The 57032-nt window shown below is 65.4% G+C and carries 56 protein-coding genes (2 of these 56 cut by a window edge); 15 read left to right on the plus strand and 41 right to left on the minus strand.

The window, feature by feature from the left end:
- From ruvA to ABEA06_RS10840, 8 genes are all read right to left on the minus strand, one after another.
- Positions 1–360: the 5' portion of a Holliday junction branch migration protein RuvA gene (ruvA, locus tag ABEA06_RS10805; RefSeq protein ID WP_303381526.1), read on the minus strand. Its footprint begins 285 nt before the window's first position; the window shows 360 of its 645 coding nt (coding positions 1–360); its start codon is at positions 358–360; its stop codon lies off the left edge, out of view.
- Positions 361–505: 145 nt separating this feature from the next.
- Positions 506–1177 (minus strand): crossover junction endodeoxyribonuclease RuvC, encoded by a 672-nt coding sequence (gene ruvC, locus ABEA06_RS10810; RefSeq protein WP_303381525.1) that lies wholly within the window; start codon positions 1175–1177, stop codon positions 506–508.
- A 7-nt stretch (positions 1178–1184) separates the two neighbouring features.
- Positions 1185–1946 carry a YebC/PmpR family DNA-binding transcriptional regulator gene (locus ABEA06_RS10815; RefSeq protein ID WP_345311498.1) on the minus strand — a complete coding sequence of 254 codons (762 nt, stop codon included), beginning with the start codon at positions 1944–1946 and terminating at the stop codon, positions 1185–1187.
- A 107-nt stretch (positions 1947–2053) separates the two neighbouring features.
- On the minus strand, positions 2054–2785 hold the full coding sequence (locus ABEA06_RS10820; protein WP_345311499.1) for a type 1 glutamine amidotransferase: 732 nt from the start codon (positions 2783–2785) through the stop codon (positions 2054–2056).
- Between the two features lie 10 nt (positions 2786–2795).
- Positions 2796–4109, minus strand: coding sequence for a MurT ligase domain-containing protein (locus tag ABEA06_RS10825; RefSeq protein ID WP_345311500.1), 1314 nt, complete (start codon positions 4107–4109; stop codon positions 2796–2798).
- A gap of 61 nt (positions 4110–4170) precedes the next feature.
- Positions 4171–4752 carry an HIT family protein gene (locus tag ABEA06_RS10830; RefSeq protein WP_303381521.1) on the minus strand — a complete coding sequence of 194 codons (582 nt, stop codon included), beginning with the start codon at positions 4750–4752 and terminating at the stop codon, positions 4171–4173.
- Positions 4749–6803, minus strand: coding sequence for a threonine--tRNA ligase (thrS, locus tag ABEA06_RS10835; protein WP_345311501.1), 2055 nt, complete (start codon positions 6801–6803; stop codon positions 4749–4751). Before thrS ends, ABEA06_RS10830 begins: the two co-directional genes overlap by 4 nt.
- Before the next feature lie 201 nt (positions 6804–7004).
- Complete coding sequence (locus tag ABEA06_RS10840) at positions 7005–7856, minus strand: PRC and DUF2382 domain-containing protein (protein ID WP_345311502.1); 852 nt, start codon at positions 7854–7856, stop codon at positions 7005–7007.
- A gap of 347 nt (positions 7857–8203) precedes the next feature.
- On the opposite strand from ABEA06_RS10840, the gene ABEA06_RS10845 reads away from it, so the two are divergent.
- From ABEA06_RS10845 to ABEA06_RS10855, 3 genes are all read left to right on the plus strand, one after another.
- A complete protein-coding gene (locus ABEA06_RS10845; RefSeq protein WP_345311503.1) occupies positions 8204–8701 on the plus strand; it encodes an NfeD family protein in 498 nt (165 codons plus the stop codon).
- Between the two features lie 50 nt (positions 8702–8751).
- Positions 8752–9852: an SPFH domain-containing protein gene (locus ABEA06_RS10850; protein WP_345311504.1), complete on the plus strand. Its 1101-nt coding sequence runs from the start codon at positions 8752–8754 to the stop codon at positions 9850–9852.
- A gap of 105 nt (positions 9853–9957) precedes the next feature.
- Complete coding sequence (locus tag ABEA06_RS10855) at positions 9958–10293, plus strand: RNA polymerase-binding protein RbpA (RefSeq protein ID WP_303381516.1); 336 nt, start codon at positions 9958–9960, stop codon at positions 10291–10293.
- A 135-nt stretch (positions 10294–10428) separates the two neighbouring features.
- Here ABEA06_RS10855 and ABEA06_RS10860 read toward each other — a convergent pair whose 3' ends face one another.
- The 15 genes from ABEA06_RS10860 to ABEA06_RS10930 form a co-directional block, all read right to left on the minus strand.
- Complete coding sequence (locus ABEA06_RS10860) at positions 10429–11169, minus strand: polyprenol monophosphomannose synthase (RefSeq protein ID WP_312395974.1); 741 nt, start codon at positions 11167–11169, stop codon at positions 10429–10431.
- A gap of 190 nt (positions 11170–11359) precedes the next feature.
- On the minus strand, positions 11360–12496 hold the full coding sequence (locus tag ABEA06_RS10865; protein WP_345311505.1) for an amidohydrolase family protein: 1137 nt from the start codon (positions 12494–12496) through the stop codon (positions 11360–11362).
- Positions 12493–15318 carry a DEAD/DEAH box helicase gene (locus tag ABEA06_RS10870; protein WP_345311506.1) on the minus strand — a complete coding sequence of 942 codons (2826 nt, stop codon included), beginning with the start codon at positions 15316–15318 and terminating at the stop codon, positions 12493–12495. Before ABEA06_RS10870 ends, ABEA06_RS10865 begins: the two co-directional genes overlap by 4 nt.
- Before the next feature lie 59 nt (positions 15319–15377).
- The gene (gene tatC, locus ABEA06_RS10875; protein WP_425559527.1) at positions 15378–16172 is read right to left on the minus strand and encodes a twin-arginine translocase subunit TatC; all 795 of its coding nucleotides are present in this window, start codon (positions 16170–16172) and stop codon (positions 15378–15380) included.
- Positions 16173–16375: 203 nt separating this feature from the next.
- Positions 16376–16717 carry a Sec-independent protein translocase subunit TatA gene (gene tatA / locus ABEA06_RS10880; RefSeq protein ID WP_312395967.1) on the minus strand — a complete coding sequence of 114 codons (342 nt, stop codon included), beginning with the start codon at positions 16715–16717 and terminating at the stop codon, positions 16376–16378.
- A complete protein-coding gene (locus ABEA06_RS10885; RefSeq protein ID WP_303381970.1) occupies positions 16701–17081 on the minus strand; it encodes a hypothetical protein in 381 nt (126 codons plus the stop codon). Before ABEA06_RS10885 ends, tatA begins: the two co-directional genes overlap by 17 nt.
- Positions 17082–17109: 28 nt before the next feature.
- Complete coding sequence (locus ABEA06_RS10890) at positions 17110–19257, minus strand: WYL domain-containing transcriptional regulator (protein ID WP_345311507.1); 2148 nt, start codon at positions 19255–19257, stop codon at positions 17110–17112.
- Positions 19258–19653 carry an FKBP-type peptidyl-prolyl cis-trans isomerase gene (locus ABEA06_RS10895; RefSeq protein ID WP_303381976.1) on the minus strand — a complete coding sequence of 132 codons (396 nt, stop codon included), beginning with the start codon at positions 19651–19653 and terminating at the stop codon, positions 19258–19260.
- 56 nt (positions 19654–19709) lie between these two features.
- Positions 19710–20723 (minus strand): FKBP-type peptidyl-prolyl cis-trans isomerase, encoded by a 1014-nt coding sequence (locus tag ABEA06_RS10900; protein WP_303381968.1) that lies wholly within the window; start codon positions 20721–20723, stop codon positions 19710–19712.
- Positions 20724–20842: 119 nt separating this feature from the next.
- On the minus strand, positions 20843–22261 hold the full coding sequence (gene pafA, locus ABEA06_RS10905; RefSeq protein ID WP_345311508.1) for a Pup--protein ligase: 1419 nt from the start codon (positions 22259–22261) through the stop codon (positions 20843–20845).
- Positions 22262–22265: 4 nt separating this feature from the next.
- The gene (locus tag ABEA06_RS10910) at positions 22266–22475 is read right to left on the minus strand and encodes a ubiquitin-like protein Pup (RefSeq protein ID WP_303381966.1); all 210 of its coding nucleotides are present in this window, start codon (positions 22473–22475) and stop codon (positions 22266–22268) included.
- 42 nt (positions 22476–22517) lie between these two features.
- Entirely contained in the window at positions 22518–24191 is a 1674-nt protein-coding gene (gene dop / locus ABEA06_RS10915; protein WP_345311509.1) for a depupylase/deamidase Dop, read from the minus strand.
- On the minus strand, positions 24188–25885 hold the full coding sequence (gene arc / locus ABEA06_RS10920) for a proteasome ATPase (RefSeq protein ID WP_345311510.1): 1698 nt from the start codon (positions 25883–25885) through the stop codon (positions 24188–24190). Before arc ends, dop begins: the two co-directional genes overlap by 4 nt.
- The gene (locus ABEA06_RS10925) at positions 25878–26978 is read right to left on the minus strand and encodes a tRNA (adenine-N1)-methyltransferase (RefSeq protein WP_312395957.1); all 1101 of its coding nucleotides are present in this window, start codon (positions 26976–26978) and stop codon (positions 25878–25880) included. Before ABEA06_RS10925 ends, arc begins: the two co-directional genes overlap by 8 nt.
- Before the next feature lie 105 nt (positions 26979–27083).
- A complete protein-coding gene (locus ABEA06_RS10930) occupies positions 27084–28223 on the minus strand; it encodes a site-2 protease family protein (protein WP_345311511.1) in 1140 nt (379 codons plus the stop codon).
- A gap of 136 nt (positions 28224–28359) precedes the next feature.
- Between ABEA06_RS10930 and ABEA06_RS10935 the strand changes: the two genes are divergently transcribed.
- On the plus strand, positions 28360–29256 hold the full coding sequence (locus tag ABEA06_RS10935) for a PAC2 family protein (RefSeq protein ID WP_303381961.1): 897 nt from the start codon (positions 28360–28362) through the stop codon (positions 29254–29256).
- 18 nt (positions 29257–29274) lie between these two features.
- Here the strand turns inward: ABEA06_RS10935 and mshC are convergent, their stop codons facing one another.
- From mshC to ABEA06_RS10950, 3 genes are all read right to left on the minus strand, one after another.
- Positions 29275–30582: a cysteine--1-D-myo-inosityl 2-amino-2-deoxy-alpha-D-glucopyranoside ligase gene (mshC, locus tag ABEA06_RS10940; RefSeq protein WP_312397690.1), complete on the minus strand. Its 1308-nt coding sequence runs from the start codon at positions 30580–30582 to the stop codon at positions 29275–29277.
- Positions 30583–30670: 88 nt separating this feature from the next.
- Entirely contained in the window at positions 30671–31504 is an 834-nt protein-coding gene (locus ABEA06_RS10945) for an undecaprenyl-diphosphate phosphatase (RefSeq protein WP_303381959.1), read from the minus strand.
- Between the two features lie 114 nt (positions 31505–31618).
- Positions 31619–31972 (minus strand): primosomal protein, encoded by a 354-nt coding sequence (locus ABEA06_RS10950; RefSeq protein WP_312397692.1) that lies wholly within the window; start codon positions 31970–31972, stop codon positions 31619–31621.
- A gap of 39 nt (positions 31973–32011) precedes the next feature.
- Between ABEA06_RS10950 and ABEA06_RS10955 the strand changes: the two genes are divergently transcribed.
- Positions 32012–32257: a DUF5703 family protein gene (locus ABEA06_RS10955; protein ID WP_303381957.1), complete on the plus strand. Its 246-nt coding sequence runs from the start codon at positions 32012–32014 to the stop codon at positions 32255–32257.
- A gap of 101 nt (positions 32258–32358) precedes the next feature.
- Here ABEA06_RS10955 and ABEA06_RS10960 read toward each other — a convergent pair whose 3' ends face one another.
- Genes ABEA06_RS10960 through ABEA06_RS10970 form a run of 3 tightly spaced genes read right to left on the minus strand, consistent with a single transcriptional unit; the run spans position 32359 to position 35812 of the window.
- Positions 32359–33528, minus strand: a complete 1170-nt coding sequence (locus tag ABEA06_RS10960; protein ID WP_312397143.1) for an acyl-CoA dehydrogenase family protein — start codon at positions 33526–33528, stop codon at positions 32359–32361.
- A 31-nt stretch (positions 33529–33559) separates the two neighbouring features.
- The gene (locus ABEA06_RS10965) at positions 33560–34474 is read right to left on the minus strand and encodes a hypothetical protein (RefSeq protein ID WP_303381956.1); all 915 of its coding nucleotides are present in this window, start codon (positions 34472–34474) and stop codon (positions 33560–33562) included.
- Positions 34475–34483: 9 nt separating this feature from the next.
- Complete coding sequence (locus ABEA06_RS10970) at positions 34484–35812, minus strand: M20/M25/M40 family metallo-hydrolase (protein WP_345311512.1); 1329 nt, start codon at positions 35810–35812, stop codon at positions 34484–34486.
- A 235-nt stretch (positions 35813–36047) separates the two neighbouring features.
- On the opposite strand from ABEA06_RS10970, the gene ABEA06_RS10975 reads away from it, so the two are divergent.
- Positions 36048–36359: a hypothetical protein gene (locus tag ABEA06_RS10975; protein ID WP_303381954.1), complete on the plus strand. Its 312-nt coding sequence runs from the start codon at positions 36048–36050 to the stop codon at positions 36357–36359.
- Positions 36360–36455: 96 nt separating this feature from the next.
- A complete protein-coding gene (locus ABEA06_RS10980) occupies positions 36456–36962 on the plus strand; it encodes a GNAT family N-acetyltransferase (RefSeq protein ID WP_312397136.1) in 507 nt (168 codons plus the stop codon).
- 8 nt (positions 36963–36970) lie between these two features.
- Here ABEA06_RS10980 and ABEA06_RS10985 read toward each other — a convergent pair whose 3' ends face one another.
- From ABEA06_RS10985 to nrdF, 5 genes are all read right to left on the minus strand, one after another.
- Positions 36971–37414 (minus strand): pyridoxamine 5'-phosphate oxidase family protein, encoded by a 444-nt coding sequence (locus ABEA06_RS10985; protein WP_303381952.1) that lies wholly within the window; start codon positions 37412–37414, stop codon positions 36971–36973.
- A 92-nt stretch (positions 37415–37506) separates the two neighbouring features.
- Complete coding sequence (locus ABEA06_RS10990; RefSeq protein ID WP_345311513.1) at positions 37507–38328, minus strand: SOS response-associated peptidase; 822 nt, start codon at positions 38326–38328, stop codon at positions 37507–37509.
- Positions 38329–38337: 9 nt separating this feature from the next.
- Positions 38338–39057: a lipoate--protein ligase family protein gene (locus tag ABEA06_RS10995; protein ID WP_345311514.1), complete on the minus strand. Its 720-nt coding sequence runs from the start codon at positions 39055–39057 to the stop codon at positions 38338–38340.
- Positions 39058–39118: 61 nt separating this feature from the next.
- Positions 39119–39580 carry a hypothetical protein gene (locus tag ABEA06_RS11000; RefSeq protein WP_312397140.1) on the minus strand — a complete coding sequence of 154 codons (462 nt, stop codon included), beginning with the start codon at positions 39578–39580 and terminating at the stop codon, positions 39119–39121.
- 172 nt (positions 39581–39752) lie between these two features.
- Positions 39753–40733 carry a class 1b ribonucleoside-diphosphate reductase subunit beta gene (gene nrdF, locus ABEA06_RS11005; protein WP_345311515.1) on the minus strand — a complete coding sequence of 327 codons (981 nt, stop codon included), beginning with the start codon at positions 40731–40733 and terminating at the stop codon, positions 39753–39755.
- A gap of 194 nt (positions 40734–40927) precedes the next feature.
- Here nrdF and ABEA06_RS11010 point away from each other — a divergent pair, with 194 nt between their 5' ends.
- On the plus strand, positions 40928–41116 hold the full coding sequence (locus ABEA06_RS11010; RefSeq protein ID WP_303382682.1) for an antitoxin: 189 nt from the start codon (positions 40928–40930) through the stop codon (positions 41114–41116).
- 87 nt (positions 41117–41203) lie between these two features.
- Here ABEA06_RS11010 and zapE read toward each other — a convergent pair whose 3' ends face one another.
- A complete protein-coding gene (gene zapE / locus ABEA06_RS11015) occupies positions 41204–42253 on the minus strand; it encodes a cell division protein ZapE (protein ID WP_312396766.1) in 1050 nt (349 codons plus the stop codon).
- A gap of 262 nt (positions 42254–42515) precedes the next feature.
- Here zapE and ABEA06_RS11020 point away from each other — a divergent pair, with 262 nt between their 5' ends.
- From ABEA06_RS11020 to ybaK, 3 genes are read left to right on the plus strand one after another with little or no spacing between them, the layout of a single operon-like run.
- Positions 42516–43424 (plus strand): sulfurtransferase, encoded by a 909-nt coding sequence (locus ABEA06_RS11020; protein WP_303382681.1) that lies wholly within the window; start codon positions 42516–42518, stop codon positions 43422–43424.
- A complete protein-coding gene (locus ABEA06_RS11025) occupies positions 43421–43882 on the plus strand; it encodes a SufE family protein (RefSeq protein ID WP_345311516.1) in 462 nt (153 codons plus the stop codon). The genes ABEA06_RS11020 and ABEA06_RS11025 overlap by 4 nt, the downstream gene beginning before the upstream one ends.
- 2 nt (positions 43883–43884) lie before the next feature.
- A complete protein-coding gene (gene ybaK / locus ABEA06_RS11030) occupies positions 43885–44388 on the plus strand; it encodes a Cys-tRNA(Pro) deacylase (RefSeq protein ID WP_345311517.1) in 504 nt (167 codons plus the stop codon).
- Here the strand turns inward: ybaK and ABEA06_RS11035 are convergent.
- Positions 44348–45604, minus strand: coding sequence for an alpha/beta hydrolase family protein (locus ABEA06_RS11035; protein WP_312396762.1), 1257 nt, complete (start codon positions 45602–45604; stop codon positions 44348–44350). The genes ybaK and ABEA06_RS11035 overlap by 41 nt on opposite strands.
- A gap of 112 nt (positions 45605–45716) precedes the next feature.
- Between ABEA06_RS11035 and msrB the strand changes: the two genes are divergently transcribed.
- The 3 genes from msrB to ABEA06_RS11050 all read left to right on the plus strand — a co-directional run bounded on the left by msrB (position 45717) and on the right by ABEA06_RS11050 (position 48306).
- On the plus strand, positions 45717–46160 hold the full coding sequence (gene msrB, locus ABEA06_RS11040; RefSeq protein ID WP_303382677.1) for a peptide-methionine (R)-S-oxide reductase MsrB: 444 nt from the start codon (positions 45717–45719) through the stop codon (positions 46158–46160).
- A 120-nt stretch (positions 46161–46280) separates the two neighbouring features.
- Positions 46281–46886, plus strand: coding sequence for a DUF3000 domain-containing protein (locus ABEA06_RS11045; RefSeq protein ID WP_303382676.1), 606 nt, complete (start codon positions 46281–46283; stop codon positions 46884–46886).
- A gap of 85 nt (positions 46887–46971) precedes the next feature.
- The gene (locus ABEA06_RS11050; protein WP_345311518.1) at positions 46972–48306 is read left to right on the plus strand and encodes a ribonuclease D; all 1335 of its coding nucleotides are present in this window, start codon (positions 46972–46974) and stop codon (positions 48304–48306) included.
- 59 nt (positions 48307–48365) lie between these two features.
- Here ABEA06_RS11050 and ABEA06_RS11055 read toward each other — a convergent pair whose 3' ends face one another.
- A complete protein-coding gene (locus tag ABEA06_RS11055; RefSeq protein WP_303382674.1) occupies positions 48366–48776 on the minus strand; it encodes a prolipoprotein diacylglyceryl transferase in 411 nt (136 codons plus the stop codon).
- 173 nt (positions 48777–48949) lie between these two features.
- Between ABEA06_RS11055 and ABEA06_RS11060 the strand changes: the two genes are divergently transcribed.
- A complete protein-coding gene (locus ABEA06_RS11060) occupies positions 48950–49414 on the plus strand; it encodes a QcrA and Rieske domain-containing protein (RefSeq protein ID WP_345311519.1) in 465 nt (154 codons plus the stop codon).
- 42 nt (positions 49415–49456) lie between these two features.
- Here the strand turns inward: ABEA06_RS11060 and dxs are convergent, their stop codons facing one another.
- The 4 genes from dxs to ABEA06_RS11080 all read right to left on the minus strand — a co-directional run.
- Positions 49457–51469: a 1-deoxy-D-xylulose-5-phosphate synthase gene (dxs, locus tag ABEA06_RS11065; protein ID WP_312396765.1), complete on the minus strand. Its 2013-nt coding sequence runs from the start codon at positions 51467–51469 to the stop codon at positions 49457–49459.
- 188 nt (positions 51470–51657) lie between these two features.
- Positions 51658–54465 carry an aconitate hydratase gene (locus ABEA06_RS11070; protein ID WP_345311520.1) on the minus strand — a complete coding sequence of 936 codons (2808 nt, stop codon included), beginning with the start codon at positions 54463–54465 and terminating at the stop codon, positions 51658–51660.
- A gap of 133 nt (positions 54466–54598) precedes the next feature.
- Positions 54599–56020, minus strand: coding sequence for a class I SAM-dependent RNA methyltransferase (locus ABEA06_RS11075; protein ID WP_345311521.1), 1422 nt, complete (start codon positions 56018–56020; stop codon positions 54599–54601).
- Positions 56017–57032 carry the 3' portion of an APC family permease gene (locus tag ABEA06_RS11080; RefSeq protein ID WP_312395831.1) on the minus strand. It continues 958 nt past the right edge of the window, so only the last 1016 of its 1974 coding nucleotides appear in the window; its start codon lies off the right edge, out of view; the stop codon is at positions 56017–56019. Before ABEA06_RS11080 ends, ABEA06_RS11075 begins: the two co-directional genes overlap by 4 nt.

Here is a 57032-nt window from a genome sequence, read left to right on the forward strand (position 1 = left end):
GGATTTGGGGCCGATTCCCGGGACCGCGGTGAAGGCTTTGTCGTCACCGCTCGCAATGGCCCGCCGGGTCTCATCCGGGCCGAGAACCGAGACCGCGGCCAACGCGGTGCGCGGCCCCACACCGGAGACGCCGAGCATCACGGTGAAGACCTCCTTCTCGTCCGCTCCCGCGAAACCAAACAGCAGGGGTGCTTCGTCCTTGCGGGCAATGTAGGCGGTGTGTAAATGCACCGCCGATCCCGTGCGCAGACCCGCCAGGGTGTGCGGACTGGCTTGAATTTCGATCCCGAAACCGGAGACCTCAATGACCGCCTGTGCGGCGCCCACAAAACGCACCTCACCGGACACCGAAGCAATCACAGGGCGGCTCCCGTCATGCGGGATGTCCCCGCCGTTGATTCGAACATGTATACGAACTGCAGCACGGGATCACTCTAACAACTCCCACCGACTCGCACAGCGCGCCCCGCTCTGCCGGGCCGCGTCATCGGCGGAACCCTCCGGGTCAGCGGCGCGGTGACCGGGCGGCCCGGGGGGCCTTGGGTTGCCGAGCTGACGCCTCGGCCTGTTTCCACGCCTGCTGCGCCGGGGTGAGCCCGGAGGCTCGGACGGAGGAGGGCTGAGAACCCGAATGCGTGGACGTCTTGGCCGCCGCATTCATCCCGGCCATGCCGCCGCGCCAGCCGTGGCACACCGCCAGAGCCAGAGCGTCCGCGGCGTCGGCGGGTCGCGGGGGCGCGGCCAACCGGAGAATCCGGACGACCATGCGGTTCACCGACTCCTTGTCCGCGCCGCCGTCCCCGGTGACCGCCGCTTTGACCTCGGACGGGGTGTGCCACGCCACCGGAATCCCACGCCGTGCCGCGGCGGCAATGACCACGCCCGTGGCCTGGGCCGTCCCCACCACGGTGGGCGCGTTGTTCTGGGCGAACACCCGCTCGACCGCCACGACGTCCGGTGCGAACCGATCCATGAGCGCCTCGGCCGCCGTCATGATGGCCAGCACTCGATCCTCGAGGGCTTCGTGCGCCTTGGTGCCGTTGACTTCCACGTGGACGAACGTTCCCGTGCGATTGGCCGCCATGTCCACCACCGCGAAGCCACAACGGGTCAGCCCCGGGTCCACCGCAAGAATGCGCTGTCCCGGGGCCGATCCGCCGTCCGACGTGCGCGCCATGGGGCTCTCAGTCCTCGTCGTCGAGCTCCGCCAGGACGGACTCGGGGATGTCGGCGTTCGAGTAGACGTTCTGCACGTCGTCGAGCTCTTCGACGGCGTCCACGAGCTTAAGGAACTTCTTGGCACCCTCGGAATCAAGATCCACGGTCATGGCGGGACGGAACTGGGGATCGTCGTTGTTGTAGTCCAGTCCGGACGCGTCCAGGGCCTGACGGATCCCGGGCAGGTCGGTGGCGTCACTGACGACCTCGAAGACCTCCGACTCCTCGATGACCTCGTCCGCGCCGGCGTCGAGCACGGCCATCAGAACGTCGTCCTCGGTGAGACCGTCGGTCTTGGCCACCTCGACCACGCCCTTGCGTTCGAAGAGGTAGGCCACGGAACCGGAATCCGCCATGGTCCCACCGTGGCGGGTCACCGCAACACGCACCTCGGAGGCCGCCCGGTTCTTGTTGTCCGTCAAGCACTCGATGTACAGCGCGGTGCCCTGGGGGCCGCGAGCTTCGTACAGGATCTCCGAGTAGTCGATGGTCTCGCCGGTCAGGCCGGCGCCGCGCTTGACCGCGCGATCAATGTTGTCATTGGGCACCGAGTTCTTCTTGGCCTTGGAAACGGCCAGCTCCAGCGCCGGGTTACCGGCGGTGTCCGCACCGCCCATGCGCGCGGCCACCTCAATGCCCTTGATGTATTTGGCGAAGGCCTTGGCGCGCTTGGCGTCGATTGCGGCCTTCTTGTGCTTGGTCGTGGCCCATTTGGAGTGACCTGACATCGAGTTCCTCCTAAGAAGTCTGTGTACCCGGCTCAGCCGGTCCGGGTTTGCGATTTATGCCTTATTTTAGCGATGTACCACGGGGCCTCGAACTCGGCCCTACCTCGCTAACGAGGTCTGGTTCTGGCTACTCCGCGCGCGTGCTCCGCATAGGTGTCGTCCAGCGCGGTGTCCGGGAAGCTGTCCCCGCGGATTTCCACTGCGGTCCGCAACAGGAAGTCGGCCACGGCCGGGTTCTTGGGGAGCAGTGATCCATGCAGGTAACTGCCCAGCACGTTGTGCGTGCGCGCGCCCTCGGTGCCGTCCTGACCGTTGTTACCGGCCCCGCTCGCCACAGTGGCCAAAGGGGCCTGGTCCGGTCCCAGCGTGGTAAGCCCCGAATGGTTCTCATAGCCGATGATCGTGCCGAAGTCCGGGGATTCGGTCACGACATTGCCGATCAGTCGCTCCGGTCCACCCACCGTTTCGAGGTCGAACATGTCGATCCCTCGCAGGGTCTCGCCACTACCGGTGCGGAACTCCCGCCCGAAGAGCTGGTACAGACCGCAGATGACCAGCATGGGCGTACCCGCCGACGCCGCGTCGTGCAGTGCGGGTGCCACGCGGGCGAGGTCCTCGGCCACCCGGAACTGACCCGAGTCCTGCCCACCGCCACCCACGAAGAGGTCTGCGTGGTCCGGCCAGGGGTCACCGGGGTTGTAGTCGTGGACCCGCACCTCGAAGCCGTAGCGTTCGGCGCGGCGCTTAAGGGCCAGGGTGTTGCCCCAGTCCCCGTAGATGTTCATGTCCCGCGGGTAGAGTTGGACGATGTCCAAGGAACCCACTTTGTCCTGATTCATGATCGGCTCCTCAGATCGCGTCCACGTGGGTCATGCCGCCCAGGATCTTCCGCAGGGACAGCATGGCGGTGTAGGTGCAGAACACCCGCATGGGCCGGTCCCCCGCCCCGGCGATGAACTGCTGGAGCGCGGTGTCCAGGTCGGTTTCCACCGATCGGACCGTCACCAGGTCGTAATCCAGGCGCAGGGCCATGTCCCACGCGCGCGCACCGGAGACAATGTCCACGCCGCTGTCGCGCAGGCTGTCGAAATCCACGTCCCACAGCCACGACACGTCACGGCCGTCGGCGTAGGCATCGTTGATCGCGATCATGGTCGCGTAGTCGTCCGCCGATGCGGACGCGAGTGACAACCGGAATCCGGCGGGGTTCTTCACGAGCAGCAATTGCAGGGGTTTACCGTCCACCGTCACGGTTTCACCGCGACCGAAGGCCGGGGTCACCCGCGACAGTTCATCCACGAGGGAGGCAACGTCCGCGCCGTCGCCCAGAACCTGCAGGCTCAGGGCGAGAGCCGCCGCCGCGTTGTACTGGTTGTACACCCCGTAGAGGTCGATGGTTGCCGTGTGGTGTTCGCCGTGCACGTCCAGGTCCACGCTATTGGCCCGCACGGCATTGAGCACCACGCCAGCGCGCGGTCGTGCCACGGAGGGCTGCTCCGAATCCAGCTCGACCGCCTCGGTCCGACGCAGCACGTCGCGCATGTCGTCGTCGGAGGGAAACATGGGCCGCAACGCGTCCGAGAGGCCGAACCATTCAACGGTGGCGTCAGCGGCGACGTCGTCCGCGAGACCGGCGATCCGTGGGTCTTCGCGGTTGAGCACCACGGTTCCGGTGGTCGCCTTGGCGACCTGGCTGAGCATGCGGCGGGTCGTGTCGATCTCGCCGAACCGGTCGAGCTGATCGCGCATCACGTTGAGCAGCAGGGCGTAGCGGGGCTTGACCTGCTTGACGAAGTGCACGGCGTGCGCCTCGTCGAGTTCCAGCACGGCCACGTCCGCGTCGAGGCGACCGAACGCGTTCATCTCGGCCAACAACGACGCCGCCACGCCCCGCACGAAATTCGATCCCGTCCGGTTCGTGAACACGCGCAGGCCCTGTGAACGCAGCAATTGGACGGCCATCTTGGTGGTCGTGGTCTTGCCGTTGGTGCCGCTGATGACCACCACACCGTGCGAGAGTTTGCCGAGTTCTTCGGCCACGAACCCGGGATGCAGCTTTTCCATGACCAGGCCGGGGAAGGCGGAGCCACCGCCGCGCAGGCTTGAGGCCCACCGAACTCCCTGGCCGAGTAGACGTACGAGTGGTCGAGACATGGATTCCATTCTAGTGACTGGGGTACCACCGTCCCGGGCGCAGAGAAGCGATGCCCGGGAGCAATGAGAATCAGGAACGGGGCCAGGCCGCGGCGATGTCGTCGCGATTGGCTCCCAGGGTCTGGATGAGCGGTTTGGTATGAGCAATGACGGGCATGAAGTTGGCGTCACCCTCCCAGCGGGGCACCACGTGCTGGTGCAGGTGCGCGGACAACGAACCGCCCGCCGCGGACCCGAGATTCAGGCCCACGTTGAACGCCGCCGGCTGGGCGACCTCGCGGATCGTGGCGACCGCCGTGCGGGTCAGCACGTTCAACTCCCACAGTTCCTCGTCCGTGAGCTCGGTGACGTCCGCGACATGACGGTACGGGCAGACCAGCAAGTGACCCGGGTTGTACGGAAACAGGTTGAGCACCACAAAGCAGTGCTCCCCGCGATGCACGATCAGTGCGTCCTCGTCCGAGCGCTCCGGCCCGGTGCAGAACGGGCACCCCGGAGTTTCCGTGATCGAAGGGTCCTCACCGCGCACGTAGGCGAGCCGGTGGGGTGTCCACAAGCGTTGGAAACTGTCCGGCACGCCGGGCAGCTCAAAATCGTCCTGAGCCACCCAGCGCTGGTTGCCGTTCTGGTTCTGCGAGGTGTTCTCCGTCACGGTTGTTCCGCAACGGGTTCCGAGACCTCACCGTCCGAGGGCGCCGAAGGATCCTCGTTGACGCGCTCGCGCACGTGCCGCACGATCAGCTCCACGGCGTCGTCGAGAGGCACCGCGTTGAACTGTGAGCCGTCGCGGTAGCGGAACGAGACCGCACCGGCCTCGGCGTCGTCGCCGCCCGCGATGACCACGAACGGGATCTTGTCCTTGGACGCCGTGCGGATCTTCTTGGGGAAACGATCCGAGGACGCATCCACCTCCACACGAATGCCCCGGGCCCGCAGCGTGGCCGCGAACTCGTCCAGGTAGTCGTTGAAGGCCTCGGCCACCGGAATGGCGCGCACCTGGACGGGAGCCAGCCACGCGGGGAACGCCCCGGCATAGTGCTCGGTCAGCACGCCCATGAAACGCTCCACCGATCCGAACAACGCACGGTGGATCATCACGGGACGCTGCCGGGTGCCGTCGGCGGCCTGGTACTCCAAGTCGAAACGCTCGGGCAGGTTGAAGTCCAGCTGGATGGTGGACATCTGCCACGTGCGCCCGATCGCGTCCTTGGCCTGCACCGAAATCTTGGGGCCGTAGAAAGCGGCTCCCCCGGGATCCGGGACCAGCTGCAGGCCGGAAGCCTCGGCAACTTCCTGCAACGTACGGGTGGCCTCGTCCCAGACCTCATCGGAACCCACGAATTTCTCCGGGTCCTTGGTGGACAGCTCCAAGTAGAAGTCATCCAGACCGTAGTCCTTGAGTAACGACAGGACAAAGTTCAAGGTGCCGGTCAGTTCGTCCTTCATCTGCTCACGGGTGCAGTAGATGTGCGCGTCGTCCTGGGTCATGCCGCGCACGCGCGTGAGTCCGTGGATGACACCGGATTTCTCATAGCGGTACACGGCGCCGAACTCGAACAATCGCAGGGGCAGCTCACGGTACGAGCGCCCGCGTGAGCGGTAAATCAAGTTGTGCATCGGGCAGTTCATGGGCTTGAGGTAGTAGTCCTGGCCCGGCTTGTTCACCTCGCCCGTTTCCGGGTTGCGCTCCTCGTCCACGTGCATGGGAGGGAACATGCCGTCCCGGTACCAGTCCAGGTGACCGGACACCTCATACAGGTGGCCTTTGGTGATGTGCGGGGAGTACACGAATTCATAACCGGCCTCGGTGTGCCGCTGACGCGAGTAGTCCTCCATCTCCTTGCGGATGATGCCGCCCTTGGGGTGGAACACGGGCAGGCCGGAACCCAGCTCGTCCGGGAAGGAGAAGAGGTCCAGTTCGGAACCGAGCTTGCGGTGATCGCGACGCTCGGCTTCCGCGAGGCGCTGCCTGTAGGCCTTCAGTTCGTCCTTGGAGGGCCATGCGGTGCCGTAGATGCGCTGCAGCTGCTTGTTCTTCTCGTTGCCGCGCCAGTAGGCCGCCGCCGAACGCATCAGCGCGAAACCGTTGCCGATCAACTTGGTGTTGGGCACGTGCGGGCCGCGGCACAGATCGCGCCACACGATTTCGTGGCTCTGCCGGTCCACGTTGTCGTAAATGGTGATTTCCCCGGCGCCCACCTCCACGGAGGCGCCCTCCGCGGACTCCTCCATGGAACCCGAACCCGGCCCGTTGGCCAGGTCGATCAGCTCAAGCTTGTAGGGCTCGTCCGCCATTTCCTCGCGGGCTTCGCTTTCATCCACCGCGCGGCGCCGGAACAATTGCGACTTATTCACGATCTTGAGCATGGACTTCTCGATCTTCTTCAGATCCTCGGGCGTGAACGGTTCTTCGACGTCGAAATCGAAGTAGAAGCCGTCCGTGATGTACGGCCCGATGCCCAGCTTGGCATCGGGACGCAACTGCTGCACGGCCTGCGCCATGACGTGGGCCGTGGAGTGCCGCAAGACCTCGAGGCCCTCCGGATCGCTCACGAGCACACGCTCCACCACGTCACCGTCCGCGAGTTCGGTTCTCAGATCCTTGAGCTCACCGTTGATGTGAGCTACCACCACCTCACGTTGATCCGCGTACAGATCAGCCGCCGTGGTTCCCTGGGTTTTGGTGCGAGGGTCGCCATCCACGGTNACGCGCGCCCGTACCGGGGACGCGCGGGTCCCGTGGAACTCATGGTTCGGCGGGGACGCAGATGATGCTACCGCCCCGGCACGGAGCGGACACAGTCGGCGGGCCGCGCTGAGGGCCGAAAAAGAGCTGTACCCCGAGCCGTGGGGCCCGGGGTACAGCAACTTACCGATTCAACGCCTCAGCGTTGCACATCAGTTTCAGCGACGGGGAGCGTTGCCGCCCAGGCCGTCACGGCCACCGAGATCGCGATCGGTATCGGTCTCGACGTCGACCTGTTCCTTGCGGACATCTGCCTCGACGCGCTGGGTGTCGCGAACAGTTTCCTTGTTCAGGCCGACCTCTTCAACGGCCACGGTTTCCTTCTCGACCACGGGACGCTCTTCGTGGAGGGAAACCTCGACCTCTTCCTCACCAATGGTGCCGGTGCCGACCTGGCCGTCGCGGATCGGGGTGCGCTCCACGGTGACCTCTTCGCGCTCGACGGGGACGTCAACGGTCTCGTGGTCGGTGACCACATACTTGCGCAGACGTGCACGACCGGTCTCGCGCTCCTGGGTGCCGACCTTGAGTCGCTCTTCGTGGCGGACCACGGAAGCGTCGTCGTGGTCAGCAACGGTGCGGTCGCGATCGGTCAGGTCGCTGTCACGGCCCGCAGCTGCAACACCGGCGGTGCCAGCGGTGCCGGCTGCGGCGGTGCGGTCGGTCAGGTCGCGGTCGCGATCTGCACCATGACCGTTGTCGTAGTTCAGCTCGTAGTAACGGTAGAGCTCTTCCTCTTCCGCCGGGGAAAGGTGCTGATCTGCATCGACCTTGGGCGCGTCCTTGATGACGTCCTTCTGGTAGGGCAGCACAACGCGGTCGCCGTCCTGGCGAGCATCCTTAGCCGGAACGAAGCTCTCCTTGGCACCGAAGAGACCCGTGTTCACGGTCAGGAACGTGGGCTCACCCGAGTTGTCATCGAGGAAGACCTGCTCAACCTTACCGACCTTGTCGCCGTCAGCATCGTAGGCAGTGCTGGAGAGAATCGCATTCACATCGAAAGTGGTCATCGCAAGAACTCCTTCAAGTTTATTGCGTTCGTCAAAGCACGGTTTGTGCCCTGCGAGCCATCACTCTGCACGATGGCATTGTGATCTAGCTTGCCGCCCAGCTTACTGATGTTCAGTGGGCTGACAATACTTTTTCTCTCTCGGGTGAAATGCCGTGCTGTTGCTTCCGTAGCCCGGTTTTTTGGATTATTGACCCACCGATACCGGGCCTATGCCGCCGGGGTGAATTCATTCCCGGCCTCGACGCGTGGGGTAGGGCACAATGGGGAGGGAGCCGACAGGTGGCGGGCTGCGCATCCTGCGGAGGCGGCCACTTCCGACACCTCACGACAAGTCTGGAGCCGCACGTGTGGGACGCACTGGTCAATAATCCCTGGATCCTCTGGCTGATCATCATGCTGGTACTGGCGGGCATTGAAATGCTCACCCTGGACTTCCTGTTCCTCATGATGTCCATGGCCGCCCTGTGCGCGGGGGTGGTGAGTTTTTTCACCCACAGCTTCCCGCTCCAGGTGATCACGTTCGCGATGGTCGCGGTGCTTCTCATTTTCCTGTTGCGCCCGGTGGCCCTGAGACGGCTCAACCGATCCACGCCCAGTACCCGTTCCAACGCCGAACGGTTAGTGGGGTTGTCCTGCACCGTGCTGGAACCGGTCAGCGAGGACACCGGCCTGGTTCGACTCGAGGGCGATATCTGGACGGCGCGCTCGGCGGAACGCGGCACGCTCGAGACGGGGACCAGGGCTTACGTGTACCGCATTGACGGAGCCACCGCGGTTGTTTCCCACACCGCCCCCGCTACCACTGATTTTTCTGATTCACCCGCTTCCCAACCCGGGTACTGATAGCTGTCCGGGTCGTCCGGCCCGCAGATCCCCCCACGTGAGAGGACCCCATGGAAATCGTCATCACAGTACTGCTCATAGTGGTGGTGCTGGCCGCGGCAATTGCCCTGATCAAGGCGGTGCGGATCATTCCGCAGTCCCGCGCCGGCATCGTGGAACGCCTCGGCAAGTACCAGGCCACGCTCAATCCCGGCCTGCACTTCCTCATTCCCTTCGTTGACCGGTTACTGCCCATGATCGACCTGCGAGAGCAAGTGGTGCCGTTCCCCGCGCAGTCCGTGATCACCGAGGACAACCTGGTGGTCGGTATCGACACCGTGGTCTACTTCCAGGTGACCGACCCTCGCGCCGCGACCTATGAGATCACCAACTATATCCAGGCCGTGGACGAACTCACGAGCGCCACACTGCGTAACGTGGTGGGTGGCTTGAACCTCGAAGAGACCCTGACCTCGCGTGACAAGATCAACGCCGAGCTGCGCGGGGTGTTGGACTCCACCACGGGCCGCTGGGGTATCCGCATTTCTCGCGTGGACATCAAGGAGATCACTCCCCCGCCGTCCATCCAGGACTCGATGGAGAAGCAGATGCGCGCCGAGCGTGACCGCCGCGCAACCATCCTCACGGCCGAGGGTGAGAAACAATCCCAGATTCTGACCGCCGAGGGTGAGCGGCAAGCCGCGGTGCTCTCCGCGGAAGGTGACGCCAAGGCCGCGATCCTGCGCGCCGACGGTGAGGCCCAGGCCATCGCCAAGGTCTTTGATTCCATCCACCGCGCCAAGCCCACCCAGAAGTTGCTGGCCTACCAGTACATTCAGACGCTGCCCAAGGTGGCAGAGGGTTCCGCCAACAAGGTCTGGATGATTCCCGCCGAACTCAGTACCGCGCTGCGCGGAGTGGGTAACTTCCTGGCCACCCCCGGCGGCGAGGGTCCCCACGACGCCTCCTGGGATGACCAGGACGACGAACCGACCCCCACGGCTCACTCGGAGCCCATTGTGGAGTCCGAAACCGTCAAGGTCACGGAGAAGGATCTCGAGCCGGATCTGACGCTCACCGACCCCAATGACTTCGAGATGCCGGAACCCCCGTTCGCGGACCCGGCGGCCGGAGAATACGGTTCGCGCACTACCGGGAATGAATCCCGCTAATCGGTGGTTATGTTCGGTTGATGACAACCCGTAGGTTTTCAATCGGCTGATTGGAAGCCGGGATCACACCCTTTGTACCAGTAGGACTTCAGGAAGGACCGTCCAGTGAGCGATCGCAGCCTGCGTGGAATGCGTTTGGGTTCCCAGTCGATGGAAACCGAGACCGGTGTTGAACCGGCACCGCGTCAACGCGTGGAGTACCGCACCAAGGATGGTGAGTCGGTGAGCGTGATGTTCGCGGCGGAGGCGGAGATTCCCCCGGTGTGGACCACCAAGACCGGCCACGAGGCCATCCTGGTCAATGGTGAAAAGCCCGAGAATCCCAATGAGAAGCACGTGCGCACCCACTGGGACATGCTCATGGAGCGTCGCAGCTCCGAGGAGCTCGAGGAGATCCTCCAGCAGCGTTTGGACTTCTACAAGGAACGCCACACGATCTGAGTCATGAGTGGCCCGCGCCGCTCACCGGGGTGTCTCCGCAATGAGGACACGTTCGAAACGCCGACGCCGCGTACCAGGTCTGGTACGCGGCGTCGGCGTTTGCTGTTCGGCGCGGTGGCCGGAGGCTTTCGTGGGTTACGCGCGCGGGCTGAGCTTTGCGGCCAGGGTCTGCGCGCGAGCGGCCAGGCCCCATTTGGCCACGCTGGTGGCCGCTTCCACGGTGACGTTCTTGCTCATCTTGGAAACGCCTTCTTCGCGCTCGACAAAGGTGATGGGCACTTCCGTGATGTTCAGGCCCAACCGTTCGGTGCGCCACGCGAGATCGATCTGGAAGCAATAACCGCGTGAACGCACGGAATCCAGATCAATGGCCTCGAGGGTCGCGCGTTTGTACGCGCGGTAACCGCCGGTGATGTCGTGGATGCGGGTACCCAGGAGTACGCGCGAGTAGAGGTTGCCGCCGCGGGAGATGAGCTGCCGGTCCAGCGGCCAGTTCTCCGTGCGGCCACCCGGTACGTAGCGGGAACCGATGGCCAGATCCGCTCCGTTGTGGACGGCGTCCAGGAGCAGTGGCAGCTGTTCGGGCTGGTGGGAGCAGTCCGCGTCCATCTCGACCAGCACGTCGTAGCCGTTCTCGAGGCCCCAGTGGAAACCGGCGATGTAGGCCGGGCCCAGACCCTCCTTCTTGGCCCGGTGGAGCACGTGGATGTGATCATCCGTTGCGGAAATCTCATCGGCCATGTGGCCGGTGCCGTCCGGGCTGTTGTCATCGGTGATCAGCACGTGCGCATCGGGCACTGCTGCCCGCAACCGGGTCACCACCGTGGGCAGTGATTCACGTTCGTTGTAGGTGGGGATGATCGTGAGAACTCGCACCGGGCGTCCTTTCAAGCCTCTGGGGACGGGGGGAAACGCCCCGAACACACCACAGGGCGGGCCCATCCGCCTTCGGACCAGGCGCGGATCGCTCCGCAGCTCTGTTTTCTAAGGACGGATGAACCCACCCGGCAGTAAGAATTTAGTGTAACCGCCAATTCTGGTGAGCACCAAGATGGCAGATTGTCAATCATTCGAAGGTGATGTCTCCCGCCACCACGACGCGCTCGCACGCGGGCAGCCGCGGGTCGTCCAGGGCCGGCAAGGCCGGTGTGCGGGCGCGGGGGTCCGTGCTCCAGGACGCGCCGGTGCCCGACGCCTGCTGGACCATGAGAGAGTCCGCGTCCCACATGGCCAGGCTGGCCTCCGCTCCGGGTGCCAGCTGACCGGCCAGTGGTTGCGCATCGCGTTGTGCTCGCCACACACCGCGGGTCAAGGCCAGAAATGCCGCGCGGGCCGAGGTCCGATGGCGCGGCTCCTCGGCTTCCAGGGCGTCTTTCACGGCCTGCCACGGGTTCTGCGCGTCAGTCATGAGGGTCAAGGGGACCCCCGCGCGCGCCAGCGCCGTGAGCGGTGCTGCGCCGGGCCGCGAACTCACCGTCAGCGCGTGGCGGGCGAGCTCCTCGCATTGCTCGTCGCTGAGTTCACCCACGCCTACAATGCGATGCCCGCGGGATCTGAAAGCGCGCTCCCCCACCCTGTCGGTGGTTCGCTGCGCGGCCTCGAGCACGGCGTCGATCACGGACGACGGCGCTGCCTCCGCATTCCCGCCGACGCCGCCACCGCACACGACCACCGCCTGGTAACGGCCCTCGGAGCATGCGACCAGGTGAGCCGTCACGGCATCGACCAGCGCATCACGATCCTGGGCGGCGTCGGCCTGAATCCCCAGGCACGAACGCGGTGCACCGACCCTCTCGAGACCGGTAGCGTCGGTCACCGGGTGAATCAGGATGGGCAGCGCAACGAGACCGGCCTCCGTTGCGCGGTTCACCGCATCTACCAACATCTCGGCGTCCTCGGACAGCAATTCCACGGCACCGTACCCCTGAGCCGCGGTGACCATCTGCGCGGTGTCGGTGATTCGCTGGTGCGCCACGAAGGACGGGGTGATCACCGCGCCCTCGACATCTTTCACCGTGGTCTGATCGCCCGCCATCGCATGTGCTGCGCTGTCGGAACCCAGCCACGCGACCGTGGGCCCGTCCACCAGGATGGCCGTGGCGAACGGATCCACCGGTGAATACACCGAAGCATTCACATACATCACGGTGGTTCTGGCCTGTGGGTTCACACTGTCCTCCGGGAAATCATCGCTGTCGTTCACTGTTCAAAGACGCTGTACTCCACCACTCCGCGGCGCACAGCCTGAATGGCCTCGAGAGCGGTGCCGCGGATGGCCGGATCCACATGCGCGACACCGGCCAGTTGGTCCAACAGGTCAATGGTTTGTTTGGCCCAGCGCACAAAGTCGCCCGCGGCCAGATCCGTGCCCGTCAGTGTCTTGGTCAGGCTGGCGCCCCGGGCCCAGCGGTACATGGCATCCACCAGAGCCAGCTCGGGCTGAGCCGTCTGCGGTAGCCGGTGTTGCGCCTCGACGTCCGTGAGCACCGACCAGTTGTGGATCAGCGTCTGGACGGCGGCCTCCATGTGGGCCGTGGGCATCTTGGGCCGGGATCCCTGGTCCTCACGGCGGGGCTGATACACGAGAGTGGTGACCACGCCCGCCAGACCCGCAACATCGAGGCCATCGAGAAAACCGTCGCGCAGGGTCAGGGCGAGCAACAAATCGCGCTCGCCGTAGATCCGGCGCAACTGCTCCCCCGCGGGGGTGGGCTTGAGGCTGCCGGAACCGTCCACGCGTAAGTAGTCGAAATGGGTGAGTACCGCACAGACCCGGTCGAAGGTCGCCGCGATGCTGCCCGTGCGACCCGCGATCTGTGTGCGCAGGCCGTCGGTTTCCTTCTGCAGCTTCCAGGCACGCTCCGCCCACCGGGCGTGGTGTTCCCGGTCGGAACAACCGTGGCACGGGTGGGAGCGCAGCGCGCGCCGGAGATCCTCGATCTTGCGGTCCCTCGCGGAGGTTCCGCGGTCGAACCGAATGGTGTGGCCCCCGCTGCGTTCACGCGCGGGCCGATGCTCGCGCAGGGCCGCGCGGACGGTGGCCGCCAGATCCTTGCGCTCCTGAGGGGAACGTCCCGAATACCGTTTGGGGATCTTGACCTTCGATTCGGGTTCGAGGGAACCGTCGAGGTCGTTGACACCTACTCGTCGCAATTTGCCGTCCAGGGTGAGGATGTGGGGTCGCGGATCGAACGGGTGCTCGTCCGCCTTGACCACCACGGCGTACCCGGCGTTACGGCCCTGCGGAATGTCGATGACGTCACCGGGCAACAGGTCCTGCAGGGACACCGCTGCATCGTTGCGTTGCCGGGCGGAGCGGGACTTGGTCGCCGATTTCTCCAAACCGTTGAGTTCGCGCCGCAGCTTCGCGTACTCGGTGAAATCGCCCAGGGGACACGCCATGGCGTCCCGATAGGCCTCCAGCGTCTTTTCCTGCGAGCGTACGCGCTTGGCAATGCCCACCACGGAACGGTCCGCTTGGAACTGCGCAAAGGAGGTCTCCAAAATGGAACGGGACCGTTGAGCACCGTAACGGGCGATCAAGTTGGTGGACATGTTGTACGTGGGGCTGAAGCTGGAGTTCAGCGGGTAGGTCCGTTTGGAGGCCAGCCCGGCCACGGTCTGCGGATTCATCCCGTCGCGCCACAGCACCACGGCGTGACCTTCGACATCGATTCCGCGCCGCCCGGCGCGCCCCGTGAGCTGGGTGTACTCGCCGGGAGTGATGTCAACCCTGGACTCGCCATTGAACTTGTCCAGCCGCTCGAGCACCACCGAACGCGCGGGCATGTTGATGCCCAGCGCCAGGGTCTCGGTGGCGAAGACGGCCTTGACCAGTCCCTGGGCGAATAATTGCTCCACGACCTCTTTGAAGACCGGGAGCATACCCGCGTGGTGGGCCGAGGCGCCGCGGATCAGTCCGTCGTACCAGTCGTGATAGTTCAGCGCCGCCAGGTCCGCGGTGGACATGTGCGAGGTCGCCTCGGCCACGTAGGCGCGAATGGTCTTCTGCTCCTCGGGCGTGGTCAACCACAGATCGGCGGCAACGCACTGGGCCACCGCCGCATCGCAACCGGCCCGGGAGAAAATGAACGTAATGGCCGGCAGCAGGGCCTCCGCGTCGAGGCGGCGCAACAGGTGGGGCCGGGAGATCCGATCCTGACGCGCAACGTGTGCCTCCGGACGGTGGGGCCCGCGGCGGCGTCGACCCCGATGGTTGGGGCCGCGCCCGCCGCCCCGGCCACCGCGGGGGTGCTGGGCACGGAAGAGTCGGAGCAGTTCCGGGTTGACGGCCGGCTCGTCCGCGCCGGGTTCCGACTGCCGCTCCGCGGCTTCTTCCACGGTGTCGTCCACGAACAGGTCTAGCAGCTGCGGTCCCACCTGCACGTGCTGCCACAGCGGGACGGGCCGATGTTCCGACACCACGACGTCCGTGTGACCACGGACCTGGTGAAGCCACGCACCGAATTCTTCCGCGTTGGAGACCGTGGCCGACAACGAGGCGAGCTGCACGTGGTCCGGCAAATGAATGATGACTTCTTCCCACACGGCGCCCCGGAAACGGTCCGCGAGGTAGTGGACCTCGTCCATGACCACGTATCCCAGATTGGTGAGCGTGGCCGAATCCGCGTAAAGCATGTTGCGGAGCACTTCGGTGGTCATGACCACGATTTCCGCCTCGGAATTGACCGAGGTGTCACCGGTCAGCAATCCCACACGGTGGCTGCCCCAGCGGCGGGAGAACTCGTGGAACTTCTGATTACTCAGTGCCTTGATGGGGGTGGTGTAGAAGGCCTTGCGCCCCTGGGCGAGGGCCAGATGAATGGCGAATTCACCCACCACTGTTTTTCCGGCACCCGTGGGGGCCGCGACCAGAACGCCGTGACCCCGTTCCAGCGCCCGGCACCCCTCGATCTGGAAGGGGTCGAGTTCGAAGTCCAGCAGCTGTTCAAACGCCCCGAGTTCCGTGTTCGCGTGGGCCGCACGGGCCTTGGCGGCCATGAATCGATCGGCGTGGGAAGACATGCGTCCAGCCTACGGCGTAGCCCGGACGCCCGATAAATCCGAGCCGCGAGGTTCCGCTGCTAGCCCATCTTGCGCAGTTCTTCGGCGGAGGTCGCATTGTCCGCAACCACGCCCGTGGCGGCCTCACGCTTAGCCGCTTGCCTGGCCCGGCGACGGTCCAGGAACAAGCACATCGCCACGGCCACGAAGAACAATGCCAGCAACGGGATGGCCAGGTACAACATGGTGACCGGGTCCGGACCGGGCGCGGCCATGGCGGAAATGACCAGCACGATGACCACCACCACGCGCCAGGATTTCAGAATCGTGCGCCCGGCGAGCAGACCCAGCATATTCAGGCCCACCAGGAACACCGGGACCACGCACGCCACACCGAACGTCAAGATCAGTTGCAGGAAGAACCGCAGATACTGGTTGGCCTCGACAAAGTTGGCGCCGCCCTCGGGTGTGAACGCGGTCAGGGCGTACACGGCGGCGGGCAAGGCCGTGAGGGCCAGCGCACACCCACCGATGAACAACGGAATGGCGGCCGCCAGGAAGCCCATGGCGTAGCGGCGTTCATGTTTGTGCAGCGCGGGGGTGATGAATGCCCACAGCTGGTAGAGCCACACCGGGGATGCGAATATCACACCCAGGACCAGGGCCACCTCAACCATGATGTTGAAGGAACCGCCCACCGACGAGTAGTTGATGGTGGCCGTGCGACCCGAATCAGCCAGGCGTTGTAACGGTTCGGTGATGTACTGCATGAACGGGTTGTAGACCATGAACCCCGCCACCGCCCCGATCACGGCCGCAATGGCGGACTTGATCAACCGGTTACGCATTTCACGCAGGTGTTCCTTCAGAGCCATTTGGGCCTGAGGGTTGCTCCTGCGCGAGTTGTTCTTCTTGCGGGAACGACGCTCGCTGCGTCGCGCGGAATCCCGCAGAGAGTTGGATTCAGTGGCAGTCATCCGAACCTCTGCTGTGAGTTGGGCCGTGGAGTGGCACTCGTCAGGGCGAACCGTACGGTCCGCCCCGAGCGCGTGCTGTGTACCTAAGGAAAATCCGCGACCTACGCGTTGGGGCGCTGCTGGGGATCGACCGGGGTGGCGTTGGGCTGCGCGACAGGCTGCGCGGTCGCCTGGCCCGGTGCGCCGGTGCCCGTGTTCACGGCGTTGGCCGTGGTGGGATTCTGCGGCTGGGAAATGGTCTGGCCGGTGGAAACGGGCTGGCCGTTCACGGTGACGTTGCCGTCATCGTCATCCCTCTTCATTTCCTTGACCTCGGACTTGAAGATTCGCATGGACTGACCCAAACTGCGAGCCATGCCCGGGAGCTTGGGGGCACCGAACAGCAGCAAGATCACCACGAGGATGAGAACAATGGTGAGGGGGCTGTCAAACAAGCGGCCCATGGTGGAGTCCTTTCCGTTCAGCCCGGCGAAGGTCGGTCAGCCGCTGGGGCTGGCCCAAGGTGTCCTTGCGGTTCATCCGGCGGATGAGCCGGGCTGTTTGTCGTTGGTCGCGTCCGCTCGAATAGGCGGCGCGGGCCGAGTTCACCGGGGTGAAAACGGCGGGTTCAGCGGGTGAGCGCAGTGGTTGTGCTGTTCCCTGGGCTGCGGAGTTCCACCGCTGCGTGAAGTCATCGGCAATGGCCTCGACCTCGCGCAATGCGGGTAAGGCCTTCCGTGTGATCAGTCTCCACACCGCGCCCAGGATGAACGCGAGACTCGCCAGGACCACTGCGGTCCACAGCACGATCCACATCCACCACATCATGGGCTCCAGTATAGAGCCGAGCCCTGAATCAGAGTTGAGTTGTGCCCATAAAGAGGCTGTTATTTATCCACTGTTCAACTGTGCGAACAACCTCGGGCGGGGAAGCCACCGCCACGTGACCGGCGTGCCTGGTCACCAGCGAACTCAATGCCTCCGCCGTGGGAAAGTCCACCTCCGCGGCAACGTACTCGGGCAGCGGTTTGGGGCCCTTGGACCCGCCCGGCCCACCCGGTCCGGCCAAACCACCCGGCCCGCCCGTAACCGGGACGGGCGGTTCCTCGGCGGGCGGCAAGTCCACGGTCGCGACGCGCTTGGCGTGGTAGTGCTCCACGATCCAGCGACCGCGCCGGTCCGTCACGAGCACGGCCTGCACGGGGCGGCGCTTCTCCGGGTACAGGCTCGTGCGCGTTTCGGAGTCCATCCGGGGGTGCGCTTGGGCCTGCCCCATGTCTTCGCAGCTGAGGATGCAGTCGGCGCGGAACGTCCTGGGCCCGTTGGCATTGAGGCACCACCCACGCACGTACTGGTGGCCGTCCGAGGACACAATGCGCACCGGGTCGACCAGCCGTTCGGTGACCTCGTCCCGTGAGGCCACCACGTAGCGGATCTTCACGCGCCGGTTGTTCGTGATCGCCTGCCGCAGCTGACTCATCAGTTCTGTGTCTTCGGGGACGAGTTCCGCCGGTTGATCGGGAGCGGCCAGTGCGTCCGCGAGCGGCAACGCGTCCGCGGCGGTCGCGACCTTGCGCATGGTGGAGCGGACGACGTCGCTGTTGCCACCCGGCAGCGCCTGGAGAGTTTGCAGTCCCATCAGCAACGCGCTGGCCTCGGGAACGGTCAATCGCACGGGTTCGGAAAGTTCTCGCGCGTTACCCAGGTAAATGTGGCCGTCGTCCCAGGACGCATCGATGAGTTGATCGGGCATGTGACCGGGCCGCCCGCAGACGAACAATGTTTGCAAGTCCGCAATCAATTCCTGGTCGGTGATGCCGAAGTGCCGGGCTGTTTCCTCCAGCTGCGCACCTTGGTGGGAGTACACGTGACGCACGATGTGCAACAGCCGTGCCAGGTGCTGTTCCGTGCTGGCCTTGGCGGCACCGTTCCGGCGCTGCTTCCCCCAGACGACCTCGCAGCCGCCCACGCGGTCCTGGAATTTCTTGGCCTCGGTCAAGCGCCGTTCCACCGCCCGCGCCACGGCCCGCTGGATTTCCAGGTCCGCGCCGGCGGCTGTGGCCACTCGGGCGTCCGGGCCGGCTGCGCACACGTGTTCGGCCGCGCCCTCGGTGTCGGACACCGCCAACAGCACGGCGTCGAAGCCCTCGGGCAGATGCGGGTCCTCCTCGGTCAGGGGTGTCGCGATCTGGCGCAGGAGCTGGGCCGCGCCCTGACGCACGTAAATCGTGACCCGCACGCGGGTGGGCGGCAGGACCATGCGCGCGAGCTGACCTCCCATGGAGAAATCCTCGGGGGGTTCGAAACCGTCCCGGGTGATGGCCACCTCGGAAATGATCCTGGTCAACCGGAACGTGCGTTGCGCCTGGCGGTCCTCGTCCCAGCCGGCCAGGTACCACGCGCCGAAACGCGAGCCCACACCCCAGGGCTGTACGGTGCGCCGGCTGAAGGCGCCCGTGCGGTCCACGTAATCAAAGCGGACCGTGCGGTGACTCAGCACCGCGGACAGCAACGGCTCAAATGCCGGGTCCGCCACGGCCACGGTCGGTTGGACGTCGCGGCCCGGGGCGGCCTCGTGGGACAGTGCCGGTTCCAGCTTGTCCAGGGCTCTGCGCGCCAGCCGGTCCTGAGCGGCGTCGTTCCAGGCGTCCGCGGCGACCGCAAGCACCGCCGATTCTTCGGCGCTGAATTGGACCTGGGGCAACTGGTACGAACCGCGGGACACCCGATAGCGCGGCGCCAACTGGACGTCGGTGGCCCAGGGGTCGTCGTCCGGGATTTCCTCGACCGGGTAGCCCAGGGAGCGCAGGTGCGCTTTGTCGCGCTCGAACATTCGCTCGAACGCGTCGTGGCTACCGGCCTTGTGGTACCCGGGAACGATCTCCCGCAGTTGATCGCGCGTGTACCCGCTCTCGCGGTCCAGCAGCGCAATGAGCAGGTTGAGGAGCCGCTCCGCCGACGCTGCGGTGGAGCGGCCCGAGACCGAACCTGAGGATGGGGGCATTTAGCGAACGTCGAGCAGATCGACCACGAAGATCAGGGCCTCGTCCGGGCCGATGGCACCGGGCGCGCCCCGCTTGCCGTACGCCAGCTCCGAGGGGATTTCCAGCCGTCGGCGCCCGCCCACCTTCATGCCCAGCAGACCCTGGTCCCAGCCCTGGATGACCTGGCCGATGCCCACGGTGAAGTCCAGGGGCTGGTTGCGGTTCCAGGAGGCGTCGAATTCCTCGCCGCCCGAGTAGGTCACACCCACGTAGTGGCAAGAGATGTTGTCGCCGGCCTTGGCCTCGCGACCGGTGCCCGGGATCTCGTCCGAGATGCGCAGTTCCGTGGGGACCGGATCCTGCGGGAAATCGATGTCCGGCTTGGAACGATCCAAGTTGCGCTGTCCAAATGACACGTTCATGGCCTTTCGTAGCGTCCGACCCCGGTGCGGGGCCCGTCCAGACGACCAGTTTACTGATCCGACGCGGACGCCGCTGGCGTGGGGCTCGCTGCGGCGCTGGCTTCCTCCGAGGGCTGAGAACTTGCGCTCTCTGACGGTGTCGCGGATTCGCTGGGTGCGGGTTCGGGCGTGGGAACGGCACCCAGAATATCCACCACGAACACGAGTGAGCCCGCCGGGTACTCCGAGTCCTCGCCCAGCTGGTCCTCGGTTCCGTAGGCCTGATCGGTCGGTACGACCAGCAACACGCGGGAGCCCACTTTTTGGCCCTTGAGACCTTCCTTCCACCCCTCGATCACGTTGTCGAGCGGGAAGGAGGCGGGGGTGTCCGTGTCATAGGAGGAATCGAAGACCTCGCCGTCCGCCCAGCGCACGCCCACGTAATTGGCGACCACGGTGTCCGTGTCCGACACCTCTTCGCCGTCACCTTCGATGAGTACCTCCGTCTGGAGGTCCTTGGGTTCATCGCCGGAGGGCTTCTCTATGGTGGGTGTGCCCTGATCGTCCTGGGTCACGGTGGGCATTTTCTCCGAGGTGTCCGACATGTCTTGGTTGAGCGGCGCCAGGATCTTCTTGGCCACCTGGTACACCTCGACCGATGTGGACTCGTCCCCCGCGGCACCGCTGGTGTCCGGGGAACTGTAGGCGATGATCGCGCCTTCCTTGGCGTCGAGCAGGGCGTCGTACATCTGCGGTATGGCCTCCTTGAGCTCGTCGTCCAACTTGAGTACCTGACCGGCACCCTGGCTGTACGTGTCGCCCAACGAGGACCCGTCCGAACCCTTGAACAGGGCGGCCTGCAACAGGACGTTGTCGCCCTCGGCCAAGTCCTCGCCCTCGCCTTCGCGCAACACCTTGGTCTCGGCCTCACTCACCTGGAGGGGGGTTTCGAAGGAGACCGACGGTGCCGTGCCCTCGGACGGGTCCTTGGACAGTTCCACCGAATCGATTTCGGCACCGCCGCACGCGGTCAACATCAGGGTCAGGGCCAGGGCGGTGCCCGCGGCCGGAACAATCTTTCGCAAAGGAGGATCACCTTTCAACACGACTGGGAACGGGGAGAACTCGGCCACCAATCTAAAGGACGCGCTTGAAGATCAGCTGATACTCCACCGGCCACACCCGTGGGGTTGTATGTGAGCCGTCAGGACGCGGCCATGGCCCGGACCTCGGCAATCAGCTCATCCGCGTCGGGTTGGGACGTGGCGAACGGGTCCTTGCACATCACGGTGCGTTGGTTGTGGGAACCGTTGAGCTTGAGGTGCACCCAGTCCACGGTGTAGTTCTCCCCCGCGTCCAGGACGGCCCGGATGAACTTGCCGCGCAGGCTCGCGCGCGTGGCCGGAGGGTGCATGACGGCGGCCTGGGCGGCGTCGTCGGCTACGAAGGTGGCCACGGCACCGCGGCGGCTGAGCATGCGGAACAATCCGTGCGTGGGTGAGGTGTCGTGGTAGGCGAAGTCCAACTGCAGCAGCCTCGGATTGGCGTAGTCCATGCCGTGGGAGGAGGCGTAGGAGTCCAACAATTTTTTCTTGATGGCCCAGTCCAGTTCGGTGTCCACCAGGTCGAAGCGCTGTTCGGCCACCGCGCGCAGACCGCGCTCCCACAGTTCCAACACCCAATCCACGCGATCGTGGTGCGCACCGTGACGTTCCACGAAATGGGTCACGGCCTGCACGTACTCGAGCTGCAGGTCCACGGCGGACATTGTCTCGCCGGAGGCCAGCTCGAGCTGAGCCCGTCCCGTGAGGTCGTGCGAGACAATGCGCAGCGCGGCCGCGGGATCCGCGAGGGTGCGGTCCGGGAGGATCTTTCCCGCCTCGATCATGCGCAACATGAGATCCGTGGTGCCGATCTTGAGTGCCGTGGTGGTCTGGGACATGGACGAGTCGCCGTTGATCACGTGCAACCGGCGGTAATGCTCGGCGTCAGCGTGGGGTTCGTCACGGGTGTTGATCATGGGCCGCGAGCGCGTGGTGGCGGAGGAGGAGCCCTCCCAAATGTGATCGGCGCGTTGGGAGAACGAGTAGCTGGGCCCGTGGGAGCCATCGCCCAGGGTGAGGCCGCCGAAGTCCGCCGGCCCGTTGGGGTGCACCCGGCCGGCGCCCACCAGAATCTGGCGGGTCACCAGGAACGGGATGAGCACCTGCACCAGGCGCGCGTATTCGGTACGGCGCGAAATCATGTAGTTCTCGTGGGAACCGTAGGAGTTCCCGGCGGAGTCCACGTTGTTCTTGAAGAGGTGCACCGTGCCGCCGGTGCCATCCTCAACCAATTCCTGCTGGAGCTGCTGCCGCAGGTCGTCCACGATCAGCTCACCGGCCATGTCCTGGGCGACCACGTCCTGGAGGGAGGCGGTCTCCGCGCTGGCGTACTCCGGGTGCGAACCCACGTCGAGGTAGAGCCGGCCGCCGTTCGGGAGGAACACGTTGGACGCCCTGCCCCACGCGAGCACGGGCGCGAAGAGGCGCCGCGCGGTCTCGTCGGCTCCCAGGCTGTGTCCCTGGGACACACTGTGGGTGATGCCGAACTCGGTTTCGATGCCGTAGATTCTGCGGTCCACGAGCTTACTGTCCGCCCTTCTGGACAAAGCCCTTGACGAAGGCCTCGGCGTTGGTTTCGAGCACGCCGTCGATCTCAGCGAGGAGATCATCGGTGCCTTGGGTGTCGCGCTGTGCCTGTCCCGCGCCCTGCGACGGCGCCGGGGTGCCGTTGTCGGGCAGCTCGGTGTCGTCTTCGCGGCGCGAACCCGATCCGAAAATGCGTTCCTGTGCCATGTGTGTCTCCTGATCTCTCAGTGGTTCAAGTGTCGGGTGCGCTCAGTTGATGCCGGTTCCGGTGACCGTGCCGGGGCGATGTTCGGCTACCCGGTGCACCCACTGTTCAACGTCCGGTGCGTCAAACCATTCCCCGGCGATCTCGCGGGTCAGGTCCAGGGGTTCGGGCATGCCGATCCGGGCGCCCCTGCGGATCCCGGGGAATTCCACGTTCACGCTGTCCCAGCCCACGCTCACCATGGCGGACGGGAAGCGGCGCACTGCGGTGCCGCGGAACCACGCCCGGGTGTCCTCAGGAGGCCGGTCCGCTGCGCGTTCAATGGTCTGGGTATCGACCAACGTGCGGATCCGACCGGCCGCGGCGAGCCGGTGGTACAGCCCTTTCTCGGGGCGCACGTCCGCGTACTGCAGGTCGATCGCAATCAACCGGGGGTCGTCCCACGCCATACCGTCGCGCTGCCGGTACGCGGTGAGCAGGGCGTACTTGGCGGCCCAGTCGAGCCGGTCGGCCAAGAGGGTCGGGTCCTGGGCGAGGTCGCTGAGCACCTGATCCCACAGCTCCAGCACCTGGTGCGTGTCGCGGTCCAGGCCGTCCGGTGCGAGTTCCCGTTCAAGGCCCACGGCGGCGCGGTGGTACTCGCGTTGAATGTCGACGGCGCTCAGTTCGCGCCCGTCGCGCAGGGCCACGGTCGCGGTCACGGTCGGGTCGTGGCTGACCGTTTGCAGTGCCGCCACCGGATCCACCAGGTCCACGGTGGGCACGCGGTCGTGTTCGATCAGGTTCAACACCAAGGAGGTGGTGCCGAACTTCAATAGCGTGGCCGTGTGGGACAGGTTGGCGTCCCCGATGATCACGTGCAGCCGCCGGTATTTGGTGTCGTCCGCGTGGGGTTCGTCGCGGGTGTTGACGATGGGGCGGTGGATGGTGGTTTCCAGGCCCACGGTGCGTTCGAAGAAATCCGCGCGCTGGCTCAGCTGAAAACCCGGTTGGAAACCGTCCACACCCAGCCCCACGCGACCGGCACCGCACATGATTTGGCGGGTCGCGAAGAACGGCAGCAGTGCCGCGGCGATCCGGTCGAAGGCCACGGCGCGGTCCACCACATAGTTCTCATGGGCCCCGTAGGACACGGACTTGTTGTCCGTGTTGTTCTTGTACAGGTTCACCGCAGGCGTTCCGGTGTTCTCCGCACCCCGGGCGAGGTCCGCGACGGCGCGGGCGGCCACCACATCCCCCGCGGCATCCCACGTGAGAGCGTCCAGCGGCGTGGTGACCTCCGGCGAGGAGTACTCCGGGTGCGAGTGGTCCACGTACACGCGCGCCCCGTTGGGGATCACGGTGTTCATGATGACCTTCCGCCAGTCCATGTCCTCGGTGTACATCGCGGATTCGGTGATCGTCTCCGCCGCGATCTCCTCGGCCGTGAGAACAGGAGCCCGATCGGTCAGCTGCGACGGGTGGGCGCGGTCGCGGCTCATCGTGTACCCGCGGGCGTCGGACAGCGGGGACTCCGAGCCGTAATCCCAGCCGGTACCCACGTGCGGTTGCCCATGAGACGAGTGGGAACCGGACTGTTCCCGTGACAGTTCTCCGGCCACCCGAAGCGCGTACCCGGTCACCACCCGGGTGGAGAGCACCGTGGCGTTGGCCTGGGGTTCGCCCACGGCCAGAACACCGAATTCGGTTTCACTGCCCATGACCCGGCGGACACTCATGAGCGCTCCCCCTCAAGGGGAGCGGCGGTGCCGCGGTGCACGGCAATCCGAATGTCCTGGATCGTGTTGGCCCGCCGGCCCGTCAACCGCGCCCAGTCCTCCGGGTCCGCGGTGTTGGGAAGGTCCTGCTGCTCGTAGAACTCCTCGTCCACGGCATTGACCAGGTGCTCGCGCGTCAGGCCCCGCTCGCCCGTGGTCAACAGGGTCTTGATGGCCTGTTTCTTGGCGCGGTCCACCACGTTGCGGATCACCGCCCCGGAAACGTAGTCGGCGAAGTACAGGGTTTCCTGGCCACCGTCCCGGTAGCTGATGGTCAAGAACTCCGTGGCTGCGGTGCGATCGTACATGTGGGCGATCGCTGCGTCGATCAGCTGATCGGCGGCGGCTTCCCGGGAGCCCGCCGCGGCGACGTCGGCCTCGCGCAGGGGAAGTTCGGGGGTGACGTAGAGCGTGAATATTTCGCGCGCGCCGTGGCGATCGGGGCGGTCGATGCGGATCTTCACGTCCAGGCGGCCGGGGCGCAGCACGGCGGGGTCGATCATGTCCTCGCGGTTGGTCGCACCGATCACGATCACGTTGTCGAGCTTCTCCACGCCGTCGATCTCGGTGAGCAGCTGCGGCACAATGGTGGTTTCCACGTCCGAGGACAGCCCGGAGCCGCGCACTCGGAACAGCGAGTCCATTTCGTCGAAGAACACCACCACGGGCACGCCGCGGGCGGCCTGTTCGCGGGCGTTGGCAAAGATGGAGCGAATCTGACGTTCGGTCTCGCCCACGTACTTGTCGAGAAGTTCGGGACCCTTGATGTTCAGGAAATACCCGAGGGCGCGTGCGCGACCCGCCTTGGCCGCGCTGCGTTCGGCCAGCGAGCGGGCCACGGCCTTGGCGATCAGCGTCTTACCGTTACCGGGCGGGCCGTACAGCAGGATGCCCTTGGGCGGGCGCAGTCCGTGGTCGCGGTACAGGTCAGGGTGCACGTAGGGCAGTTCCACGGCGTCGCGGATGGCCTCGATCTGGGTGCCCAGCCCGCCGATGTCCGCGTAGCTGACCTCGGGAACCTCCTCCAGCACCAGCTGTTCCACGTCCGTGCGCGCCACGTGCTCCAGGGCGAAGCCGGTGCGGTGGTCCACGGTCACCGCGTCACCGGGTTTGGGCCGGTCGCGGCGCAGCGCACCGGAGAGCAGCATGACGCGTTCCTCGTCAGAGCGTCCCACGGTCAGCACACGGTCGTGGTCGACAATTTCCTTGATGGTGGCCACCTCGCCGGTGCGCTCGTAGTCGAGGACGGCGGCGACCACGTAATTCTCGTTCAACAGCACCCCGATCCCCGGTTCACACGCGCTCAAGGACACGAGCGGGCTCACGGCCACGCGCATCTTGCGCCCGGACACCAGGACGTCCAGACTCGCCACGGTGATCACGGGCCCGTCACCGGTGGCGGTGCCCACGGGTTGCTGACCGGGGTTGACCTGCTGCACCACGCCGAAACTCATCGGCGGCACGGCCTCCGCGGCGAGCGTCTGTTTGAGCTTGACGATCTCCTGCCGGGACGCATCCAGCAGGCGCATCAATTTCTGGTTCTGCGATCCCACGCCGGCCAGTTGCTTGTCCAGGTTGCGCTTCTGCTCGCGCAGCATGTTGATCTGCCGCTGCGTGTTGTCGGCGGCCCGGTTCTCGGGGGTGGCATCACTCATGGCTGGTGTCCTCCGTGCTCTGCGGGGTGTTCTCCCGCCGTGAGTCGGGATCGATCTGCGCCGTGGCCAGGGCGGCCTGTTCGGCCAGGTTGGTGGCGTCGCGGCCTGCGCGGCGCAGCTTGCGGTCGGAGACGATCCGCTCGCCCAGGGCCACGGGGGTCCAGGCCTGCAGATCTTCTTCGGTGTAATCGCTCTTGGACGCGCGGCGTTTGGGGGCCAGGCGCACGGCACCTTCGGCGAGTTTGCGGGACTGGATGAGGAATCCGGTGTGCGCGACCATGCGGTGATCGGGACGCACCGCCAAACCCTCCACGTGCCAACCGCGCACCATGGTCTCGGACGCCTCGGGTTCCGTGTAGCGCCCGTCCGCGCGCATCGCCTCGGCCACGCGCGACAACTGGGTCACGGTCGCGACGTAACACATCACGACGCCGCCCGGGGCCAGCACGTGGGCCACGGCGTCGAGGCATTCCCACGGGGCCAGCATGTCGAGGACCACGCGGTCCACGGATCCCGGTTCCTCGACCTCCGGCAACTGCTCCGCAAGATCTCCGAGGGTCAGCGTCCAGGCGGGGTGCGGGCCGCCGAACATGGTTTCGATGTTGCCGCGGGCGATATCGGCGAACTCTTCACGGCGTTCGAAGGAGTGCACCGTGCCCTCGTCCCCCACCGCACGCAGCAGGGAAATGGACAGTGCGCCCGAGCCCACACCGGCCTCCACCACGCGCGCTCCGGGGAAGATGTCCGCCATGGTCACGATCTGGCCGGAGTCCTTGGGGTACACCACGGCCGCACCGCGGGGCATGGACAGCACGAAGTCCTTGAGCAGCGGACGCAGCGCCTGGAACTGGATGCCACCCGAGTTGGTCACCACGGTGCCCTCCGGGGCACCGATCAGTTCCTGATGTTCCAGCACGCCTCGGTGGGTGTGGTACTGCCCGCCCTCGGCCAGCGTGATGGTCGTGATGCGGCCACCGTCATCGGTCAGTTGCACGCGTTCGCCCACGCGCAAGGGTCCCCTCCGATTAGCGGCGCCCCGGACGGGTGCTGCGGGCTGGGCGGGTGCTCGGCGTTCGTGCGACTGCTCGGTCATGTGCTCGCTTTCACGAAAAGGTGGTCTGTCGGTTTTCGGGCGGTGGCACGCGGCCCCGCCGGGCTCAGCTACGGGTCATTGTCTCACCGTGGCCCGTGGGAGGCCTCATCGGCCGGTGATGTGGCGGGCGATGTCCCGGTGATGCACCACACCGACCACGGCCCGGTCCGGGTCGAGCACGAGCACCCAGGGGAAGCCATTGATTTCCAGGTGCCGCAGGAGGTCGTCGCCTCGCTCGTCGGCCGGCGCCGTGGCCGTCGCGGGTGACCATTCCATGACGTCGCCCACGGGCGTACTGGCGCGCACATCGTCCGACACGGTGGCCGCTCGCTGTGGGCTGAGCACGCCCACCCGACCCGAGGCGGCGTCGCGCGCCACGACGTCGGGGGTCCAGCCGCTGTATCCCTGGCTCGTGAGCGCGAGAACGGAGGCGTCCACGAGAGAAAGCGCGGTGTCCGGGGAGAATTCGAGCGCGGGACGCGCGATGGTGGAGGCGCGCAGGGGGCGAACCCGTCCCAGCACCCGCGCTTGTTTGAGCGCTTGCGTTGCCCCCGTGAAAATGAAGGCGGCAATCATGAACATGATGAGCAGCGTGATCGGCGAGCGCCAGAGGCCCTGGAACAGAACCCACACGAGGATCAGGACGGCCAGTCCGCGACCGCACCAGGCCGCCACGGTGGTTCCTTTGCTCTCCGAACCGGTGAGGCGCCAGATGAGGGCCTCGACCACGCGACCGCCGTCCAACGGTAGGCCGGGCAGCACGTTGAACAATCCCAGGATCCAATTGGCCAGCACCAGTAGCTGCAGCAATGCCCACCCGGGGCCGGCGTTCTGCGCGGGGGCCAGGAGCATGAGCGCGGTACCGATGCCCGCCAGGATGATATTGGCGATCGGTCCCACCAAGGACACCACCGCCGTGGATCCCGGTGAGGCACGGACGGCGCCGAAGGTCGTGTGGCCACCCATCAGGGTCAGGACGATGCGGCCCACCGGCCAGCCCGCGGCCCTGCCCACGAGTGCGTGCGCCAGCTCGTGGACGAGCACGCTGAAGGCCAGCCCCAGGGCGAACCCGAAGGCCACAACCAGGTTGAGCCAACCCAGCTCGGGATAGAGCCGCCACAGGACGGGCCCGTAGAGCGCCACCGTCAGGACGGCGATCACGAACCACGACCGGTCCAGGTGGACGTCCACGCCGCCGATGCGTGCCAACCGGAGCCCGCGCGGGGCCGCGGTGGTGCCGCTCATGCCAACTCTCGGGCGGTCGGGCGGGCGGGGTTCGGCGCGGGTTCACAGTGCATGCGCCCATGTTAAGCGGGTCCCCGGGGAAACGGCTGAATCGGGACTCGTGGTACTGCGTCCGCCCGCGCCGTACAGTGGAACGGTGAGCACGTTTGACGAGAAGAATTCGCACCCCCGGGTCGGCCCCTTCGGGGTGGTTCGCGACGGCGCCGACACGGACAAAGTGACCGTGTTGATTGCCGCCTTCGAAGGCTGGAACGACGCCGGCGATGCCGCAACCGACGCCCTCAAACTCATGAGTGAGCACTACGGTGCGCGCGAGGTCTTCGAGGTCTCACCGGATGATTTCTACGATTACCAGTACTCCCGGCCCGTGGTCCGTCGGGGGCCGAGCGGAGAGCCCAAGCTGCAGTGGCCCACCACCAAACTGTCCAAGGCCTCGGTTCCCGGCACCAACCTGGACCTGGTACTGCTGCACGGCTGGGAACCGTCCTACAAGTGGCGCACCTTCACCGCGGAATTGCTCGAACAGGCCACCACACTGGACGTGGACTTCGTCATCATGATCGGCGCGTTATTGGCCGACGTGCCCCACACGCGACCGATTCCGGTGACCCTGACCTCGGACACCGAGGAGCTGCGCGAGGAACTCAACATCGAAGCACCCCAGTACGAAGGCCCCACGGGCATCGTGGGTGTCCTCTCGCACATGGCCGCGCTCGCGGGTTTCCCCACGATCAGCATGTGGGCTGCGGTCCCGCACTACGTGGCCCAGTCGCCCTCGCCCAAGGCGGAACTCGCCCTGGTGCGGCAGTTGGAGGAACTGCTGGGCATATCGCTGCCGGTGGATCCGATCGTGGAGGACTCGGAGGCCTGGGAACGCGGCGTCAACGAGCTCGCCGAAGAGGATCCGGAGGTCGCGGCGTACGTTCGGCAACTGGAAGAGGCCAAGGACACCGTGGATCTGCCCGAAGCCACCGGGGACGCCATTGCCCGTGAGTTCGAACGGTATCTACGACGCCGCGACGACCGCGGGTAGCGCCCCTGCCCCGCGTGGTTACAGTACGACTCCCAGCCGGGACTCGATGAGGTCAATGGCCAGCTGACGGTCCTCCGAGGACGCGCCGGCACCGCGCGCTGCGGCGCCGGCCAGGTTCCGAGCCGCCCACGCATCCACGGCAATCACTGCGGCGGGTGCGTTGAGGTCATCGGCCAGGCCCGCGCGCACGGCCTCGAGGAGCGCCTCGGCACCGGCGGTCTCCGGCTTGGCCGCGGCCGCACGCCACGTGGCCAGACGACGCTCGGCCTGGGTCAGAAGATCGTCGGTCCAGAACCAATCGATGCGGTAGTGGTTCGCCAGGATGGCCAACCGGATGGCGGAGGGGTCCACACCGCGTTCGCGCAGCTTGGAGACCAGCACCAGGTTGCCCTTGGACTTGGACATCTTCTCGCCGTCCAGGCCCACCATGGACGTGTGCACGAAATGCTCGGCCATGGGCTGGCTCGAGAGGGCATACGAGTGGCCCGCACCCATCTCGTGATGCGGGAACGCCAGGTCGGAACCGCCGCCCTGGACCGTGAACGGAGTGGGCAGGTACTTGAGGGAAATCAGGGAACACTCGATGTGCCAACCGGGACGACCGGCACCCAAGGATGCGCCGTCCCACTCGGGCTCTCCCGGGCGGTTGACGCGCCACAGCAAGGGATCGAGCACGTCATGCTTGCCGTCGCGTTCGGGGTCTCCGCCGCGCTCGGCGAACAACGGGAGCATCTCCTCGCGGCTCAGGCCGCACACGTCACCGACCACCCACGCATCGGGATCGGTTTCCTTCAGCTGCCCGGCGGCGTTGACGTCGAAGTAGACGTCCCCGTCGGGTTGCTCGGTGTTGTCCTCGTCCACGCCACCGGGAACGCGGTAGGCCAGACCCCGGTCAATGAGGCCCTCCACCGCGGGCACAATCCATTCGATGGATTCCGTGGCCCCCACGTAGCGGGCCGGCGGAATCACGTTCAGCGCACTCATGTCCGTGCGGAACAACTCGGTCTGCTCTTCGGCAAGCTCACGCCAGTCCACGCCCGTGGCCTCGGCGCGCTCGAGCAGCGGGTCGTCCACGTCGGTGACGTTCTGAACGTACGTGACGTGCTGAGCGGCGTCGTTCCAGGCGCGGATCAACAGGTCGAAGGCCACGTAGGTGGCGGCGTGGCCCATGTGGGTGGCGTCGTAGGGCGTGATACCGCAGACGTACAGACCCGCCTCGTGCTCGGCCGGGAGCTGAACCTTGCGCTGCTGACGCGAGTCGTACACCGAAGGCGTGGGGGCTGTTCCGGGCAATTCGGGAACGGGACGTGCGGACCAGGACTTCATACTCACCTTTTGTTCACGGACATGGGTCACTCAAGTTGTCAACGGGTGCCCCCGGCACCCTATTCCCCGGGGTCCAGCGGCTCGGGAATCAGGCGCTGATCATGCCGGCGCCGAGCAGCACGAAGATGCCGGCACCCAGCAGGATCCGGTACCAGACGAACAGGTTGTAGCTGCGTTCGGAAATGTAACGCATGAACCAGCCGATGATGACGTACCCGACCACGAACGCGATCACCGCGGCGACCAGTGTCTGGCCCATGGAGTACACGCCCTCCGGTTCCTGCCCCGTCATGGCCTTGTACAGCTTGTACAGCCCGGAGGCGAACACGGCGGGAATAGCCAGCAGGAAGGCGTAGCGAGCGGCGGCCGCGCGGGTGTAACCCATGAGCAAACCGGCCGTGATGGTGCCACCCGATCGGGAGACACCCGGAATCAAGGCGAGCGCCTGTGCCAGGCCGTAGCCGATAGCGTGTTTGACGGTCAGGTCCTGCAGGACGCGTTCCTGTTTACCCACGTGATCCGCAATGGCCAGGAACAAACCGAAGATCACCAGCATGGACGCGGTGATCCACAGTGAACGGAACTGGCTGTCGATGTAGTCCTCGAGCAGCAGACCCAGGATCGCAATCGGCAGGGAGCCCAGGATGATGAACCACCCCATGCGGGCGTCCGGGTCCTTGCGGGAGACCTTACCGACCAGCGACAACGACCAGTGCTTGATGATCCGCACAATGTCTCGCCAGAAGAAAATCACCACCGCCGTCTCGGTGCCCAATTGGGTGATGGCCGTGAAGGCGGCACCGGGATCCGCGCTGTTGGGCAGGAACTCACCCATGATGCGCAGATGTGCGGATGAGGATACGGGCAAGAATTCAGTCAGGCCCTGGACAATTCCCAGAATGATTGCTTCGATCCAGTTCACGCGACAACTGTACGGCACCCGGGTCCGTAAAACGGGTGAAGAAAGGGCCCACGTGTTCCATCACACGTGGGCCCTTAGCCGCTGGCACGGTGGGCACTCAGTGCCCCGTTCGGTCTAGCGGCGCGAGGAATCCGAGGAGTTCTCGTCCTCGTCGTAGTCGTCTTCGTCAACGAGGTCTTCGTCCATCATCTCGTTGTCCTCGAGCAAGTCCTCGTCGTAATCATCGTCATCATCATCATCATCGTTGTCGTCCGAATCGCTCTCGTCCTCGGCGAACACGGTGAGGGGGGTCACCTCGTCATAGGCCTCGTACAGGGCCTCTTCATACGCGTCGAAGGCGTCAGCGATCGAGAGGTAGGCCCCGTCCACGGCGGGGTCGTTGTCCGAACGTCGATTTGCGGCGGCGGCCAAGTGTTCTTCGAACGCGTTGACCAAAGTTTGCAGGGCGGCGCGAGGATCATTGCTCATGGGGTAGACGTTAGTCGTTATCGAGGCAGAATGGGAGCAATGAAAGAACAACGTTTGTCCAAGATCGGCTCCGCTCCCACTCACCCGGTGGCCAGCAGGGATGACAGGTACGAGTACCTCAGGCTCACCGTGGCCCCCCGCGAACACGTCGCGGATGCGCGCGCCAGGGTGCGGGAGCACGCAGAGTACGGCAAGTGGGAGCTCATGCGTTCCGTGGTGCTGTACGGCGGTGCCCGCCGCTACGTGATGCGGCGTCGGATCACTCGGGTGACGCGCACGCTCTAACCGATCCGGGGCCTCGCCCACGACGACGCCGCCCGGCCCGCTGCGGTGCCGCCACCGCGCGGTCACCCGCGGTCGTCACGGCCGCCGGTAGCCGCCGCGGATCAGTCCGTGGGGATCGGACCGAGCAGGGACGTGGCCGTGGCGGCGTGCACCGATTCGTTGTCCGAGGGGTGGTACATCCCGGCCAGCACATCACGGTAGAGCCGTTCCAGCTCACTCCCCCGGCGGAACTGCGAACCGCCCGTGGAGCGCAGGGCCAGATCCACGACCTGCCGCGCGGTTTCCGTGGCACGGTGCTTGAGCCCGGAGAACAAGATGAACCAGCGCCCCCCGTGCTGGACCTCCCGGTCGGTGCCCACCGCATCCATGTCGGAGCTCACCTGACGCAATTGAAGTTCCACGCCGTCGCGCAGGATCCCGGCCTCCGCGATGTGCCAACGGATATCGGGGTCGGAGGCGTAACTGGCCCCGCGCGCATGTGACATCCGTGTGCGGCTGATCTCCACGGCCACCTGGATCGCCCGGTCCGCGATCCCCGTGTACACGGACGCGAGCAGCAACTCGAAGCAACCAAAGATGCCCCAGACCACGGGGTCCGGCGATGGCCCCACGGGAATTTCGGTGAGGACGCGCTCGGGTGCCAGCACTGCGCCGTCGAGCACCGTGGTGCACGACTGGGAAGCACGCATGCCCAGCGCGTCCCAATCCTGTTTGATCTCGACCCCCCGCGCACCGCGTTCGAGCACGCCGAAGACCAACGCGTCCGGGGCGTCGGATGCGCGATCGGTGCGCCGGGCGTGCACGAGCAACCTGGTCCACGCGGGTGAAAGCGACGTGAAGATCTTGGTGCCCTGCAAACTCAGCCCGGCCTCGACGGGTTCGGCCACCGAGGTGGCGTCGAAGAGCACCAAGTCGTTGCCGGCCTCGGAAATACCGAAGGCGAACACCTCACCGGCCACGACTTCTTCGAAGATCCCGCGAGCGCGCGCGTCCCCGCGTTGCCACAGCGTGCGCGCAACACCCACGATCACGTGGTGCATGTTGATCCCCAGGGCGGTCGACGGCGCCGCGGCGGCCAGGCGGCGCTGGGCCATGGCGGCGTCCTGCAGGGAAAACCCCAGGCCCCCGAACTCCTCGGGCACCAGCAACCTGAGATAGCCCGCATCACGCAGGTCCGCGAAGTCCTCGGCGAAGAACTCGTTGCGTTCGTCGTACCCGGCCGCGCGGTCACGGAACGTCTCGAGCATGTGGTCGGGAAGTACGTCGTGCATTGTGCTCACGTGTGTCTCCTTGACGTTGTTCTCAGCGCAGCGGGTCAGCGGCGTCAAAGGTGCGGGCGATCCGATGGGTTGCGAAGAAGGCCTCGTAGCTCTTGTTCCCGTACGCCCCGATGCGCGAGAAGGATGCGGGCACGCTGGGATCCTTGTACCAACCGTCCGTGACATTGGGCCTCATGATGTCCAGGTTGGGCCGGGTTTCGCCGTTGATCCGGAGCTGTTCCCAGGCACCGCCCGTGTTGAGCCACATTTCCACCCAGCCACCGTTACTGGCGTACGCGTACTTGTAGGACTGGATCACGCCCACCCACTGTCCGGTGGGTATCCGCGCCTCGGTGCCCAGCAGCTGAGGCTCATCCCCCATGCGGAACATCAGCCCGCCGTCGGGGTGTTTGACCAGCATGATCCCCAGCAGTGACGGGCCGTTGGACGGAGGCCCGTAGCCACCCGTGTACAACGTGATCCACGTTTGATCGGTGAAGTCGTCATCCAGCACGTAGAACGAGAATCCGTTGAAGTACACGTCATTGTCGTTACCGTGCGCCGCGGCCTTGATAATGGGCTCGGTCTCCACCATGGAACGGGGGAACTCGTTGCCCAGCGTCAGTTCCGGCAGCGAGGTGAATCGTGCCACCTGGCGTCCACCACCCACGGGGTCCGGGACCAAGTGATAACCCAGCCCCTCCCGGTTGTCCTCCGGGATCAGTTTGGCGTAGCCGCTCAGTCCACGCTCATCGATGTTCGCGTCGAACAGCCGGTCCGCCGACAGGTCCTGTTCGGGGGGTTCGTCCTCGACCCACCGGGGGATCTGTGTGGCGACGCCCGCCGCCGTGGCCGCTGCCACCACCCCCGCGGCCGCGATAATCGCCTTTCGGCGCGTGAGACCACCACGCTGGTCGTGGCCCGGCACGGCCTCGGTCTTTTCTTGACGCTCCCCCACGAATAACTCCTAATAGTTGGTCAACAAACGATGCAGAACGCGAGAACCGAATTCCAGCGATGCCACCGGAACTCGTTCGTCCACACCGTGGAACATGCCCGTGAAATCCAATTCTTCCGGCAACCGCAGCGGTACGAAACCGTAGCCGGTGATCCCCAGACGTGACAGGGACTTGTTGTCCGTCCCGCCGCCCAACATGTAGGGCAGCACCACGGCTTCCGGGTCCTCGGCCTTGAGTGAGTCCACCATGGCATCCACCACGTCTCCGGAGAAAGGCACTTCCAGTCCGATGTCCTCGAACTCGGCCTCGAAGGTGATGCCTTCCCCGGCGAGTTCCCGCAATTTTTCCATGACGATCTCGCGCTGCTCCGGAAGGTAGCGCACGTCAAGGGTGCCCTGGGCCGACCCGGGAATCACATTGGTCTTGTACCCGGCGTCCAACATGGTGGGGTTGGCGGTGGTTTGCAGGGTCGAACCCACAAAGCGCGCCACGTGCCCGAGTTCGTCGAGCAGCCGCTTGGGATTGTCCGGGTCGAACTCCACCCCGGTCAGCTCGGTCACCTCGTCCAGGAAGGCCCGGGTGGTCTTGGTCAGCTCAATGGGCCACGTGTACTCACCGATGTTGGCCATGGCCCGGGACAACCGGGTCACGGCGTTGTTCTCGTGCAGCCCGGAACCGTGACCCGCCTCGCCCTTGGCCATCATGTTGAGCCACATCAGACCCTTTTCCGCGGTCTGCAGCAGATAAGCACGTTGACCCCCGATAGTGGCCGAGTAGCCACCCACTTCGCTGAGGGCGTCCGTGACACCGTCGAAAAGTTCGGGATGGTTCTGGGTGACCCACTTGGAGCCGTAGCTCATGCCGGCCTCTTCATCCGCGAAGAAACCGAACACGATGTCGCGCTTGGGCCGTTCCCCGGTGCGGGCCATGTAGCGCATGACCGAGAGCATCATGGCATCCATGTCCTTCATGTCCACGGCGCCGCGGCCCCAGATCATGCCATCCTTGACCTCACCCGCGAACGGATCAACGGACCACTCATCGGCCAGCGCCGGAACCACGTCCAGGTGCCCGTGCACCAGGAGCGCGTCCGCGGAAGGATCGGTTCCCTCGATGCGGGTGAACACATTGGCTCGCTCCGGAGCCGATTCGAAATACTGCGGTTCCAGCCCGACCTCGCTGATCAGGCCCGCAACGTACTCACCGGCCGCTCGCTCGCCCTTGGCATTGCCCCTGGAGTAATTGGTGGTGTCGAAACGAATCAGTTCTTGACAGATCTCGGCGGTTTCGAGTTCCGGGGCTGACTGCCCGGACGCCGTGGAATCCGGTGTCGACATCGTGTCTCCTTCTCCTGGGATCGCTCGGGTGAGACCACCCGACTCGTCGTACATGTGCCTTCAACGGTAGTCCCCGCGACCCCCGGAGGCATTAAAGTCGGCGGCGACCAATCGCAGTCCTTCATATTCCGGACCTTGACGTGCCGGCCACTCATTTCAAATTGCCTCTACTTCGCAGTAGTATCAGCATCGATTGCTTTGAGATTCCCCCCGAATCCCCCCCCCCAAAGGTCTCATGCTGCACGATTCAATGCCACCGCATTCCCCCCGCAATTTTCCGCCCGACGAGCTGCCCCAGGTCGATATTCGCGCGGTCGCCTTTCATCGCTGGCGCACCCTCAAATGGCTGGTGTCCTTTGTCGAACCCCATTCCGGTTGCCCCAGGGAAGGCCGCGCCCGCACCTTCGATGCCGCAGTGCAACTGGCCAGGACGTGGTCCCTGGCCTACCGAGCCGAGCAGTACGGCGGCAGTGTGCTCGCGGCGGACGTACCCTCGATCGACCTCAGTCCCTGGGACGTCCATAAAGATTCGCCAACAATTCAGTGATGATATTGCAGGAGTGATCGCCGCCTCCGTGTTCTCCGTTACTCTGGTGGAACGAACGCCAGGCCGCACCGGCCCTTGACCCATATGGAGGCCAAGATGAGTGGAACCATCACCCTGATCGCCCAAACGTTGGAGACAAACAGCACTAACCCGGTGCCCAGTCGACAGGTGACTGCCGAGGACATTCCGGCGCTGTCGGAACTTTATTTTCAGGCCTACGCGTCATCGCCCGCCGCCATGTCCGAAGAGGACGCCGGGAAGATCATCCAGGGCGTTTTCGACGGCGAGTACGGCCCGTTCTTGCCGGATGCCTCGCCAGTGGTCGAGGACGACGACGGCCAGGTCATTGCCGCCGCGATCGTGCTGGAACAACGCAAAGGCGACGACCTGCCCACGGTGCCCTACTTGTTCGAACTGTTCACGGCGTCGTCCCACCGCCGCCGCGGGCTCGCGGAACAATTGGTCCGCGAAGCCATGACCAAGCTGTACGGCCAGGGCTACGAAGAGGTCTGCCTACGGATCGCGGAGGACAACTCCGCGGCCCTGGCCCTGTATTTGACGCTGGACTTCAACCGTTGGATTCCGGACAACGACGATCTCTGAGCTAGGGGTCAGAACTCCAGTTCACGCTGCGCGGGCGGAACTTCTCGCGTGTCCGTGTGGCTGGCCCAGCGGACGGTGACCTCGAGCAGACGCAGGTTCTCGGGGTCATTCGTCTCTGTGGCACCAGGATGCTGGGTGGAGAGAACCTCTGCCGCCGCGGCCACCTGGGTGTCGTCCAACACGGCCGCCTCACCCTCGAGCTGGACCTCTTGGGCGCCGTCATTGACGATCACCATGGAAACCCGGGGGTCGGAGGTGATGTTGGTGAACTTGCGGGACAGGGCGTTGGTTCCCAGAATGATGCGTCCGGTGTCGTTGACGGCCACGTGCACGTAGGCGGATTCGGGATAGCCGGTTCCACTGTTGCTCGCGATCACGCCGGCTCCCGCGCGGCGCACGAAATCAATCAGCCACCGGCTGTCTTCCGAAATGTTCTTGCCCAGTTCCACCATGACGTCTCCTACCGGATTGTGCCTGTATCTGACACTGTCCACTGTAGGTTGCGGCCGCTCCGGTTCCCGGGGCGGCACCCCAGCACGCGGTATTAGAGCAAAGTGTTAAGCGGCTCCACCAGATGGGGTCCCTGCACGGCCACGGACCCCACGTCGGTGGTGACCGGGTGCATGCGCCACTGCGCGGCGACATCGTAGGCCTCCGAAATGGCCCGAGCCACCACATCGTGCGTGCGCTCCGTATCCGGGGTAATCCATTCCGGGACCATGTCGCTGCTCATGCCCAGGGGCAACCGGTTGTGCAAGTGACCCAGGGCCGCGAGATGCTCATTCTCGTCGTCGGAATCGGGTGCCTCGCAGGTCAGGATGGAACACGACAGCAACCACTGGCTTTCGCCCTCTTTGCCCGAGCGGGTCTGGCCCTCGCGGGCACCCGCCAATTGTTCCTCCGGGACCTTCCACCATTCGTAGATGCCGGCGAACCAGATCATGTGCTCCTCCGGCGGGTGCACGAAGTACGGCTGCTTCTTACCCTTGCCCTTGGCGCCACCCGTCGAAGCCGCCGGGGCCAGCCACTCGTAGTATCCGTCCGCGGGGATGGCGCAGCGGCGGGACTTGATGGCAGCGCGGAACGAGGGCTTTTCCTGGACCGTCTCCGAGCGGGCATTGAACATTTTGGAGCCCACAGCGATGTCCTTGGCCCATGACGGAACCAGCCCCCAGCGTGCCGCGTGAAGTTCACGGTGCAGGGTGCCCTGGTCGTCCAGGCGTTCCAGCAGGATGGGCACGGTCTGGGTGGGCGCCGTGTTCCAGTTGGCGCGCACGTGGTCCCCGGCGAGGGTTTCATCGACCTCGGCGTCGAATTCCAAGGCGAGCTGACCCGGGGTCCTGGCAATGACGTAACGGCCGCACATGGGGTGCCCCTAACTGTTCTGGATGGATCCGTAGCCCATGTACCGGGAGTACATGGTGTACACCTGCAACAATGCGTCTTCGACCTGGGAGACCGTGGTTCCGGGGCGGACATCATCCACGGCGCCGGCGGTTGCCGGGTCCCATTCCACGCCCAAGGCCGAATAGACGTCGGTGAGGACCGAGCGGATCGGGTCGGAATGTTCCACCACGATCACACTGGAGAAGTACCAGGCACCGGCCACGACCCGTTGGGCGGTGCCCGCAAGTTTCACCGGCCGGTCCGGGTCCTGGGCGGTGCGCGGCGCGTGCACGCTGTACTCCCCCGCGCAGTATTCGCCGGGGATCTCGCCCACATCGGCGGGGATGTCCAGGTGTTCGAGGGCGGCCACGATCATGTCGCCGAACAGTCGGTAGCGGTCCTGGATGCCGGTCTTGGGGTCCGGATCGGGTTCAATGTGGTCCACAATCAGGCACCCGCCGTGATAAGCGGCCGCGCGCCCGCCGACCCGGCGCACCAAGGGAGCGAACCCGGCGTCGAGCGCGGACCTTCGTGCCCGGGTGAAGCCCGGGTTGAGTTCGTCGCGGCGCCCGAACGCGACAGTGGGGCGGGGTTGGTAGATCCGCAGGATGGGCCCGGTGTTCGACGACCGAGCGGCGTCGAGAATCGACAGGGAACGGCGGTAGTCCTGCTCGGCACCTAGGGACTCGCGCTGGCGTATAAGTTTCATGCTGCGCCCCACTTTAGTTGCTCCGCCGGGAGCTCACGGTCGACGACGCCGCTTAGTCACCTTACGCGGCCCAGGCCACCGTGGATCCGCTACGCCACTGCGGCGGTACGCGATGCGCGCCGGGCCTGATGTCATGGCGCATCGGGTGAATGGCAACGCCCGATTTCAATGGACCGTACGCCTGCGCGGCGGCCGTGGCGGCTGCCAGCAACGCGTAGTCGTCCAGTAGTTCGCGTGAGTCGTTCATGGCCAGGATCTTCTCGCCGGGGTCGGCGGTCTGTGTCACGGGCACGAACCGACGGACGCGATGCTGCCCGCGGGCCAGCCGGTTCTTCTCCTGACGAGACAGGAGGGAGGTGTCAGGGTGGGTGAGGTACCACGCTTGGGCGCCGCGCAGCACACGGGTCAGCAGTGATACGTGAAATTCCGCCACGGTGCCACCACCGTGCATGACGGAACCCAGTGCGGACAGTTCATGGGACGTGAGGGCGGACGGTGTCCGCGGGGAAGTGAACGTCAACATGTCATCCTCTCGACGATCGATAGATCGAGGCTCGCGATGTGCGTGCCGGTGTGCATCGATCATGCATCGCGTTCACTGATGGCGGGTTGAGAGGAGCTGGTCGTTAACTGACAAACCCCGCACCCCGACCTGGGAGCCCAGGTGGGTGCGGGGTTCGTCAATGGCTGTGGACTTAGAAGTCCCAGTCCTCGTCCTCCGTGTTCACGGCCTTGCCGATCACGTAGGAGGAACCGGAGCCGGAGAAGAAGTCGTGGTTCTCGTCCGCGTTCGGGGACAGCGAGGAGAGAATGGCCGGGGACACGTCGGTCATTTCCCGCGGGAACAGCGCTTCGTAGCCCAGGTTGTTGAGGGCCTTGTTGGCGTTGTAGTGCAGGAACTTCTTGACGTCCTCGCTCCAGCCCACCGTGTCGTAAAGGGATTCGGTGTAGGCGATCTCGTTCTCGTAGAGCTCGTCGAGCAGGTCGTAGGTGTACGCCTTGAGCTCTTCCTGACGTTCCGGGGTCTCCTCGACCAGACCGCGCTGGTACTTGTAGCCGATGTAGTAACCGTGCACGGCCTCGTCGCGGATGATCAGACGAATCAGGTCCGCCGTATTCGTCAGCTTGGCGTGCGAGGAAAAGTACATGGGCAGGTAGAAGCCCGAGTAGAAGAGGAAGGACTCCAGCAGCGTGGAGGCCACCTTCTTTTTCAGCGGGTCATCACCCTTGTAGTACTTGATGATGATCTCTGCCTTGCGCTGCAGGTACGGGTTCTCGCGGGACCAACGGAAGGCCTCGTCGATCTGCTTCATGGACGACAGTGTCGAGAAGATCGAGGAGTAGGACTTGGCGTGCACCGACTCCATGAACGCGATGTTGGTGTACACCGCTTCCTCGTGGGGGGTCTTGGCGTCCGGGATCAACGAGACGGCACCCACGGTGCCCTGAATGGTGTCCAGGAGGGTCAGACCGGTGAAGACCTTCATGGTGAGGTCCTGCTCCTCCTCGGTCAGGGTCTTCCAGGACTGGACGTCGTTGGACAGCGGCACCTTCTCGGGGAGCCAGAAGTTGGAGGTCAGACGATCCCAGACTTCGAGGTCCTTGTCGTCCTGAATGCGGTTCCAGTTAATGGCCTCCGCCGTGTGGCGGAGCAGTTCAACCTTTTCAGCTGTCATGGCGCGCTGGCTCCTTCGCTTGTCAAAAAGTGTGTCGACTGGGGTCCTCGGGGGCTTCATCGCGAACTCGCGCAATGGATGGAGTCGAGCTACCAGAATAGCTCACCGGCCTTGAATTTCGTCGAAAGCGCAGGTCATGATGGTCACATCAGCGCCTCGTACGAGGCGGCTCGAGCGACCGTAAGGAGAACGTCATGGTGGACATCGGAGGACTTGGAGACAAGGCGAAGCAGTTCGCCGAGGACAACCCGGACAAGGTTGACCAGGGCATTGACAAGGCCGGAGACGCCGTGGATGATCGCACCGGCGGCAAGCACGCGGAGCAGGTCGACAAGGGCCAGGACGCCGCGCGCAACAAGTTCGGCGGCAATGGCGAGCAGTAACGGCTGATGAAACGGCGCCCCTCGGAAGAGATTTCCGCGGGGCGCCGTGTGCTCTGCGGAGAACCTCACTGAGAGTCCCCGCGGGATCTAGGCCGCCTCGCCGCCCTCACGAGCGAGTGCGGTCAGCCGGGACACGGCGCGGTAGTACTTCTTCTGGTAGCCGCCGGCCATCATTTCTTCGGTGAAGACCTGGTCGAAGGGCACACCGGTCGACAGAATCGGCAGATCCTTGTCGTACAGTCGGTCTGCCAACACCACGAATCGCAGTGCCACGGCCTGCTGGTCGATGGTGCGCACCCCGCGCCACACGATCCCGTCCAGGCCGTCGATCAGCGCGCGGTAGCGGGATGGGTGGACACGGGACAGGTGCTCGACCAGTGCGTCGAAATCGTCGATCCCCACGGTCCTGCCCGAGAAGGTCTGCTGGGCGGCGGCGTCCAGAGCGGCGTCGTCGGCGAGCGGCTGAGGTGCCTCGGGAAGGCCGCGGTGGCGGTAGTCCTCACCGTCGATCCGTACGACGTCGAATTGTGAGGACAGCACCTGGATCTCGCGCTGGAAATCCTGGGCCGCGAACCGGCCCTCACCCAATGAGCCGGGAAGCGTGTTGGAGGTCGCGGCGAGTTTGACGCCGGCGTCCGCGAGTTCACGCATGAGCCGGGACATCAGCACGGTGTCCCCAGGATCGTCGAGCTCGAACTCGTCGATGCACACGAGTTGGTAGTCCTTGAGCGCTTCCACGGTGTGGCGGAAGGTCAGCGCGCCCACCAGGTTCGTGTACTCCACGAACGTACCGAACGCCTTGGGTCCCGGAACCGCGTGCCACAGGGAGGCCAAGAGGTGGGTCTTGCCCACACCGAAGCCACCATCCAGGTAAATGCCCTGGGCGGGCGAGCCCTTCTGAGCTCCTCCCCCGCCGAAGAGCTTGGAGAAGAACCCGTTGCCCGAGGACTGGCCACCGCCCACACCCGCCGCGAACGCCTTCAATTTCTCGACCGCCTCCGACTGCGACGGCTGGGAGGGATCGGGCCGGTACGTGTCGAAGGAGACCTCTCCGAAGCGCTCGGACGGGCGGAAACCGGCCAGCAAATCCTGGCCGGAAACGCGCGGGTTACGCTCCACGAGGTGTTCAATGTGCATGCTCACGTAAGGGGCCTCCCTGCCCGTGGCGCCTCAGCCCCGCGATTTCACGGGACGGGACGTCGGGCGGCATTGATCAGGACGAATTCCGAGTAGGCGAACTGCTCCTGCCACGATGCTACCGGTCAGCCCATCGTGAACACGCCCGCTGCAGCCCCCGGTTGCGGCTTTCGCGCATGCATTCCCCACCGCCAGCGCACTACCCTGGACATCAAGTCCCGCGCGCCGTGACGCGCACGTCTACACACGAGGAGTACCGCACATGCCCGTGGAAGCAGAGAACAACCAGGATTTCTCCCAGTACGCCCATCCCGAGCGGCTGGTCTCCACCCAGTGGGTGGCCGACAACGCAGGCAAGCCCGGTGTGGTGGTTGTCGAATCCGACGAGGACGTCTTGCTGTACGAAACCGGTCACATCCCCGGTTCGGTGAAGGTCGACTGGCACACGGACCTCAACGAGCCGGACACCCGTGATTACGTGGACGGCACGCAGTTCGCCGAGCTGATGTCCCGCAAGGGTATTTCTCGCGATGACACGATTGTGGTCTACGGCGACAAGTCCAACTGGTGGGCCGCGTACGCCCTGTGGGTCTTCACCCTGTTCGGCCATCAGGATGTCCGGCTCATGAACGGTGGCCGTGACAAGTGGGTGGCGGAGGGTCGCGAGCTGACCACCGACACCACGGAGGTCACCCCCACCGACTATCCCGTGGTCGAACGCGACGACTCCGTGATCCGCGCCTACCGCGAGGACGTTCTGGACAACCTGGGCAAGACCCCGCTCATTGACGTGCGCTCCCCGCAGGAGTACACCGGCGAGCGCACCCACATGCCGGACTACCCCCAGGAGGGCACGTTGCGCGGCGGGCACATCCCCACCGCGGCGTCCGTCCCGTGGGCTCGCGCCGCCGCGGAGGACGCCACATTCAAGTCCCGTGACGAGTTGGACGCGATTTACCGCGAAGAAGTGGGTCTGTCCCCCGACGACGCCGTGATTGCCTACTGCCGCATCGGCGAGCGTTCCTCCCACACGTGGTTCGTGCTCACCCACCTGCTGGGCTTCGACAACGTGCGCAATTACGACGGTTCCTGGACCGAATGGGGCAACGCGGTGCGCGTGCCCGTGGCCCAGGGTGCGGCCCGCGGTGAGGCTCCGGAGGGTGCCCGGTGACCACCGAAGCATTGCCCGACCAGGTCCAGGGATTGATCGAGGATTTCGACGCCGTTCCGGAACCCGACAAGCTCCAGCTCCTTCTCGAGTTCTCCCGTTCGCTCCCCGAGCTTCCCGCCCGGTACGGCGAACACCCGGAAGACCTCGAACAAGTGGTCGAGTGTCAGTCGCCGCTGTTCTTGGCCGTGGAGCTCGAAGAGGGCGGCGGGGACCCGGGGGTGAACATTTACTTCTCCGCACCGCCCGAGGCACCCACCACGCGCGGGTTCGCGTCCATCCTGTACGAGGGTCTGGACGGTCTGCCCGCCTCTACCGTGCTGGACATCCCCGATGACCTGCCGGAGCGTTTCGGCCTGACCAAGTTGGTGTCCCCGCTGCGCATGCGCGGGATGTCCGCGATGCTGGGCAGGATCAAACGGCAGGTCCGGGAGCTGCAAGCGGCTCGCGCTGCCGGCTGAGGATGGCCCGCAACCGCCCCGGGGCTCGGGCATCGCACGCCGCTACGGCGGCCCTTGCGGTGCTCGACGCCGCCGGGGTTGCCTACACGGCGCTGCCCTACCGGCATGACCCGCGTGCGGAATCGTTCGGTATGGAGGCCGCGCGTGAGCTGGGCAAGGACCCGGCGTGCGTGTTCAAGACCCTCATGGTCGTCCATGACAAGGACTGGGCCACGGTCATGGTTCCCGTGAGTTCCACCGTGGATCTCAAGGCGACCGCCCGGGAACTGGGGTGGAAGAAGGCGCGTCTGGCGGCGCCGTCGGCGGCCGAAACCCGAACCGGTTACGTGGTGGGCGGCATTTCACCGTTGGGTCAGAAAGTTCCGTCTCCCGCGTTGCTGGATCACTCCGCGCGCGAGCTGGTGACCGTGCTGGTATCCGGTGGGCAGCGCGGGCTGGATGTCGAGCTGTCTCCCGCCGATCTGCTCAGGCTGACGGACGGGCGTTACGCACCGCTGGCCGCTTGAGCTTGGTGGGCAGCCACTCCCGCACGGCTCGTTCCCAGCGCTTGCGGTCAATGTTCCACTCCTTGGTGTGGCGCGCACCCGCGAAGCCCACGAAGTCCACGAACGGGCTGAGCTCGGCCAGGTGCACCGAGCCCTGCACCGGAACCACCTCGTCATCGGTGGAGTGCAGAATGAGCGTGGGTGTGGTGATGTCCTCCCACCGCGATATCCAGTCCAGTGCATGCAGGTCCAGGGGCGCGGCCAGGCCCGTGATTTTGGGCCCCAGCCGATGAGAAATCAAGTCCGTGGCCATTCGGCCGATGCGCCGTGGAATGCGGTGAATCTTGGCCTGGTGGGCGACCAACTCGAACCAGTCGACCACCGGCCCGTCCAGAACGACCGCGCGGACCGTGTGGCGGTACTTGGTGAGCTCCAGGGTGCGGAGCACAATGGCACCGCCCATGGACCATCCGAAGAGCACGATGTCCGTGGCACCCCGGGACAGGGCGTACGCGATACCCGCCTCCACGTCTTCCCATTCGGTGAAACCCAGTCCGTAGCGGTTGTCCTGGGTGGCCGGTGCTTCTCGGTCGTTGCGGTAGGAGACGATCAGACTGTGCAGACCGAGTTCTTGCGCAACACGGGCTCCCCTGATGCATTCCATGCGCTGCGCACCGCGCCCGTGCACCATGACCGCCCACACGCCTTCGTGCCGTGGCCGGTCGGTGACACCGTCCGCGGGAATGACCCAGGCCGGGGCGGGACCGAGCTCCGTCTCCACGTCCACTTTTTCGAACGCGAATCCGGCATCTCCCGGACGTGCGTAGACCGTGCCGGTCCACCAGCCTTTGGTGCCCTCCGCGAGTTCGCCGCGGTAGACCCGTTCCACCAACCGGGTGACCGTGTTGTTGTTCTGCCGGACCACGAATCCAATGCGCGCCATGCTCTGGCCCTCGTCGAAGCGCAGGGCGTAGGTGCCGGCGGCTCGGGTGTCCGTGTTGGCGGGCAACGTGATCAGCTGTTGACCCGAATTCGGGTCCGTGTCGAGCTTCAACACCGTGAGCTTCCCCGCGACTTTGGCCGGCACCACAACCTGCCGGGCGATGAACGCTGCCAGACCGCTGGACAGGGCGAACGTGACGGACGCCGCCCCAATGCTGAGCGTGGCACCGACAATGGCACCGTGGCGCCACGACCGGGAGGGAGCGTCTGCGGGGGGAGTCGGAAGGGATGCCATGTCGTCATTCTGACATGTTCGCCCTGGGCGCTTCCGGCGGGCATATTGGAGCCCGGTCAACTGTTGTACACAGTGGTCCGATCCATCATGCCAACCAGGAAACGGAGAAAATATGTCCGAGAACTCCACCCACGAGCCGGTCTCCGCGCAGTCCGCCGCCCGAACCGATGCCCAATGGCGCGAGGTACTGACCCCCGCCGAGTACCAGGTATTGCGCCAGGGCGGTACGGAGCGCCCGTACACCGGCGAATACGTGGACACGGAAACAACCGGCGTCTACGAATGTCGAGCGTGCGGAGCCGAGTTGTTCCGATCCGCCACCAAGTTCCACTCCAACTGCGGGTGGCCTTCGTTCTTCGAGCCCCTGGCCGAGGATCGGGTGCGTTACATCGAGGACACGACCATGGGCATGAAACGCGTGGAGGTCCGGTGCGCGGCCTGCGATTCCCACATGGGGCATGTTTTCGAAGGGGAGGGTTTCAACACGCCCACCGACCTGCGCTACTGCATCAACTCCGTGTCCATGCGATTGGTGCCGGCCACCCGGGGCGAGTGACACCGGATTCAGTTACCGGCCGGTTGGCACAACGGCCAGTCACCGCCCGCGGAAGTCGTGGCTGACTCTCACGGCGTGGCTCCCCTCACCCCGGGCGGCTCACTGGCTAATGTGAGCGTTGTGAGCGCGGTAAGCGAGCTGAACGGCACCCCGGAGGAATTTCGCACGGCAGTGCGAGCTCTCGGTCGTGCACGCACTCGCCCGGAAGTCACACTGGCCCGCATCACCCCACCGCGCGGCTTGGCTCCGCACGCCATGTCGATTGCCGCCGAAGTGGGCCGGATTCAACGCCGCACCCTCCGCAGCTACGAACACACCCAGGCACCCACCACCGGTCGATTCGTGCTGCTGTACGACCCGTCACGGCCCGAACCATGGGGTGGACCCTTCCGGATCGTCAGCTGGTTCCGAGCCCACATGGACCTGGACATCGGCCGGGACGAGTTGCTCACGGACGTCAGCTGGTCGTGGTTGACCGAGGCGCTGGACCACAGCGGGGCCTCGTACACGTCCGAGGGCGGTACGGCCTCACGCACCTTGGAAAAGGGATTCGGCTCGCTACGGGAGAACACGGACAGCGTGGAGATCGAGGTCCGCGCGTCATGGACCCCGTTGACCGAAAAAGATCCCCGGAACTGGGCGTGCGCGCACGTGGAAGCCTGGTCGCAATTGTTGTGCACAGCTACGGGACTGCCCCCGTTCAGCGAAGGCGTGACGTATTTGTAGTGGCCCGCACCTACTGCTCGGTTCCGTGGCAGTACGGTAGAGACAGCAATTACCGATCCAGTGGTCAGGAATTTTCATTAATACCGTGAGTGATCAGTCTCCCAGGACGCCGCAAAGGCCCCCAGCCACCGAAGTCGTGGTCACGGGGTTCGAGGACTTCCACGTCCCCGCAACGGTTCACTTGCACGGACCCGCCGACGGCATCCCCCGCGTGGTGGACACCGCACGGGGTTTGGCGCGGGCGGCGGAACAACTCGCACAAGCCACCGGCCCCGTGGCCATCGACACCGAGCGCGCCTCGGGGTTTCGTTTCGGCCAGCGTGCGTTCCTGGTCCAGATCCGCCGCGAAGGTGCGGGCACCATCTTGATCGACCCGGAGGCCGTGGGATCACTGGCCAGCATTAATGACGCCCTCCGCGGCGTCGAATGGGTGCTGCACGCGGCAACTCAGGACATGCCGTGTTTGCGGGATCTGGACATGACCCCTGATCTGCTGTTCGATACCGAGCTGGGCGGCCGACTGCTGGGCCTGCGAAAGGTCGGACTGGCATCCATGACAGAGGAGCTCCTGGGGTTCACGCTCTCCAAGGAACACTCCGCCGTCGACTGGTCCAAGCGCCCCCTGCCGCAGGACTGGCTCAATTACGCCGCCCTCGACGTGGAGGTCCTGGTCCAGCTGCGCTGGGCCACGGAAGAACGACTGGTCGAGGCCGGAAAGCTTGAATGGGCCCAGCAGGAATTCGAGGCCGTGCGCACCGCCCCGGCCCCTCCGCCGCGTAAGGACCCGTGGCGCCGAACCCACGGGATCGGTACCGTGCGTGGTCGGCGCAAACTCACCGCCGTGCGCAACCTCTGGACCGCCCGGGAGAACCTCGCCAGACACAAGGACCTCTCCCCCAACAGGCTCCTGCCTGATTCGGCAATCGTTGCCGCCGCCAATGCCATGCCCCGCACCGTGCCGCAGTTGTTGGCGACCCCGGGTTTCCACGGTCGCTCGGCATCCCGTGAGGCCCCCCGCTGGCTGGCTGCGGTCCAGGAGGCGCGGCTCACCGATGACCCGGTGCCCCACAATGTGCCCTCGGATGCGCTACCTCCCGTGAAGGGTTGGGAGGCCAAACGCCCCGAGGCCGCCGCTCGGCTCAAGGCCATTAAACCGGCCGTGGCCGAACACGCGGAGGCCGTGGGGATGCCCACCGAAAATTTGATCACCCCCGAGCTGCTACGCCGTTTCTGCTGGCAACCCCCGCGCTCGACGTCGGACGAGGCCGTGGCTCAGCGGCTCACGGAACTGGGAGTCCGGCAGTGGCAGGTGGAACAGGTGGCGTCGGTGATCGGACACACCTGGCGGGAGCTGCGGGCCCAGCGCCGTGCGGAGAAGCACGCGGATGATCCGATCCCCGAATCAGGGAACGAACCATGACCATGACAGTGGCCGCGCACCCGGAAGGGTACGCGGCCACTGTCAGGTGAAGACTGGAATCAGTTCTTCATCTCGTCCTCGGTGGGGCCCGGCTCTGCGGCCTTCATGTCCACGTCCTTCTCGGTGGTCACGGGCTTGGGCAGATCCGCATCCGAGGAGTTCGAACCGGCCTTAGCCTTGACCGAGGCGGCACCCTCCTTGGCCTTGTCTTTCACGGTCGAGGCGCCGTCCTGGGCCTTGGCCGATACGGTACCTGCGGCCTTCTGGGCGGTGTCGGCAAGCTTGCCGCCCACCACGGGAACCTCGGACTTGACCCAGTCGGTGCCCTCGGACACCTTGTCCTGGACCTTGGGATCGTTCCAGGTGTTGATGGCGGTCTCACGCAGGGACTCGTAGCTCTTACGGCCCGAAGCGGAACCCACGATAAAACCAACACCGAAACCGGCGACGAAAGCGAGACGCTTGATCATCTTGATTCCTTTCAGTTGTTCGAGGCAGCCTTCCTGGCACCCCTGTGACTAATACACATCCTACTGACCTTTCCCGTGGCTCCCCGTTTTGACGCACGGCCCCGGCCAGTCGCATCACATTGTCAGGGAGCGGGTCATAAACTGAAAAGCGCGTAATCTTCGAGAGGATCCCCTTGAACACGGAACGACATCAGCAATCCGACACCGCAGATACCACCGGCTTTCCCACGCGGCGCGGCGTGATGGGCGCGGCGGGTCTGGCATCAGTGGCCGCCGTTGGGCTCAGCGCGTGCGGTGGCTCCGGCAATGAGGCCAGCGACCCGGCCACCCCTCAGGCACCTGCCTCCCCCGTGGATGTTGCCGCCACCTCCGATATTCCGGTGGGTCAGGGCGTGAAGGTCGAGAAGGACGGGCTCCAGGCCGTGGTGGGCCAGCCCACCGAGGGCACGTTCAAGGCCTTCTCCCCCGTGTGCCCGCACGAAGGGTGCGTGGTGAATCCCGCCAACAACAGTTACGTGTGTCCGTGCCACAGCTCCACGTTCGACATGAGCACCGGGGGTGTTCAGGGCGGCCCGGCCACGAGCGGTCTGGTCGAATATCCGGTGACGGTTCAGGGTGAGCGCATCATCGTGGGTTGAGCACCCGCAAACCGGCGGAGGCTCGAGACCCTGGTCGGCTCGCTACGCGCCGTCCACCCGCCGCATTCGGCTGGTCTGGGTGGCGCGTAGTTTTTCCTCGTCGGCCGGGCGGGCGTAGGGGACCCGTGTGCCGAGCACGGAGGACAGGGTGTTCTGGGCAATGCGCTGAGCGGTGAGCCCTGTTTGTTCCAGGATCTGGTCGCGGCTTGCGTGGGCCAGGAATTCCGTGGGCAACCCCACTTCATTGAGCGCGGTGTCCACGCCGGCCGAACGCATTTCCTGACGGATCAGGGACCCAATACCGCCTGCCCGTACGCCGTCCTCGATGACCACCACGATCCGGTGCTGAGCCGCGAGGTCGACCACCGAGCTCGCCACTGGCAGCACCCAGCGCGGGTCCACCACCGTGGATGACACGCCGTGCGCGGCCAGCCGCTCGGACACCTCCTGGCTGATGCTGCACATGGCGCCCACACTGACGATCAGCACGTCACGATGCGCGGTCCCCGGTTGCGCCGGGTCCCCGCTACGCACAAGGACGTCCACGCCGTCGGGCAGCCGTTCCAACGCCGGCGACGGCGCTCCCACGGTTCCCTTGGGGTAGCGCACCACCGTGGGAGCATCGTTCACGGCCACCGCTTCGCGCAGTTCCTCGACCATGGTCGCCTCGTCCCGAGGCGCGGCCAAATGAAGCCCGGGGATGATTTGGAGCAGCGCGAGATCCCAGATCCCGTGGTGGCTGGGACCGTCCGGGCCGGTGACGCCGGCGCGGTCCAGAACCACCGTGACACCTGCCTTGTGCAGGGCCACGTCCATGAGCAGCTGGTCGAAACCGCGGTTGAGGAACGTCGCGTAGAGGCCGACCACCGGGTGTAACCCGCCGAAGGCCATGCCCGCGGCCATGGTCAGCGCATGCTGCTCGGCGATCCCCACGTCCACCACGCGGTCCGGGTGGGCCAGCTGCATCTTCTGCAGGCCCATGGGAATCAGCATGGCGCCGGTGACGCCCACGATGTCCTCGCGTTCATCGGCGATCGCCGCAATTTCGTCGCGGAACACATGGGTCCAGGTGCGCGATGACGAGGTGGCGGTGGGCTTGCCGGTGGACGGATCGATCACGGGCACCGAGTGGAACTGGTCGTTCTCGTCCAGCCGCGCGGGGAGATAACCATGGCCCTTCTCGGTGATCGCGTGGACGATGACCGGCCCCCCGTAGTTCTTGGCGTTGCTCAGAGCCTGCTCCATGGCATCCAGATCGTGGCCGTCCACCGGTCCCACGTATTTCATGCCGAGGTCCTCGAAAATGCCCTGCTGGACCACGACATCCTTGATGCCCTGCTTCATGCCGTGCAGTCCGCGGTACACGGCCTGACCCAGATGACCGGACTCCTGCAACAGGCCCTTGACCTTGTCCATGGTTTGTTCGTACCGGCGGTCGGTGCGCATGGCGTCCACGCCCTGCTGCACACTGGCCTGCAGCTCCTGAAGCCTGTTCGCGAAACCACCCACGGTGGGGGCGTAGGAGCGGCCGTTGTCGTTGACGACGATCACGACCTTGCGGTTCTTGTCCGAGGCGATATTGTTCACGGCCTCCCACGCCATGCCACCGGTCAGGGCGCCGTCGCCGATGACGGCCACGGTGTGGCGGTCGTGTTGGCCGGTCATTTGATAACCGCGGGAGATGCCATCGGCCCAGGACAGGGACGACGACGCATGTGAGGACTCCACGATGTCGTGTTCGGATTCACCGCGGTCGGGATAACCAGCAAGACCACCCTTCTGCCGCAGTGTGGAGAAGTCCTGGCGCCCCGTGAGGAGCTTGTGCACATACGACTGGTGCCCGGTGTCGAAGACGATGGAGTCGCGGGGCGAGTCGAAGACCCTGTGAACGGCCAGCGTCAGTTCCACGACGCCCAGGTTGGGTCCCAGATGTCCCCCTGTGGCGGCCACGTGCGTAATGAGGAACGCACGGATATCCGCAGCCAACTGCTCGAGAGCCGCGTTGTCCAGACCGCGTAGGTCCGATGGGCTCTTGATGGTCTCCAGAAGCGTCATGCGTGCTCTCCGTGCCTTCGACAAATCGGGATGGCGGATGCGGCATCAGTCAGCAGCACACTGATGACCTGCCCCGAGGTACCGTTCGATCTTACTCGCCCTAACCGACAGCGCAGCACAGCTACCTGTTAAACAATCCGGCCGGTGGTCCCCGAGAGGATCACCGGCCGGTTGTCGCACCGCAGGTGTTACTTGGCGATCTGACGCAACACGTACTGCAGGATGCCGCCGTTACGGTAGTAGTCGGCCTCGCCCGGGGTGTCGATGCGCAGGTCCGCATCGAACTCCACGGTGGAGCCGTCTTCCTTGGTGGCGGTGACCTTCAGGGTCTTGGGGGTCGAGCCCTCGTTCAGAGCGGTCACGCCCTCGATGTCGAAGGTCTCGGTGCCGTCCAGGCCCAACGAGTCCGCGGACTCGCCCTGGGGGAACTGCAGCGGCAGAACGCCCATACCGATCAGGTTGGAGCGGTGGATCCGCTCGTAGGATTCGGTGATCACAGCGCGCACACCCAGCAGGGAGGTACCCTTGGCCGCCCAGTCACGCGAGGAACCGGAACCGTATTCCTTACCGCCCAGCACCACCAGCGGGACGCCGGCTTCCTGGTAGTTCACGGATGCGTCGTACACCGTGGACTGCGGGCCGTCGGCTTGCGTGAAATCGCGGGTGAAGCCGCCTTCCACGCCGTCCAGCAGTTGGTTCTTGATGCGGATGTTCGCGAACGTACCGCGGATCATCACCTCGTGGTTACCGCGGCGGGAACCGTAGGAGTTGAAGTCCTTGCGCTCCACACCGTTCTCGATCAGGTACTTACCGGCCGGGGTGTCCGACTTGAAGGAACCTGCCGGGGAGATGTGGTCGGTGGTGACCGAATCGCCCAGCTTGAGGAGAACACGGGCACCCTTGATGTCTTCCACGGAGGAGGTCTCCATGGACATCCCGTCGAAGTACGGTGGCTTGCGCACGTAGGTGGAGTTGGGATCCCACTCGAAGACGTCGCCGGTGGGGGTCTCGAGGTTCTGCCAACGCTCGTCGCCATCGAAGATGGTGCCGTATTGGGTGGTGAACATATCGGTGTCGATCGACCGGTCGATGATTTCCTGGACCTCGGTCGGGTTCGGCCAGATGTCCTTGAGGTAAATGTCGTTACCGTCGGGATCCTGACCCAGGGCCTCGTTCTCGAAGTCGAAGTCCATGGTTCCGGCCAGGGCGTAGGCGATGACCAGCGGCGGTGAGGCCAGGTAGTTCATCTTCACGTCCGGGTTGATCCGACCCTCGAAGTTACGGTTACCCGACAGCACCGAGGTCACGGCCAGGTCGTTGTCCTGGATGGTCTGGGAGATCTCGGGCTCGAGCGGGCCGGAGTTACCGATACAGGTGGTGCAGCCGTAACCCACGATGTAGAAGCCGAGCTCCTGCAGGTCCGGAACCAGACCGGACTTCTCGTAGTAGTCGGTGACGACCTTGGAACCCGGAGCAATGGACGTCTTGACCCACGGCTTGGCCTTGAGCCCCTTGCTCACCGCATTGCGAGCCAGAACGGCGGCCGCCATCATGACGGACGGGTTGGACGTGTTGGTGCACGAGGTGATCGAGGCGATCGACACGGCGCCATGATCCAAATTGAACTCGCGGCCGTCCTCCATGGCGACCTTGACCGGGTTGGATGCGCGAGCGCTCACGTCCGTGGCATCAGCGTGCCGCGGCTGGTCCGAGGGATCCTGCTCGTCACCGGCGCTGTTGGCGGGCGCGTCCGAGGCGGGGAAGGACTCAGCAACGGCCTGGTCCACGGTGGAGGACTCGTCCACCGACACGTAGTTGGTGAGGTCTTCGCGGAACTGCGGCTTGGACTTGGTGAGCTCAATGCGGTCCTGCGGGCGCTTGGGGCCGGCGATCGAGGGAACCACGGTGGACAGGTCCAGCTCCAGGTACTCGGAGAACGCAATCTCCTTGGAGGGGTCGTGCCACATGCCCTGTTCCTTGGTGTACGCCTCGACCAGGGCAACCTGCTCCTCGGAGCGACCCGTCAGGCGCAGGTAGTCCATGGTGACCTCGTCGATCGGGAAGATCGCGGCGGTCGAACCGAACTCGGGAGACATGTTGCCGATGGTGGCGCGGTTGGCCAGCGGCACAGCCGCGACGCCCTCACCGTAGAACTCCACGAACTTGCCCACCACACCGTGCTCACGCAGCATCTCGGTGATGGTCAGCACCACGTCGGTTGCGGTGGCGCCGGAGGGGATCTCGCCGGTGAGCTTGAAGCCCACAACGCGCGGGATCAACATGGAAATCGGCTGGCCCAGCATGGCTGCCTCGGCCTCGATGCCGCCGACACCCCAACCCAGGACGCCGATGCCGTTTTCCATGGTGGTGTGCGAGTCGGTGCCCACGCAGGTGTCCGGGTACGCGCGAACGGTGCCGTCCACCTCGCGGGTCATGACCACGCGTGCCAGGTTCTCGATGTTGACCTGGTGCACGATACCCATGCCCGGGGGTACGACCTTGAAGTCGTTGAATGCGGTCTGACCCCAGCGTAGGAACTGGTACCGCTCGCCGTTGCGCTGGTACTCGATATCCATGTTGCGCTCGATGGCGTCCACGGAACCGAACGCGTCAATCTGCACGGAGTGGTCAATGACCAACTCGGCCGGAGCCAGCGGGTTGACCCGGGACGGATCACCGCCGAGTTCCGCCACGGCCTCACGCATCGTGGCAAGGTCCACGATGCAGGGAACGCCGGTGAAGTCCTGCATGATGACACGGGCAGGGGTGAACTGAATCTCCGTGTCGGGCTGGGCCTCGGGATCCCAGCTGGCCAGGGCCTCAATGTGCTTCTCGGTCACGTTCGCACCGTCTTCGGTGCGCAACAGGTTCTCGAGCAGAATCTTCAAGCTGTAAGGGAGTTTCGTGGCCCCCTCTAGTGCATTGAGTCGGAAAATTTCATAGTCGGTGCCGCCGACGTTGAGTACGCCTTTGGCTCCAAAGCTGTCCACAGTCATGGTGTGGAACTCCTCTCGCCACCGTTTGAATGCGTTCGCGGCCGTCAACGGGGCGCATGAAACGCACCGGGCGCGCACGAACGGTCACCTCCCAGTGTAGCCTGTGCCACTTACCCTGACCGGGAGATTCACCTCAGGACGCGTCATTGCGCCGCAACACAGCCACCGCCTCCACATGGTGGGTGTTCGGGTACAGGTCGAACGCCTTCACGTCGGTCACCTTCCAACCGCGGCGCGACAACCGGCCGAGGTCACGACCCAGTGCCGCGGGATCACACGCAACGTAGACCACTGTGTGGGGGTCGGCGCCGTCGATCGCCGCGAGTACTTCCTTGCCCGCTCCGGCGCGCGGTGGATCGAGAATGACCACGTCGGGCCGGGGCGCGCGCACCGCGGGCCGCTGTTGCCCGCGCGAGGACCCGTGGCGGCGTCGTGCGGGGTCACGTCCCGTGAGCACCCGCGCCACGTCCCCGCGCGTGACGCGGACGTTCTCCCGCTCGGCCAGGTTTTCTCGCGCATCCGCGGACGTCACGGGCGAGCCCTCCACCGCGAAGACCCGGCCCTGAGGACCCACCACGCCGGCAGCCGCGGCAGTGAACAATCCGGCTCCGCTGTAGAGGTCCCACACCGTCTCCCCGGGCTCGATCCGAGCTGCCGCCAGCACCGCGTCGACCAGGGTGCGCGGGGCGGCCCGGTGAATCTGCCAGAACCCCGTGGGGCTGACGCGCCACGTGAGTGGATCGCCACCGGGCACCTCGAGAGTTTCCCGCACCAGGGATTCGCCGGACCACGTCTGGATCTCGCGATCCTCCGGGGACTGCGCGGTGACCGACACCCCGTGGTCGCTCCCCCAGCTCGCGAGCCGGCCCCGCAGATCGGTCAGCGTCTCGGGGTCCTGACGCGCAAGCAGACCCACGTGCAGCAGCGGCCGGCCCCCGTCTGCCGGTGCGGCAATGTCCAGGCGCGCGGCACCCGGTACGGACAGCTCCCAGGGTGCGCGGGCGCTGATGGCGTCCGTGGCCAGCGGCATGTCCGTGATCGCCACCAGGTCATGGGACCTGTGGGGGTACATGCCCGCGGTGCCGTCCGCGGACACGTCCAGGTGCAGGCGGGTGCGCCACCCGGTGCCATCAGGGGATTCGTCGGCCACCGCGGCAACCTGGCCGCGCCAGTCGATTCCGGCCAGATGCTCGAGTTGCTCGGCCACCACGGCCCGTTTGAGTTCTCGTTGCCCGCCCAGCGTGAGGTGACCGAATTCTGCCCCGCCCACGGGCGCTCGTTCGTCCCGAGCGGCACGTAGGGCATCCGCGGCGGCCCACGGGTGATGGGTTCTGCGGTCCTCGGAGGATTCCAGCACCTCGATCACGTCACCGCGCCAGAATTTGGCGTCCTCGCCGTGGTCGGTGAGGCGCACGCGCACGAGTTCCCCGGGCGCACCGTGACGCACGAACACCACACGACCGTCCGGCGAACGTGACACCATGTGCCCACCGTGAGCCACGGCGGTGAGTCGGAGTGTCAGCTGATCGGGGGTGTCGGGGTGGTCTTCGGTCATCCTTGATTCTCCGTGAGTCGTAGTTCGCGCACCGATTCCAGGTGCCAGGGAACGGAGGCGATCATGACGCCCCGTTCGAAGTGCAGTCGAGCCTTGAGCGGCCGGATGGCCTGGTTGTGCAAGAACCGCTCCCAGCCGCGCCCCACAACATATTCGGGCAAGTAGACGATCACCAAGTCTCGCGGTGATTTCTTGCGGATGCTGCGCACGTGGGAGATCACGGGTCCGATGCTGTCACGGTACGGGGAGGCCAGCACAGTGATGGGGACCGGGAACTCCAGCCGTTGCCATTGCCGCAGGACGTCCTCGGTCCGGGCACGATCGGTGTCCACCAGCACCGCCTCCAACGTGGCCGGCCGGGAGGCCCGGGCGTAGGTCAGGGCGCGAACCACGGGCTTGCGAACCGAGGTCACCACGATCAGGGCATGCACGCGGGAGGGCAGCGCACGGACCGGGGACTCGGGATCCACCTCGAGTTCGCGGTCCACCGAGGCGTAATGATGGCCGATCACCCGCATCCACAGTGTGAGCAGGGCAATGGCCACAATGGTCAGCCAGGCCCCCTGCGTGAGCTTGGTGGCCAGCACCACCAAGAATACGGCAGCGCAGAAAATCAGGGCCACCACGGCCACGGACTGCCGCATGGCCAGTTGCCGGGTGGTGACCTTTGAGGTGCGGGTCCGTCGCACGCGCGCCCAATGTCGCACCATGCCCGCCTGGGTGAGGGTGAACGCAAAGAACGCCCCCACCACGTAGAGCTGGATCAGGCTGTTGACGTTCGCATCGAAGATCGCGGTGAACAGCGCCGCGACGATCGAGAGCAGCACGATTCCGTTGGTGAAAGCGAAACGATCCCCGCGCGATTGCAACTGGCGCGGTAGCAGCGCGGCGCTGGCCAGCCGCGAGGCCAAGGTGGGGAAACCCGAGAACGCCGTGTTGGCGGCCATGAACAGCACGCCCACCGTGACGGCCACCAGCACGAAGAACCACACGGAGTTCTCGCCGGCAATGG

It is taken from the genome of Kocuria gwangalliensis (genome assembly GCF_039544365.1).
Lineage (GTDB): Bacteria > Actinomycetota > Actinomycetes > Actinomycetales > Micrococcaceae > Kocuria > Kocuria gwangalliensis.

Coding starts and splice junctions, on each gene's coding strand:
- ruvC (WP_303381525.1), bottom strand. CDS start 1,177: ATGGCGCGCACGTCGGACGGCGGATCGGCCCCGGGACAGCGCATTCTT.
- ABEA06_RS10815 (WP_345311498.1), bottom strand. CDS start 1,946: ATGTCAGGTCACTCCAAATGGGCCACGACCAAGCACAAGAAGGCCGCA.
- ABEA06_RS10820 (WP_345311499.1), bottom strand. CDS start 2,785: ATGAATCAGGACAAAGTGGGTTCCTTGGACATCGTCCAACTCTACCCG.
- ABEA06_RS10825 (WP_345311500.1), bottom strand. CDS start 4,109: ATGGAATCCATGTCTCGACCACTCGTACGTCTACTCGGCCAGGGAGTT.
- ABEA06_RS10840 (WP_345311502.1), bottom strand. CDS start 7,856: ATGACCACTTTCGATGTGAATGCGATTCTCTCCAGCACTGCCTACGAT.
- ABEA06_RS10850 (WP_345311504.1), top strand. CDS start 8,752: ATGGAAATCGTCATCACAGTACTGCTCATAGTGGTGGTGCTGGCCGCG.
- ABEA06_RS10870 (WP_345311506.1), bottom strand. CDS start 15,318: ATGTCTTCCCACGCCGATCGATTCATGGCCGCCAAGGCCCGTGCGGCC.
- tatC (WP_425559527.1), bottom strand. CDS start 16,172: ATGGCTCTGAAGGAACACCTGCGTGAAATGCGTAACCGGTTGATCAAG.
- tatA (WP_312395967.1), bottom strand. CDS start 16,717: ATGGGCCGCTTGTTTGACAGCCCCCTCACCATTGTTCTCATCCTCGTG.
- ABEA06_RS10885 (WP_303381970.1), bottom strand. CDS start 17,081: ATGATGTGGTGGATGTGGATCGTGCTGTGGACCGCAGTGGTCCTGGCG.
- ABEA06_RS10890 (WP_345311507.1), bottom strand. CDS start 19,257: ATGCCCCCATCCTCAGGTTCGGTCTCGGGCCGCTCCACCGCAGCGTCG.
- ABEA06_RS10910 (WP_303381966.1), bottom strand. CDS start 22,475: ATGGCACAGGAACGCATTTTCGGATCGGGTTCGCGCCGCGAAGACGAC.
- dop (WP_345311509.1), bottom strand. CDS start 24,191: ATGAGTGTCCGCCGGGTCATGGGCAGTGAAACCGAATTCGGTGTTCTG.
- arc (WP_345311510.1), bottom strand. CDS start 25,885: ATGAGTGATGCCACCCCCGAGAACCGGGCCGCCGACAACACGCAGCGG.
- ABEA06_RS10925 (WP_312395957.1), bottom strand. CDS start 26,978: ATGACCGAGCAGTCGCACGAACGCCGAGCACCCGCCCAGCCCGCAGCA.
- ABEA06_RS10930 (WP_345311511.1), bottom strand. CDS start 28,223: ATGAGCGGCACCACCGCGGCCCCGCGCGGGCTCCGGTTGGCACGCATC.
- mshC (WP_312397690.1), bottom strand. CDS start 30,582: ATGAAGTCCTGGTCCGCACGTCCCGTTCCCGAATTGCCCGGAACAGCC.
- ABEA06_RS10950 (WP_312397692.1), bottom strand. CDS start 31,972: ATGAGCAATGATCCTCGCGCCGCCCTGCAAACTTTGGTCAACGCGTTC.
- ABEA06_RS10955 (WP_303381957.1), top strand. CDS start 32,012: ATGAAAGAACAACGTTTGTCCAAGATCGGCTCCGCTCCCACTCACCCG.
- ABEA06_RS10960 (WP_312397143.1), bottom strand. CDS start 33,528: ATGCACGACGTACTTCCCGACCACATGCTCGAGACGTTCCGTGACCGC.
- ABEA06_RS10970 (WP_345311512.1), bottom strand. CDS start 35,812: ATGTCGACACCGGATTCCACGGCGTCCGGGCAGTCAGCCCCGGAACTC.
- ABEA06_RS10975 (WP_303381954.1), top strand. CDS start 36,048: ATGCTGCACGATTCAATGCCACCGCATTCCCCCCGCAATTTTCCGCCC.
- ABEA06_RS10980 (WP_312397136.1), top strand. CDS start 36,456: ATGAGTGGAACCATCACCCTGATCGCCCAAACGTTGGAGACAAACAGC.
- ABEA06_RS10985 (WP_303381952.1), bottom strand. CDS start 37,414: ATGGTGGAACTGGGCAAGAACATTTCGGAAGACAGCCGGTGGCTGATT.
- ABEA06_RS10990 (WP_345311513.1), bottom strand. CDS start 38,328: ATGTGCGGCCGTTACGTCATTGCCAGGACCCCGGGTCAGCTCGCCTTG.
- ABEA06_RS10995 (WP_345311514.1), bottom strand. CDS start 39,057: ATGAAACTTATACGCCAGCGCGAGTCCCTAGGTGCCGAGCAGGACTAC.
- ABEA06_RS11000 (WP_312397140.1), bottom strand. CDS start 39,580: ATGTTGACGTTCACTTCCCCGCGGACACCGTCCGCCCTCACGTCCCAT.
- nrdF (WP_345311515.1), bottom strand. CDS start 40,733: ATGACAGCTGAAAAGGTTGAACTGCTCCGCCACACGGCGGAGGCCATT.
- ABEA06_RS11010 (WP_303382682.1), top strand. CDS start 40,928: ATGGTGGACATCGGAGGACTTGGAGACAAGGCGAAGCAGTTCGCCGAG.
- zapE (WP_312396766.1), bottom strand. CDS start 42,253: ATGCACATTGAACACCTCGTGGAGCGTAACCCGCGCGTTTCCGGCCAG.
- ABEA06_RS11020 (WP_303382681.1), top strand. CDS start 42,516: ATGCCCGTGGAAGCAGAGAACAACCAGGATTTCTCCCAGTACGCCCAT.
- ybaK (WP_345311517.1), top strand. CDS start 43,885: ATGGCCCGCAACCGCCCCGGGGCTCGGGCATCGCACGCCGCTACGGCG.
- ABEA06_RS11035 (WP_312396762.1), bottom strand. CDS start 45,604: ATGGCATCCCTTCCGACTCCCCCCGCAGACGCTCCCTCCCGGTCGTGG.
- msrB (WP_303382677.1), top strand. CDS start 45,717: ATGTCCGAGAACTCCACCCACGAGCCGGTCTCCGCGCAGTCCGCCGCC.
- ABEA06_RS11055 (WP_303382674.1), bottom strand. CDS start 48,776: ATGATCAAGCGTCTCGCTTTCGTCGCCGGTTTCGGTGTTGGTTTTATC.
- dxs (WP_312396765.1), bottom strand. CDS start 51,469: ATGACGCTTCTGGAGACCATCAAGAGCCCATCGGACCTACGCGGTCTG.
- ABEA06_RS11070 (WP_345311520.1), bottom strand. CDS start 54,465: ATGACTGTGGACAGCTTTGGAGCCAAAGGCGTACTCAACGTCGGCGGC.
- ABEA06_RS11075 (WP_345311521.1), bottom strand. CDS start 56,020: ATGACCGAAGACCACCCCGACACCCCCGATCAGCTGACACTCCGACTC.